The sequence below is a fragment of the Streptomyces sp. NPDC107562 genome (genome assembly GCF_055657325.1).
The window spans coordinates 486,918-543,382 of the sequence record NZ_JBVKBE010000002.1 but is presented as its reverse complement, the minus strand read 5'-3'; the positions used below and the strand labels follow the sequence as shown (position 1 = coordinate 543,382).

46 protein-coding genes and 4 pseudogenes are annotated in these 56,465 nt (G+C 71.6%); 25 read left to right on the top strand and 25 right to left on the bottom strand.

Translation table 11 applies throughout. From position 1 onward, the window contains the following. Positions 1 to 127 precede the first annotated feature (127 nt). Complete coding sequence (locus tag ACZ7LV_RS08270) at positions 128 to 1,882, top strand: NAD+ synthase (protein WP_471936989.1); 1,755 nt, start codon at positions 128 to 130, stop codon at positions 1,880 to 1,882. Positions 1,883 to 2,136: 254 nt separating this feature from the next. On the opposite strand, the gene ACZ7LV_RS08265 is transcribed toward ACZ7LV_RS08270, so the two are convergent. From ACZ7LV_RS08265 to ACZ7LV_RS08250, 4 genes are all read right to left on the bottom strand, one after another. Beyond that, positions 2,137 to 3,351, bottom strand: a complete 1,215-nt coding sequence (locus ACZ7LV_RS08265; RefSeq protein ID WP_471936987.1) for an MFS transporter — start codon at positions 3,349 to 3,351, stop codon at positions 2,137 to 2,139. 154 nt (positions 3,352 to 3,505) lie between these two features. Continuing rightward, a complete protein-coding gene (locus ACZ7LV_RS08260) occupies positions 3,506 to 4,561 on the bottom strand; it encodes an endonuclease/exonuclease/phosphatase family protein (RefSeq protein WP_471936984.1) in 1,056 nt (351 codons plus the stop codon). A gap of 183 nt (positions 4,562 to 4,744) precedes the next feature. Then, positions 4,745 to 5,377, bottom strand: a complete 633-nt coding sequence (locus ACZ7LV_RS08255) for a TetR/AcrR family transcriptional regulator (protein ID WP_471936982.1) — start codon at positions 5,375 to 5,377, stop codon at positions 4,745 to 4,747. A 135-nt stretch (positions 5,378 to 5,512) separates the two neighbouring features. Continuing rightward, positions 5,513 to 7,117 (bottom strand): DHA2 family efflux MFS transporter permease subunit, encoded by a 1,605-nt coding sequence (locus ACZ7LV_RS08250; protein ID WP_471936980.1) that lies wholly within the window; start codon positions 7,115 to 7,117, stop codon positions 5,513 to 5,515. A gap of 225 nt (positions 7,118 to 7,342) precedes the next feature. Between ACZ7LV_RS08250 and panB the strand changes: the two genes are divergently transcribed. Continuing rightward, positions 7,343 to 8,218, top strand: coding sequence for a 3-methyl-2-oxobutanoate hydroxymethyltransferase (gene panB / locus ACZ7LV_RS08245; RefSeq protein ID WP_471936978.1), 876 nt, complete (start codon positions 7,343 to 7,345; stop codon positions 8,216 to 8,218). 82 nt (positions 8,219 to 8,300) lie between these two features. On the opposite strand, the gene ACZ7LV_RS08240 is transcribed toward panB, so the two are convergent. Beyond that, positions 8,301 to 8,750 (bottom strand): VOC family protein, encoded by a 450-nt coding sequence (locus tag ACZ7LV_RS08240; protein WP_471936976.1) that lies wholly within the window; start codon positions 8,748 to 8,750, stop codon positions 8,301 to 8,303. Between the two features lie 484 nt (positions 8,751 to 9,234). Between ACZ7LV_RS08240 and ACZ7LV_RS08235 the strand changes: the two genes are divergently transcribed. Then, entirely contained in the window at positions 9,235 to 12,228 is a 2,994-nt protein-coding gene (locus ACZ7LV_RS08235) for a bifunctional [glutamine synthetase] adenylyltransferase/[glutamine synthetase]-adenylyl-L-tyrosine phosphorylase (protein ID WP_471936974.1), read from the top strand. Positions 12,229 to 12,260: 32 nt separating this feature from the next. Here the strand turns inward: ACZ7LV_RS08235 and ACZ7LV_RS08230 are convergent, their stop codons facing one another. Beyond that, the gene (locus tag ACZ7LV_RS08230) at positions 12,261 to 13,112 is read right to left on the bottom strand and encodes a phosphatase PAP2 family protein (RefSeq protein ID WP_471936972.1); all 852 of its coding nucleotides are present in this window, start codon (positions 13,110 to 13,112) and stop codon (positions 12,261 to 12,263) included. A gap of 131 nt (positions 13,113 to 13,243) precedes the next feature. Continuing rightward, positions 13,244 to 14,278 (bottom strand): LacI family DNA-binding transcriptional regulator, encoded by a 1,035-nt coding sequence (locus tag ACZ7LV_RS08225; protein ID WP_471936970.1) that lies wholly within the window; start codon positions 14,276 to 14,278, stop codon positions 13,244 to 13,246. A 378-nt stretch (positions 14,279 to 14,656) separates the two neighbouring features. Here ACZ7LV_RS08225 and ACZ7LV_RS08220 point away from each other — a divergent pair, with 378 nt between their 5' ends. From ACZ7LV_RS08220 to ACZ7LV_RS08175, 10 genes and pseudogenes are all read left to right on the top strand, one after another. After that, a complete protein-coding gene (locus tag ACZ7LV_RS08220) occupies positions 14,657 to 15,925 on the top strand; it encodes an extracellular solute-binding protein (RefSeq protein ID WP_471936968.1) in 1,269 nt (422 codons plus the stop codon). Positions 15,926 to 16,034: 109 nt separating this feature from the next. Then, on the top strand, positions 16,035 to 16,985 hold the full coding sequence (locus ACZ7LV_RS08215) for a carbohydrate ABC transporter permease (protein ID WP_401676592.1): 951 nt from the start codon (positions 16,035 to 16,037) through the stop codon (positions 16,983 to 16,985). Positions 16,986 to 16,998: 13 nt separating this feature from the next. Next, the gene (locus ACZ7LV_RS08210; protein ID WP_471936966.1) at positions 16,999 to 17,907 is read left to right on the top strand and encodes a sugar ABC transporter permease; all 909 of its coding nucleotides are present in this window, start codon (positions 16,999 to 17,001) and stop codon (positions 17,905 to 17,907) included. A gap of 159 nt (positions 17,908 to 18,066) precedes the next feature. Then, positions 18,067 to 19,776, top strand: a complete 1,710-nt coding sequence (locus tag ACZ7LV_RS08205) for a glycoside hydrolase family 13 protein (protein ID WP_471936964.1) — start codon at positions 18,067 to 18,069, stop codon at positions 19,774 to 19,776. Positions 19,777 to 19,928: 152 nt separating this feature from the next. Continuing rightward, positions 19,929 to 21,314, top strand: coding sequence for an alpha-amylase (locus tag ACZ7LV_RS08200; protein ID WP_471936962.1), 1,386 nt, complete (start codon positions 19,929 to 19,931; stop codon positions 21,312 to 21,314). Between the two features lie 135 nt (positions 21,315 to 21,449). After that, positions 21,450 to 21,738, top strand: a pseudogene (locus ACZ7LV_RS08195) (polyprenyl synthetase). Continuing rightward, a pseudogene (locus tag ACZ7LV_RS08190) lies at positions 21,728 to 22,289 on the top strand (polyprenyl synthetase family protein); the annotation flags it as partial. The pseudogenes ACZ7LV_RS08195 and ACZ7LV_RS08190, both read left to right, overlap by 11 nt. Further along, positions 22,270 to 22,746, top strand: a pseudogene (locus tag ACZ7LV_RS08185) (GNAT family N-acetyltransferase); the annotation flags it as partial. The pseudogenes ACZ7LV_RS08190 and ACZ7LV_RS08185, both read left to right, overlap by 20 nt. 140 nt (positions 22,747 to 22,886) lie before the next feature. Further along, positions 22,887 to 28,286 carry a pullulanase-type alpha-1,6-glucosidase gene (gene pulA, locus ACZ7LV_RS08180; protein WP_471936960.1) on the top strand — a complete coding sequence of 1,800 codons (5,400 nt, stop codon included), beginning with the start codon at positions 22,887 to 22,889 and terminating at the stop codon, positions 28,284 to 28,286. A 43-nt stretch (positions 28,287 to 28,329) separates the two neighbouring features. Continuing rightward, positions 28,330 to 28,689: a 5-carboxymethyl-2-hydroxymuconate Delta-isomerase gene (locus ACZ7LV_RS08175; RefSeq protein ID WP_471936958.1), complete on the top strand. Its 360-nt coding sequence runs from the start codon at positions 28,330 to 28,332 to the stop codon at positions 28,687 to 28,689. On the opposite strand, the gene ACZ7LV_RS08170 is transcribed toward ACZ7LV_RS08175, so the two are convergent. The 3 genes and pseudogenes from ACZ7LV_RS08170 to ACZ7LV_RS08160 form a co-directional block, all read right to left on the bottom strand. Next, a complete protein-coding gene (locus ACZ7LV_RS08170; protein WP_471936956.1) occupies positions 28,686 to 29,393 on the bottom strand; it encodes a TetR/AcrR family transcriptional regulator in 708 nt (235 codons plus the stop codon). The genes ACZ7LV_RS08175 and ACZ7LV_RS08170 overlap by 4 nt on opposite strands. 68 nt (positions 29,394 to 29,461) lie before the next feature. After that, positions 29,462 to 30,002, bottom strand: a pseudogene (locus tag ACZ7LV_RS08165) (flavin reductase family protein); the annotation flags it as partial. A 24-nt stretch (positions 30,003 to 30,026) separates the two neighbouring features. Continuing rightward, positions 30,027 to 31,946: a hypothetical protein gene (locus ACZ7LV_RS08160; RefSeq protein WP_471936954.1), complete on the bottom strand. Its 1,920-nt coding sequence runs from the start codon at positions 31,944 to 31,946 to the stop codon at positions 30,027 to 30,029. A gap of 163 nt (positions 31,947 to 32,109) precedes the next feature. On the opposite strand from ACZ7LV_RS08160, the gene ACZ7LV_RS08155 reads away from it, so the two are divergent. Continuing rightward, positions 32,110 to 32,544, top strand: a complete 435-nt coding sequence (locus ACZ7LV_RS08155) for a hypothetical protein (RefSeq protein WP_471936952.1) — start codon at positions 32,110 to 32,112, stop codon at positions 32,542 to 32,544. Positions 32,545 to 32,615: 71 nt separating this feature from the next. On the opposite strand, the gene ACZ7LV_RS08150 is transcribed toward ACZ7LV_RS08155, so the two are convergent. The 8 genes from ACZ7LV_RS08150 to ACZ7LV_RS08115 form a co-directional block, all read right to left on the bottom strand. Next, positions 32,616 to 34,211: a DUF1996 domain-containing protein gene (locus ACZ7LV_RS08150; RefSeq protein ID WP_471936950.1), complete on the bottom strand. Its 1,596-nt coding sequence runs from the start codon at positions 34,209 to 34,211 to the stop codon at positions 32,616 to 32,618. Between the two features lie 203 nt (positions 34,212 to 34,414). Further along, positions 34,415 to 35,068: a LuxR C-terminal-related transcriptional regulator gene (locus ACZ7LV_RS08145; protein WP_401676576.1), complete on the bottom strand. Its 654-nt coding sequence runs from the start codon at positions 35,066 to 35,068 to the stop codon at positions 34,415 to 34,417. After that, positions 35,053 to 36,330 (bottom strand): sensor histidine kinase, encoded by a 1,278-nt coding sequence (locus tag ACZ7LV_RS08140; protein WP_471936947.1) that lies wholly within the window; start codon positions 36,328 to 36,330, stop codon positions 35,053 to 35,055. The genes ACZ7LV_RS08145 and ACZ7LV_RS08140 overlap by 16 nt, the downstream gene beginning before the upstream one ends. 310 nt (positions 36,331 to 36,640) lie before the next feature. Then, complete coding sequence (locus tag ACZ7LV_RS08135) at positions 36,641 to 37,702, bottom strand: SDR family oxidoreductase (RefSeq protein ID WP_471936944.1); 1,062 nt, start codon at positions 37,700 to 37,702, stop codon at positions 36,641 to 36,643. A gap of 78 nt (positions 37,703 to 37,780) precedes the next feature. Then, positions 37,781 to 38,377: a winged helix-turn-helix domain-containing protein gene (locus ACZ7LV_RS08130; protein ID WP_471936942.1), complete on the bottom strand. Its 597-nt coding sequence runs from the start codon at positions 38,375 to 38,377 to the stop codon at positions 37,781 to 37,783. 292 nt (positions 38,378 to 38,669) lie between these two features. Beyond that, positions 38,670 to 39,707 carry a glutamine synthetase gene (glnII, locus tag ACZ7LV_RS08125; protein WP_471936940.1) on the bottom strand — a complete coding sequence of 346 codons (1,038 nt, stop codon included), beginning with the start codon at positions 39,705 to 39,707 and terminating at the stop codon, positions 38,670 to 38,672. Between the two features lie 366 nt (positions 39,708 to 40,073). Then, positions 40,074 to 40,772, bottom strand: coding sequence for an RlpA-like double-psi beta-barrel domain-containing protein (locus ACZ7LV_RS08120; protein WP_471936938.1), 699 nt, complete (start codon positions 40,770 to 40,772; stop codon positions 40,074 to 40,076). A gap of 121 nt (positions 40,773 to 40,893) precedes the next feature. Further along, positions 40,894 to 41,253, bottom strand: coding sequence for an arsenate reductase family protein (locus ACZ7LV_RS08115; protein WP_401676547.1), 360 nt, complete (start codon positions 41,251 to 41,253; stop codon positions 40,894 to 40,896). A 178-nt stretch (positions 41,254 to 41,431) separates the two neighbouring features. Here ACZ7LV_RS08115 and ACZ7LV_RS08110 point away from each other — a divergent pair, with 178 nt between their 5' ends. Continuing rightward, positions 41,432 to 41,746, top strand: coding sequence for a hypothetical protein (locus ACZ7LV_RS08110; RefSeq protein ID WP_401676546.1), 315 nt, complete (start codon positions 41,432 to 41,434; stop codon positions 41,744 to 41,746). Between the two features lie 184 nt (positions 41,747 to 41,930). On the opposite strand, the gene ACZ7LV_RS08105 is transcribed toward ACZ7LV_RS08110, so the two are convergent. Both ACZ7LV_RS08105 and ACZ7LV_RS08100 read right to left on the bottom strand, forming a co-directional pair. Further along, positions 41,931 to 43,121, bottom strand: a complete 1,191-nt coding sequence (locus ACZ7LV_RS08105) for a winged helix DNA-binding domain-containing protein (RefSeq protein WP_471936935.1) — start codon at positions 43,119 to 43,121, stop codon at positions 41,931 to 41,933. A 47-nt stretch (positions 43,122 to 43,168) separates the two neighbouring features. After that, positions 43,169 to 43,954, bottom strand: coding sequence for an alpha/beta hydrolase (locus ACZ7LV_RS08100; RefSeq protein ID WP_471936933.1), 786 nt, complete (start codon positions 43,952 to 43,954; stop codon positions 43,169 to 43,171). Positions 43,955 to 44,076: 122 nt separating this feature from the next. On the opposite strand from ACZ7LV_RS08100, the gene ACZ7LV_RS08095 reads away from it, so the two are divergent. Next, positions 44,077 to 44,358, top strand: a complete 282-nt coding sequence (locus ACZ7LV_RS08095) for a hypothetical protein (protein WP_471936931.1) — start codon at positions 44,077 to 44,079, stop codon at positions 44,356 to 44,358. Between the two features lie 46 nt (positions 44,359 to 44,404). On the opposite strand, the gene pspAB is transcribed toward ACZ7LV_RS08095, so the two are convergent. The 3 genes from pspAB to ACZ7LV_RS08080 form a co-directional block, all read right to left on the bottom strand. Then, positions 44,405 to 44,989 (bottom strand): PspA-associated protein PspAB, encoded by a 585-nt coding sequence (pspAB, locus tag ACZ7LV_RS08090; protein WP_471936929.1) that lies wholly within the window; start codon positions 44,987 to 44,989, stop codon positions 44,405 to 44,407. Positions 44,990 to 44,991: 2 nt separating this feature from the next. Continuing rightward, a complete protein-coding gene (gene htpX / locus ACZ7LV_RS08085) occupies positions 44,992 to 45,909 on the bottom strand; it encodes a zinc metalloprotease HtpX (protein ID WP_471936927.1) in 918 nt (305 codons plus the stop codon). Positions 45,910 to 46,046: 137 nt separating this feature from the next. Beyond that, positions 46,047 to 46,304: an SCO2583/SCO2584 N-terminal domain-containing protein gene (locus ACZ7LV_RS08080; RefSeq protein ID WP_471936925.1), complete on the bottom strand. Its 258-nt coding sequence runs from the start codon at positions 46,302 to 46,304 to the stop codon at positions 46,047 to 46,049. A 350-nt stretch (positions 46,305 to 46,654) separates the two neighbouring features. Here ACZ7LV_RS08080 and ACZ7LV_RS08075 point away from each other — a divergent pair, with 350 nt between their 5' ends. After that, the gene (locus ACZ7LV_RS08075) at positions 46,655 to 46,945 is read left to right on the top strand and encodes a hypothetical protein (protein WP_471936923.1); all 291 of its coding nucleotides are present in this window, start codon (positions 46,655 to 46,657) and stop codon (positions 46,943 to 46,945) included. Positions 46,946 to 47,045: 100 nt separating this feature from the next. Here the strand turns inward: ACZ7LV_RS08075 and glnA are convergent, their stop codons facing one another. Then, positions 47,046 to 48,455 (bottom strand): type I glutamate--ammonia ligase, encoded by a 1,410-nt coding sequence (gene glnA / locus ACZ7LV_RS08070; RefSeq protein ID WP_401676538.1) that lies wholly within the window; start codon positions 48,453 to 48,455, stop codon positions 47,046 to 47,048. Positions 48,456 to 48,662: 207 nt separating this feature from the next. Here glnA and ACZ7LV_RS08065 point away from each other — a divergent pair, with 207 nt between their 5' ends. Further along, positions 48,663 to 49,130 (top strand): RDD family protein, encoded by a 468-nt coding sequence (locus ACZ7LV_RS08065; protein WP_401676537.1) that lies wholly within the window; start codon positions 48,663 to 48,665, stop codon positions 49,128 to 49,130. A gap of 119 nt (positions 49,131 to 49,249) precedes the next feature. Here ACZ7LV_RS08065 and ACZ7LV_RS08060 read toward each other — a convergent pair whose 3' ends face one another. After that, positions 49,250 to 50,893: an FAD-dependent oxidoreductase gene (locus ACZ7LV_RS08060; protein WP_471936920.1), complete on the bottom strand. Its 1,644-nt coding sequence runs from the start codon at positions 50,891 to 50,893 to the stop codon at positions 49,250 to 49,252. A gap of 202 nt (positions 50,894 to 51,095) precedes the next feature. Here ACZ7LV_RS08060 and ACZ7LV_RS08055 point away from each other — a divergent pair, with 202 nt between their 5' ends. From ACZ7LV_RS08055 to ACZ7LV_RS08025, 7 genes are read left to right on the top strand one after another with little or no spacing between them, the layout of a single operon-like run. Beyond that, entirely contained in the window at positions 51,096 to 52,181 is a 1,086-nt protein-coding gene (locus ACZ7LV_RS08055) for a TcmI family type II polyketide cyclase (protein WP_471936918.1), read from the top strand. Between the two features lie 35 nt (positions 52,182 to 52,216). Next, on the top strand, positions 52,217 to 52,681 hold the full coding sequence (locus ACZ7LV_RS08050; RefSeq protein ID WP_471936916.1) for a cupin domain-containing protein: 465 nt from the start codon (positions 52,217 to 52,219) through the stop codon (positions 52,679 to 52,681). Continuing rightward, entirely contained in the window at positions 52,678 to 53,937 is a 1,260-nt protein-coding gene (locus ACZ7LV_RS08045) for a beta-ketoacyl-[acyl-carrier-protein] synthase family protein (protein ID WP_471936914.1), read from the top strand. The genes ACZ7LV_RS08050 and ACZ7LV_RS08045 overlap by 4 nt, the downstream gene beginning before the upstream one ends. Before the next feature lie 7 nt (positions 53,938 to 53,944). Beyond that, a complete protein-coding gene (locus tag ACZ7LV_RS08040; RefSeq protein ID WP_471936912.1) occupies positions 53,945 to 55,189 on the top strand; it encodes a ketosynthase chain-length factor in 1,245 nt (414 codons plus the stop codon). A 44-nt stretch (positions 55,190 to 55,233) separates the two neighbouring features. Then, a complete protein-coding gene (locus ACZ7LV_RS08035) occupies positions 55,234 to 55,491 on the top strand; it encodes an acyl carrier protein (protein WP_401676531.1) in 258 nt (85 codons plus the stop codon). 1 nt (position 55,492) lies between these two features. Then, positions 55,493 to 55,972, top strand: a complete 480-nt coding sequence (locus ACZ7LV_RS08030; protein ID WP_471936910.1) for an SRPBCC family protein — start codon at positions 55,493 to 55,495, stop codon at positions 55,970 to 55,972. A 21-nt stretch (positions 55,973 to 55,993) separates the two neighbouring features. Beyond that, complete coding sequence (locus ACZ7LV_RS08025; protein WP_365453604.1) at positions 55,994 to 56,326, top strand: TcmI family type II polyketide cyclase; 333 nt, start codon at positions 55,994 to 55,996, stop codon at positions 56,324 to 56,326. The last annotated feature ends 139 nt before the right edge of the window (positions 56,327 to 56,465 follow it).

Here is a 56,465-nt window from a genome sequence, read left to right as displayed (position 1 = left end):
GGACCGACGGGACCGACGGGGCTGACGGGGCGCTGAATCCCGTCGGGGCCGAGGTCCCGCGGCGTCGCGTGGGGCGGCCCACACCCCGCCACCCCCATCGCGTCGCTCTGACGATTACACTGGCCACGTGCCTCAACTACGTCTCGCCCTGAACCAGATCGACTCGCGCGTCGGCGACATCGCCGGGAACGCGGAGACGATCCTCGCCCGGACCCGGCAGTGCGCCGAGCGCGGAGCGCATCTCGTGGCGTTCCCGGAGATGGTGCTGACCGGCTATCCCGTCGAGGACCTCGCCCTGCGCTCGTCCTTCGTCGAGGCCTCCCGCGCGGCCCTGCGCTCGCTCGCGGCCCGGTTGGCCGAGGAGGGCCTCGGGAACCTGCCGGTGGTCGTCGGCTACCTCGACCGCAGCGAGCGCGCGCAGCCGAGATACGGCCAGCCGGCCGGTGCCCCGCAGAACGCCGCGGCGGTGCTGTACGGCGGCGAGGTGGCGCTCACCTTCGCCAAGCACCACCTGCCGAACTACGGCGTCTTCGACGAGTTCCGCTACTTCGTGCCCGGCGACACCATGCCGGTCGTGCGGGTGCACGGAGTCGACGTGGCGCTGGCCATCTGCGAGGACCTCTGGCAGGACGGCGGCCGGGTGCCGGCGGCGCGTTCGGCGCGGGCCGGGCTGCTGCTGTCGGTCAACGCCTCACCCTACGAGCGCGACAAGGACGACACCCGGCTGGAACTGGTCCGCAAGCGTGCTCAGGAGGCCGGCTGCACCACCGCCTACCTCGCCATGATCGGCGGGCAGGACGAGCTGGTGTTCGACGGCGACTCGATCGTGGTCGACCGGGACGGCGAGGTCGTGGCGCGGGCGCCGCAGTTCGCGGAGGAGTGCCTGGTCCTGGACCTCGACCTGCCGGCCGCCGACCCCGAGGCCCCGGTCGGCGTGGTGGACGACGGGCTGCGCATCGAGCGGCTGGTGCTGTCCGAGGAGCCGCTGCCGGCCTACGAGCCGGAGCGGACGGGCGACTACGCCGAGCGCCTCGACGACGACGCGGAGGTGTACGCGGCGCTGGTCACGGGCCTGCGGGCCTATGTGCGCAAGAACGGCTTCCGGTCGGTGCTCATCGGACTGTCCGGCGGTATCGACTCGGCGCTGGTGGCGGCGATCGCCTGCGACGCGGTGGGGCCGGAGAACGTGTATGGCGTGTCCATGCCGTCGAAGTACTCCTCCGAGCACTCCAGGGGGGACGCGGCGGAGCTGGCGCGGCGTACGGGGCTGAACTTCCGCACCGTCGCGATCGAGCCGATGTTCGACGCGTACATGGGGTCGCTGGGGCTGACCGGGCTGGCGGAGGAGAACCTCCAGTCCCGGCTGCGCGGCACGCTGCTGATGGCCCTCTCCAACCAGGAGGGCCACATCGTGCTGGCGCCCGGCAACAAGTCGGAGCTGGCGGTGGGGTACTCGACGCTGTACGGCGACTCGGTGGGCGCGTACGGGCCGATCAAGGACGTCTACAAGACGTCGGTCTTCCGGCTCGCCCGGTGGCGCAACGTGGCGGCGCAGGAGCAGGGCGAGACGCCCCCGATCCCGGAGAACTCCATCAGCAAGCCGCCGAGCGCGGAGCTGCGGCCGGGGCAGGTCGACACGGACTCCCTGCCGGACTATCCCGTCCTGGACGCGATCCTGGAGCGCTACGTGGACCGGGACGAGGGGGCCGACGTGATCGTGGCGGCCGGGTTCGATCCGGAGCTCGTGGCGAAGACGCTGCGGATGGTGGACACGGCCGAGTACAAGCGGCGGCAGTATCCGCCGGGGACGAAGATCTCGCCGAAGGGGTTCGGCAAGGACCGGCGGCTGCCGATCACCAACGGGTGGCGCGAGACGGTGTAGCGCGGGGCGCTGCGCAGGGGGCGGGGCGGGCCGGGGGGTGTGCGGTGCGTGGCCGGGTGCGGGTGGGGTTGTGGCTGGTCGCGCAGTTCCCCGCGCCCCTGGGGGTGTGGCGGTGGCGTCGGGTCTGTGGTTCGGGTCCGGAGCGCTGGGGCGCTGCTGGGGGACGCGCGGTGCGGGTGGGGTTGTGGCTGGTCGCGCAGTTCCCCGCGCCCCTGGGGGGTCTGAGTCGTGCCCCACCCGCGGTCCCCCCGCGGTCAGTGGTGCAGGGCTTCTGTCGGCTCGGGGACGTGGGAGGCCACCAGGCGTTCGTGGCCGGAGGCCGGGCCGCGGCGGTCGACCGCGTAGGCGACGGCCGCCACCGCGAGTCCCAGCACCGCCAGCGCCGCGCCCGCCGTCGCCGGCGACGTGGTGCCGAAGCCCGCCGCGAGGGCCAGGCCGCCGATCCAGGCACCGCCGGCGTTGGCCAGGTTGAAGGCGGCCTGGTTGGCGGAGGAGGCCAGGGACGGGGCTGTCGACGCCTTCTCCATGACCATCAGCTGCAACGGCGAGCCGGTGACGAAGGCCGCCGTACCGAGCAGGACCACGGCGAGCGCCGCGCTCCACTGGGCGGACATCAGCGCCGGGAAGGCGGCGAGCACCACGACGAGCGAGGTGAGGCCGCCGAAGAGGGTGCCCCGCATCGCGTGGTCGGCGAGCCGGCCGCCCAGCAGGTTGCCGATCGTCGCCCCCACGCCGAACAGCGCCAGCAGCAGCGTCACGCTGGTCCCGGCGTACCCGGCGGAGTCGGTGAGCATCGGCGTGATGTAGCTGTAGGCGGCGAACAGCGCACCGAAGCCGGCGATCGTCGTGCCCAGCGCCAGCCACACCGGCACCGACCGCAGCGCGGCCAGTTCGCCGCGCAGGCCGCTGGTGGAGGCGTGCGTGTGGTCGTGCGGGATCAGCACCGCCAGCGAGGCGATCGCCGCGAGCCCGATCACGCTGACGCCGAGGAAGGTCGCCCGCCAGCCGAGGTGCTGCCCCACGAGGGTGGCGACCGGGACCCCGGCGACGTTGGCGACCGTCAGGCCGAGGAACATCAGCGAGACCGAGCGGGCCTTGCGCTCGGGGGCCACCATCCCGGTCGCCACGACGGCGCCGACGCCGAAGAAGGCGCCGTGCGGCAGACCGCTGAGGAAGCGGGCGGCCAGCAGCCACTGGTGGTCCGGGGCGAACGCCGACAGGGCGTTGCCCACGACGAACAGGACCATCAGGCCGATCAGAACGGTGCGCCGGGACATCCGGGCGGTGACCGCGGCGAGCAGCGGGGCGCCGATGACGACGCCCAGCGCGTACGCGGAGACCAGATGGCCGGCGGAGGGGATCGAGATGTTCAGGTCGTCCGCGACGTCGGGCAGGAGCCCCATCATCACGAACTCGGTCGTACCTATGCCGAAGGCGCCCACGGCGAGGGCGAGCAGGGCCAGGGGCATGACGGGCCTTTCAGAGCGGAGTTCCGTACCTCATATGTTCACTGTCGGAACAAATACTCTCAGGCCCAGTATTCCAGCAGGTTAAGACCGGGTTGCGGTGACCTCGCCCACAACGTGAGCCCGCCCACACCGCTCAGCTCCCGGACGCGTCCGCTCAGCTCGCGGACGTGTCCCCCATCCGTACCCGTGCCGCGATGGGCAGATGGTCGCTGCCGGTCTGCGGCAGGGTCCACGAACTCATCGGCTCGACGCCCTTGACCATGATCTGGTCGATCCGCGCCATGGGGAAGGACGCCGGCCAGCTGAAGCCGAAGCCGCTGCCCGCCGCGCCCTGCGTGGAGCGCATCTGGGCGGTCACGGCGTTGAGCGCGCGGTCATTCATCGTGCCGTTGAGGTCGCCGAGCAGCACCACCCGGCTCTCCCGCTCGTGGGAGATGGCCTCGCCGAGCGCGTCGACGCTGGTGTCGCGCTGCCGGGCCGTGAACCCGGCCTCCAGCTTCACCCGTACCGAGGGCAGGTGGGCGACGTAGACGGCGAGGTGCCCGCCGGGCGCGGACACCGTGGCCCGCATGGCGCGGATCCAGCCGAGCTTGATGTCCACGGGCCGGACGTCATCGAGCGGGTACTTGCTCCACAGCCCGACCGTGCCCTGCACCGAGTGGTACCGGTACGTCGACGCCATCGCCGCCTCGTAGGTCGGCACGGCCGACGCGGTCAGCTCCTCCAGCGCCACCACGTCCGCGCCGGACGCGGCGACGTCGCGGGCGGTACCGGAGGGATCGGCGTTGTCGGCGTTGACGTTGTGGGTGGCGACGGTGAGGTCGCCGCCGGCGCCGGCCTTGTCGGTGAGCAGCCCGCCGAAGAGGTTGAGCCAGACGGTCGCCGGGACCAGTACCGCGATCAGCGCGACGACCGACCTGCGGACCAGCGCCAGCAGGAGCAGCACCGGCACGAACAGGCCGATCCAGGGCAGGAACGTCTCCGTGAGACTGCCGAGGTTGCCCACGCTGTTCGGGATGTACGCGTGGCCCACCATCACGCCGGCGAGCAGCACCGCGACCACGGCCGCGACGAGACCGCGTCGCCAGATGCCGGGGTCGCCGCGCCAGCCGCCGGTCACACGGTCCGCCACGCGCCGAAGCCGAGTGCTCGGGCGATCGGGTTCCGAGTCGCCGCTCGTCGTCTCCGTCACGTACGCCTGCTGCGCCATACCGTCGCCTCGCTACCTGCCGTGCACACCGTCGTCCCCCGTGCACAGACCCTAGGGGATGTCCGGCTCCGATCCTGCCGTCACATGACGGCCGTACGGGCACTTAGGACGAACAAGTCCGCGGCCCGGGTTCCGTTTTAAGGGGCCGTGCGGGGCCTCTGTGACGAAACGCGCACATTCGGGTCACCCGGTGGGGGAGCTGACGGGCCGTAGTCCTTCGAGCAGGGTGTCGACCAGCTGTTCCGCGAGGCCTTCGGGGAGTTCGGCGTCGGGGTGCAGCAACGAGCGCACGAGCATGGGGCCGAGGACGATGTCGTGGGCGAGCTCCAGGTCGATGTCGGCGCGGAGTTCGCCCTCCTGCTGTCCGCGCCGCAGCACTTCGAGGCCGAGTCGGCGACGGGGGGCGATGACGGCGTTGTGGTACGCGTTCCAGATGCGGGGGCTGGTCTTCATCTGCGCGTGCGCGTTGTGCAGGATCGCCGAGGTGCGGTTGGCCAGACCGCGCCGCCGCAGCACCTCGAGGAGCACGACGAGGTCGTCGCGCAGGGAGGTGCCGGGCAGTTCGGGATCGGCGGGCTCGGCGGAGCGGACGACGTCTACGAGGAGTTCCTCCTTGCCGCGCCAGCGGCGGTAGATGGTCGCCTTGCCGACGCCCGCGGTCCGCGCGATGCGCTCGATGGACAACTCGGCCAGCGGGACGCCCTCCTCCAGGAGTCTCATCGTGCCGTCGATGATGGCGCGTTCCACGGCCTCGCTGCGGGGACGGCCCCGGACGGGGACCTCGGGCGTGGGGTGGCTTGCGGCGAGGGGGTTCACTGGGTGGCGTCCTTTCCGTGCGTTGCGCTGATTGTCCCGGGTCCGCGGCGACGCCGGACGCCGTCCGGCGTCGTCGCTGGTGCCGGGGCGTTGCGCGGGGCGACGCGGGCACACCGGGTCAGGACGGTGACGGGATCAGGCCGTCCCGTCCGCCCCCGCGCGGGACTGCTGGGGAACCCGGGCGGTGTCCTTCGGCGCGCCGGGGGTTCTGCCCGGCAGGAACGCGGCCACCACCGCCGCGCCCACCAGCGCCACTCCCGCCCCGCACAGCGCCGTGACGTGCATGGCGTCGAGGAAGGCCTGGTGGGCCGGGGCGATCAGGGAGGCGCCCCGGGGGCCCAGGTGGGAGGCGGCCGCCAGGGTCGCCTCGATCGACTCGCCCGCCGAGTGGCGTGCCGCCGCGGGCAGGGCGGCCAGGTGCTGGTCGATCGAGGTGCGGTAGGCCGTGGAGAGGACCGAGCCGAGGACCGCGATGCCGAGGGCGCCGCCGACCTGGCGGAAGGTGTTGCTGAGGGCGGAGGCGGAGCCGGCCTTCTCGCGGGGCAGGGCCTGCATGATGACGACGCTGGTCGGGGTCATGATGTGCGCCATGCCGGCCCCCATGAGGAAGAAGACGACCTCCAGGATCCAGATGGGCGTGTTCTCGTCCAGCGTGGCGAACGCGCCGAGCATCGCCGCGATGACCAGCATGCCGCCGGTGGTCGTCGCCCTGTTGCCGAAGCGGTCGACGACCAGCCGGGCGCGCGGGGCGAAGATCATCTGGGCGGCGGCCAGGGGCAGCATCAGCAGGCCGGTCTCCAGCGGCGAGTAGCCGCGCACGCTCTGGGTGTAGAAGACGGCGAAGAACGTCACGCCCATCAGCGCGAAGAAGACCACCGCGATGACGGCGATCGCGGCCGAGAACACCTTGTTGCGGAAGTAGCCGATGTCGATGGAGGGGTGGTCGCTGCGCTTCTCGAAGAGCACGAACGCGGTCAGCACGGCGAGCCCCGACACGATGGCCGCCAGCACGAGCGGGTCCGTGAAGTCGGCCAGCTGGCCGCCCTTGATGATGCCGTAGACCAGCAGGACCAGGCCGATGACGGACAGGGTCACGCCGACGGGATCGATCCGGCCGGGGCTCGGGTCCCGGGAGTCGGGGACGAGCCACAGCATCAGGCCGACGGCGAGGATCACGATCGGCACGTTGACCAGGAAGACCGAGCCCCACCAGAAGTGGTCGAGCAGGATGCCGCCGGTGATCGGGCCGATGGCGATGGCGAGGCCGACGCCGCCCGCCCAGAGGCCGATCGCCTTGGGCTGCTCGTCCCGTTCGAAGACGTTCATGAGGACGGCGAGGGTGGCCGGCATGACGAAGGCGGCGCCGAAGCCCATCACCGCGCGGAAGGCGATGAGTTCCCCGGGTGAGCCGGAGAAGGCGGCGAGCGCGGAGCCGATGCCGAACATCACGAGCCCGCCGAGCAGGATCTTCTTGCGGCCCAGCCGGTCGCCGAGCAGTCCGGCGCTGAACAGCAGGCCCGCGAAGACGAGGGTGTAGGCGTTGATCGCCCACTCCAGCTCGCTCTGGGTGGCGCCCAGTCCGGTCGGCGCGGGGGTCGAGATGGTCTTGACGGCGACGTTGAGGATCGAGTTGTCGAGCACCACGATCAGCAGGCTCAGCATGAGCACGCCGAGTATGGCCCAGCGGCGCCGGTGCACCGCTTCCGGGACGCGAGTGCCGGGAACGGCGGGAGCAGTCATGTCCGCGAGCCTAGGGAATTACGATACGAGACGGTACCGTATCGTAAAGTCTTTACCTCTCTCTGGCGCGATCCTTACGTCCCGAACCGGTCGGCCCGCGTGCCGGCCGCGCGTGACACCCCGCGTGACGAAGCCCCCCTAGCCCTCCCTGGCACGAGGTGCCACCATGGAACCGGTCCGGGGACGCCGTCAGGGCGCCTCGAGATGACGTAAGGAGCCGTTGCCATGACGCAGCTCTCGGCTGCCCAGAGCGCACCGCGGAAGTCCTCCGACGGCAGCAAGGCGCTGTACGGAGGGAAGGGCACCCGCCGCATCACGGTGCGTGACATCGCCCTCGCCAAGGAGCGCGGCGAGAAGTGGCCCATGCTCACCGCCTACGACGCGATGACCGCGTCCGTCTTCGACGAGGCCGGCATCCCGGTGATCCTCGTCGGTGACTCGGCGGGCAACTGCCACCTCGGGTACGAGACCACCGTGCCCGTCACCCTCGACGAGATGACCATGCTGTCCGCCGCGGTCGTCCGGGGCACCACCCGCCCCCTGATCGTCGGCGACCTGCCGTTCGGTTCCTACCAGGAGGGTCCGGTGCAGGCGCTGCGCTCGGCCACCCGGCTGGTGAAGGAGGCCGGCGTGCAGGCCGTGAAGCTGGAGGGCGGTGAGCGCTCGCACGAGCAGATCCGCCTGCTGGTCGACTCCGGCATCCCGGTCATGGCCCACATCGGCCTCACCCCGCAGTCCGTCAACGCCATGGGCTACCGGGTGCAGGGACGCGGCGAGGAGGCGGCGCAACAACTGCTGCGGGACGCCAAGGCCGTGCAGGACGCCGGGGCGTTCGCGGTGGTGCTGGAGCTGGTGCCGGCGGAGCTGGCCGCCGAGGTGACGCGCACGCTGCAGATCCCGACGGTCGGGATCGGCGCGGGCGCGGAGACCGACGCCCAGGTGCTGGTGTGGACCGACATGCTGGGCCTGACCGCCGGGCGGGTGCCGAAGTTCGTGAAGCAGTACGCCGACCTGCGCGCGGTGATGGGGAACGCGGCGAAGGCGTTCGCCGAGGACGTCGTCGGCGGATCGTTCCCGCTGGAGGAGCACTCCGTCCACTGAGCCACCGCCGCACCGAGGGCAGCCCGCCGATCATCCCCCGTCGGCGGGCTGCCGTCTTCCCGGCCGCGCGGCCGGCGCCGTGTCAGCCCTGACCGTTCGCCGCGTCGCCCAGGACCTGGTGCAGCGGGGCCGTGGCGCGCCTGCGGTACTCCTGGACCGACCAGCCGTTGCCGTCGGGGTCCTTGAAGTACATGAACGTGGCGCCGTCGTCTGGGGCGTACTGCACGGGCTCGGAGACCTCCAGGCCCCGCTCGACCAGTTCCGCGCGGGCCGCCTTGATGTCGGCGACACAGAGCTGCAGGCCCTGGTAGGAGCCGGGTTCGGGCTTCGTCTCGGCCTGCGTCATGTCCCAGACGCTCTCGCCCAGGACGATCGAGCAGCCGGATCCGGGCGGGGTGAGCTGGACGATCCGCATGCCCGGCATGACCTCCTGGTCGATGTCGACATGGAAGCCGACCTTGTCCCGGTAGAAGTCCCGGGCCCGGTCGATGTCGCTCACCGGCAGCGGGATCACTTCGAGTGTGAAGTCCATCTGTGCTCCTCCAGGTCGATCGCCGACGCGTCTGGCTGAACGGCTCACCCTCACCGAAGCCGAAATCCCTACGCGGCGCCACCGAGAAGACGAAAAAGCAGCCGTCGCGCACCCAGAAGTGCCGGAACGCGCCGTACTTGGCCTCCCGGGCCACCGCGAGTTCGCGCGGACGCCCCTCGTACGTCACCCGCACGGCCTCGCCCCCGACCACCAGCACCTGCGGACCCCCGTCCGGACGGACCGTCGAGATCCAGCACGGCTCCGCCTCGCCGAGCAGCGCCTCGGCCTCGCGGCGGCCGGTCCGTCGCTGCGGCGCGCTGCGGGCCGGGTCTCGGGTCGCCTGCCGGTCATGGGCCGCCTCCCGCCGCGGATGCCGCCGTCGTGGGGAGGGACCCCGTACGGCGGCGCAACTCATCGGCGCCTGTCACCGGCGGGCCGGTTAGGCTCGGCTCGTACCACGCTGATCCGGACGGGAGGGCGAAGGATGACGCCGGGGCGCAGAAGCAGTACCTTCACGCGGCTGCTGCGACACGGCTTCACCGACCCGTCCGGCGCCGAGCGCCTGCTGGAGGAGGCCGGGCTCGGCGCCGTCCGCGACGATCCGGTGCTGTTGGAGGCGCTGGGCGCCACCGCCGACCCCGACCTCGCGCTGGACGGCGTGGTGCGGCTGCTGGAGGCGCAGCCCGACCCCACCGCGCGCCGTGAACTCCTCGACACCCTCACCGCCTCCAAGCCGTTGCGCGACCGGCTCCTCGGGGTCCTCGGCGCCTCCGCCGCCCTCGCCGAGCACCTGGCCCGGCACGTCGGTGACTGGCAGGCGCTGGTCACCTACGAGCCGCGGGACCTGCACCGGGGCGTCGCGGAGTTCGAGCGCGGGCTCGCCGAGGCGGCCGACCCCGTGGCGCTGCGCGTCGCCTACCGGCGCTGCCTGCTCTCCATCGCCGCCCGCGACGTGTGCGGCACGATCGACATCGAGGAGACCGCGGCCGAGCTCGCCGACCTCGCCACCGCGACCCTGCGCCGCGCCCTCGCGCTCGCCTGCGCCGACGCGCCCGGCGACGCCGGGATGTGCCGGCTCGCAGTGATCGCGATGGGCAAGTGCGGCGGCCACGAGCTGAACTACGTCTCGGACGTGGACGTCATCTTCGTCGCGGAGGGCGTCGAGGGCGCTGACGAGGGCAAGGCGCTCCAGGCGGCCACCCGGCTCGCCTCGCACATGATGCGGATCTGCTCGGAGACCACCGTCGAGGGCTCCATCTGGCCCGTCGACGCCAACCTCCGCCCCGAGGGCAGAAACGGTCCGCTGGTGCGCACGCTCAGCAGCCACGTCGCCTACTACCAGCGCTGGGCCAAGACCTGGGAGTTCCAGGCCCTGCTCAAGGCCCGGCCGGTCGCCGGCGACCTCGCCCTCGGCGAGGAGTACGTCGCCGCCCTCGGCCCCCTCGTGTGGCACGCCGCCGAGCGGGAGAACTTCGTCGCCGACGTGCAGAAGATGCGGCGCCGGGTGGTGGAGAACATCCCGGTCGCCGAGGTCGACCGGGAACTGAAGCTCGGCCCGGGCGGCCTGCGCGACGTCGAGTTCGCCGTGCAGCTCCTGCAGTTGGTGCACGGGCGGGCGGACGCCTCGCTGCACAGCGGTTCCACCCTCGAGGCCTTGCGGTCGCTGGCCGCGGGCGGTTACGTCGGGCGCTCCGACGCCACCCAGTTGGAGGAGGCGTACCGGTTCCTGCGCTCCATGGAGCACCGCATCCAGCTCTTCCGGCTGCGCCGCACCCACCTCGTCCCCGAGGCCGAGGCCGACCAGCGGCGCCTCGGCCGCTCCCTGGGCCTGCGCGCCGATCCGGTCGCCGAGCTGAACCGCGAGTGGAAGCGGCACGCGGCCGTCGTCCGCCGACTGCACGAGAAGCTCTTCTACCGGCCGCTTCTCGACGCGGTCGCCCAACTCGCCCCGGGCGAGACCCGGTTGAGTGCCGAGGCGGCACGTGAACGACTCGTCGCGCTCGGGTACGCCGACCCTGCCGCGGCGCTGCGGCATCTGGAGGCGCTCGCCTCCGGCGTCAGCCGCAAGGCGGCGATCCAGCGGACCCTGCTGCCGGTCCTCCTCGGCTGGTTCGCGGACTCGGCCGACCCCGACGCCGGGCTGCTCAACTTCCGCAACGTGTCCGACGCGTTGGGCAAGACACCCTGGTACCTGCGGCTGCTGCGCGACGAGGGCGCGGCGGCCGAGAACCTCGCCCGTGTGCTGTCCGCCGGGCGGCTCGCCCCCGACCTGCTGATGCGCGCCCCGGAGGCCGTGGCCCTGCTGGGCGACGGCGACGGGGGAGGACTCGAACCCCGCCCGCGCGCCCATCTGGAGCAGGAGGTCCTCGCGGCGGTGGGCCGCGCCGACGGCGCCGAGCAGGCGGTCGCGGCGGCGCGTGGCGTACGCCGCCGGGAGCTGTTCCGCACGGCCGCCACGGACATCGTCGGCTCCTACGGCACCGAGGCCCACCCCGCCGGCGCCGACCAGGGCGCGCTGGTGGACCTGGTCGGCGGGGCCGTGTCCGACCTGACGGCAGCGACCCTGGCGGGCACCTTGCGGGCGGTGGTGCGCGACGGCTGGGGCGACACCCTGCCGACCCGCTTCACCATGATCGGAATGGGCCGGTTCGGCGGGCACGAGCTGGGCTACGGCTCCGACGCGGACGTGCTGTTCGTGCACGAGCCCCAGGAAGGCGCCGACGAGCGCGAGGCGTCCGACGCCGCGAACCGGGTCGTCTCCGAGATGCGCCGGCTGCTCCAGCGGCCGAGCGCCGACCCGCCGCTGCTGATCGACGCCGACCTGCGCCCCGAGGGCAAGTCCGGACCGCTGGTGCGCACCCTGAAGTCGTACGAGGCCTACTACCGCCGCTGGTCCCTGGTCTGGGAGTCGCAGGCGCTGCTCCGCGCCGAACCGGTGGCCGGCGACGAGGACTTGGGCCGTCGCTTCGTCGAGCTGATCGATCCGCTGCGCTACCCGGAGCAGGGGCTCGGGGACGAGGCCGTACGGGAGATCCGTCGGCTGAAGGCCCGCATGGAGTCCGAGCGGCTGCCCCGGGGCGCCGACCCCAAGCTGCACACCAAGATCGGTCCGGGTGGACTGTCCGACGTGGAGTGGACCGTGCAGCTGATGCAGCTGCGGCACGGGTACGAGGTGCCGGGACTGCGCACCACCCGGACCCGTGAGGCGTTGCGCGCGGCGCGGGAGGCCGGGCTGATCTCCGCGGAGGACACCGCGACCCTGGACGAGGCGTGGGTGCTCGCGACGCGGGTGCGCAACGCGGTGATGCTGGTGCGCGGCCGCGCCGGGGACACCTTCCCGTCGCACACGCGGGAGCTGGCGGCGGTGGGGCGCTACCTGGGCTACGGGCCGGGCCACGTGGGCGACATGCTCGACGCGTACCGGCGCACGGCCCGACGGGCCAGGACCGTCGTGGACTCGCTGTTCTACGAGGGGTAGGGGCCGGGACAGGAGGCCGCCGGTCGCGCGCCCTACGCCTGCCTCGGGACCAGCGGCCTGCCCTGCGGGGCCACCCGGGGCAGCGCGTGCGGCAGCCTGCCGTACCACGCGCGTGCCACGCCGTAGCCGAAGGTGAGGCAGAGCATGCCGCCGACCGCGTCCAGCCAGAAGTGGTTGGCGGTCGCGACGATGACGACCAGGGTGAGCGTGGGGTAGAGCAGGCCGAGGACCCGGACCCAGGGCACGGTCGCCAGCGCGAAGATCGTCAGGCCGCACCACAGGGACCAGCCGATGTGCATGGACGGCATCGCGGCGTACTGGTTGGACATGCTCTTCAGGTCGCCGGAGGCCATCGACCCCCACGTCTGATGGACCATGACCGTGTCGATGAAGTGGCCGCCGTTCATCAGCCGGGGCGGGGCGAGCGGATACAGGTAGTAACCGACCAGTGCCACACCGGTGGTGGCGAAGAGCACCATGCGGGTCGCCGCGTAGCGTCCGGGATGGCCACGGTAGAGCCACACGAGCACGCCCAGGGTGACGACGAAGTGCAGTGTCGCGTAGTAGTAGTTCATGCCGACGATGAGCCAAGTCGCCGAGTTCACGGCATGGTTGACCGACTGCTCGACGGCGATGCCCAGCTGCTGCTCGGCCTTCCAGATCCAGTCCGCGTTGCGCAGCGCCTCGGCCTTCTGCTCCGGAACCGCGTTGCGGATCAGGGAGTAGGTCCAGTAACTCACCGCGATCAACAGGATCTCGAACCACAGCCGAGGCCGGCGCGGAGTCCGCAGCCGGCGCAGGAAACCCGTCCCCGTGTCGTCCGCGACGGGGTGCGGAACGGCCTCTTCGCGGCCTTCCGGTGTCGTCACGGTCGTCTCACCCATGGGCACAGAGTCTGCCAGAAAAGCCATGCCCGTCCGATCATCCCCTGGTGGGGTTCAGCACGCACGTTCTACGGCTGCGGGAGGCGTCCGTCTCGTCCCCGCGTACCGGACGGGGCCGCGGGTTCTCCGACCTAGGGACGATTCCGTTCCCCAGGGGCCGAAGCGGTGGAACCGCGCACCACCAGCTCCGGCATGAACACGAACTCGCTGTGCGGCGCGGGCGTCCCGCCGATCTCCTCCAGCAACGTACGCACCGCCGCCTGGCCCATGGCCGGCACCGGCTTGCGGACGGTGGTGAGCGGCGGGTCGGTGAAGGCGATCAGCGGGGAGTCGTCGAAGCCCACGACCGAGACGTCCGTCGGGACCTCCAGGCCCTGCTGGCGGGCCGCGCGTATGGCGCCGAGGGCCATCATGTCGCTGGCGCACACCACCGCCGTGCAGTCGCGGGCGATGAGCGCGGTGGCGGCGGCCTGGCCGCCCTCCAGGGTGTACAGCGAATGCTGGACGAGCTCCGTCTCGACGGTCTGCGGGCTCAGTCCGAGCTGGTCCTGCATCGTCCGGACGAAGCCCTCGATCTTGCGCTGCACGGGGACGAACCGTTTCGGGCCGAGGGCCAGGCCGATCCGGGTGTGGCCGAGGGAGACGAGGTGGGTGACCGCCAGGGTCATGGCCGCCCGGTCGTCGGGGGAGATGAAGGGCGCCTGCACCTTCGGGGAGAAGCCGTCCACCAGGACGAAGGGCACGCCCTGCGCGCGCAGCTGCTCGTAGCGCTGCATGTCGGCGGTGGTGTCGGCGTGCAGGCCCGAGACGTAGATGATGCCGGCCACACCGCGGTCGACCAGCATCTCGGTCAGCTCGTCCTCGGTGGAGCCGCCGGGGGTCTGGGTGGCCAGCACCGGGGTGTAGCCCTGCCGGGTCAGCGCCTGACCGATGACCTGCGCCAGGGCCGGGAATATCGGGTTCTCCAGCTCCGGGGTGATCAGGCCGACCAGACCCGCGCTGCGCTGGCGCAGCCGTACCGGGCGCTCGTAGCCGAGCACGTCGAGCGCGGCCAGCACGGACTGGCGGGTGGTCGAGGCGACGCCGGGCTTCCCGTTGAGGACGCGGCTGACCGTCGCTTCGCTCACCCCCGCCTGAGCAGCGATGTCGGCAAGCCGTGTGGTCACGGCACTGGACTGTACCGGCCGTATGTCGCCTTGCACACCAATCGGACGCCGGGTACGGGCGGTTGACCGGCGCGCTGGCGGTTGCTGCGGCATGGCGTCCCTTCGTGAAACAGATGGCAAGAGCTTGCAGAGTCTTGCACAACACGGTCCGTGCCCGCTCAACCCCGTAGAACAACGGTCTCACGGTGGTCGACGGCGGGTCACGCACGGATAACTTCAGTGATGCCTTGCACTTTTTTTCTGCAAGGTCTTTCGCAACGCTTACATCGCTGTTACGTTCACGGTCGCCCGGCGACGGCAACGGCGCAGTCGAAGTCGACAGGGACGGTGGACGGGACCACCCCTGGTAACACGGGCTTTCACCCTCAAGGAGAACTCATGCGGCGTGGCATAGCGGCCACCGCGCTGGTGGCGTCCCTCGCCCTCGCGGCGACGGCCTGCGGCGGAGACGACAGCGGCGACTCGGCCGACGGCCCGGTCACCATCACCTGGTGGGACACCTCCAACGCCACCAACGAGGCACCGACGTACCAGGCCTTGGTCAAGGAGTTCGAGGCCGCCAACAAGGACATCAAGGTCAAGTACGTCAACGTGCCCTTCGACCAGGCGCAGAACAAGTTCGACACGGCCGCCGGCTCCAAGGGCGCCCCGGACATCCTGCGCGCCGAGGTCGGCTGGACGCCCGCCTTCGCCAAGAAGGGCTACTTCCTGCCGCTGGACGGCACGGACGCCCTCGCCGAGCAGGACAAGTTCCAGTCCAGCCTGATCGAGCAGGCCAAGTTCGACGGCAAGACCTACGGCGTGCCGTTCACCACCGACACGCTGGCGCTGGTCTACAACAAGGAGCTCTTCGCCGAGGCCGGCGTCGAGGCCCCCAAGACCTGGGACGACCTGAAGAAGGCCGCCGCCACGATCAAGACGAAGACCGGAGTGGACGGCTACTGGGGCTCGACCCAGGCCTACTACGCCCAGTCCTTCCTCTACGGCGAGGGCACCGACACCGTCGACGCCGAGGCCAAGAAGATCACGGTCAGCTCGCCCGAGGCGCAGAAGGCGTACGAGACCTGGCTGGGCCTCTTCGACGGCAAGGGCCTGCACAAGGCCGACACCACCGCCGACGCCTACGCCCACATCCAGGACGCGTTCGTCAACGGCAAGGTCGCCGCGATCATCCAGGGCCCCTGGGAGATCACGAACTTCTACAAGGGCTCCGCGTTCAAGGACAAGCAGAACCTGGGCATCGCCACCGTCCCGGCCGGCTCCACCGGCAAGGCGGGCGCCCCGACCGGCGGCCACAACCTCTCCGTGTACGCCGGCTCCGACGAGGCCCACCAGAAGGCCGCGCTGAAGTTCGTCAACTTCATGACCTCGGCGAAGGCGCAGGAGACCATCGCCCTGAAGAACTCCACGCTGCCCACCCGCGACGACGCCTACACCGCCGAGGTCAAGGCCGACCCGGGCATCGCCGGCTACCAGGGCGTCCTCGCCGCCGCCCAGCCGCGCCCGGCGCTGCCCGAGTACAGCTCGCTGTGGGGCCCGCTGGACACGGAGCTGCCCAAGGTCGCCGGTGGCAAGGAGTCCCTGGACGAGGGCTTGAGCAACGCCGAGACCGCGATCGCCAAGCTGGTGCCGGACTTCGCCAAGTGACGACCGCGTGGCCGCCGGGTCCGCCTGCCCCAGGGGGGACGGACCCGGCGGCCACCGGCCTGTGCGTCATGCCCCTTGATCCGCAGACCCATACGAAGGTTGTCGAACCATGACAGTCGCCGTCCAGCGCCTGAGGCGCAGCTACCAGAAGCACTGGTACGCCTACGCGATGATCGCCCCCGTGGTCGTCGTGCTCGGCGTCCTGGTGCTGTATCCGCTGGCGTACGGTCTCTACCTGACGCTCACGGACGCCAACAGCCTCAACACGGCGCGCACGATCGGCGTCAACGAGATCGAGGCCACCTACAAGTTCATCGGCTTCGACAACTACGCGGACATCCTGTGGGGTGAGACCGCGTACGACCGCTTCTGGTCGCACTTCATCTGGACGATCGTCTGGACGGCCACCTGCGTCGGGCTGCACTTCTCGATCGGCCTGGGCCTCGCCCTGCTGCTCAACCAGAAGCTGCGCGGCCGCACCTTCTACCGGCTGATCATGGTCCTGCCCTGGGCCGTGCCCACCTTCGTCACCGTCTTCGGCTGGCGCTTCATGCTCGCCGACGGCGGCATCATCAACTCCGCGCTGGAATTCCTGCACCTGCCGGCCCCGCTGTGGCTGGAGGACACCTTCTGGCAGCGGTTCGCCGCGATCATGGTCAACACCTGGTGCGGTGTCCCGTTCATGATGGTCTCGCTCCTCGGCGGCCTGCAGTCCATCGACACCACGCTCTACGAGGCCGCGGAGATGGACGGCGCGAGCGCCTGGCAGCGCTTCCGGTACGTCACCCTGCCGGGCCTGCGCTCGGTCAGCTCCACCGTCGTGCTGCTCGGTGTGATCTGGACCTTCAACCAGTTCGCGGTGATCTTCCTGTTGTTCGGCACCACTGCGCCGGATGCCCAGATCCTCGTCACCTGGGCGTACTACCTGGGCTTCGGACAGCAGCCACGCGACTTCGCTCAGTCCGCCGCCTACGGCATCCTGCTGCTGGCCATCCTGATCGTCTTCACCTCCGTCTACCGCCGCTGGCTGAACCGCAACGACCAGCAGCTCGCGATCTGAGGCAGGAGTCCCCATGAGCACCACGACCGTCCACAAGTCCGCCGACGCGGACCAGGCACCCGCTCCCACCCCGGCGCGCCCGACGCGCCGGCGCGGCGAGCTCGGCCTCCTCGGGACCCTTGCCTCGCACGGCATCCTGACCCTCGCCAGCCTGATCGCGCTGTTCCCGATCGCCTGGCTGGTCTATCTGTCCCTCGGCCCGGACAAGGACGACTATCTGCACCCCGGGCGCATCTGGGGGAAGATGACCTTCGACAACTACTCCTTCGTGCTGACGGAGACGAACTTCTTCGACTGGCTGAAGAGCTCGCTGGTCGTCTCGCTGGGCACCACGTGCATCGGCGTGATCATCGCCGCCACCACCGGCTACGCGGTGTCCCGGATGCGCTTCCCCGGCTACCGGAAGTTCATGTGGGTGCTGCTGGTCACCCAGATGTTCCCGATCGCCGTGCTGATCGTGCCGATGTACCAGATCCTGTCGGAGCTCCAGCTCATCGACACCTACCTCGGCCTGATCCTCGTCTACTGCTCGACCGCCGTGCCGTACTGCGCCTGGCTGCTCAAGGGGTACTTCGACACCATCCCCTTCGAGATCGACGAGGCGGGACGGGTCGACGGGCTGTCCCCGTTCGGCACCTTCCTGCGGCTGATCCTGCCGCTCGCCCGGCCGGGCCTCGCGGTGGCCGCGTTCTACAGCTTCATCACCGCGTTCGGCGAGGTCGCCTTCGCCACCACGTTCCTGCTGGACGACGAGAAGTACACGTTCGCGGTCGGTCTGCAGAGCTTCGTCAGCGAGCACGACGCCCAGCGCAACCTGATGGCCGCCACCGCCGTACTGGTCGCGATACCGGTCTCGGCGTTCTTCTACCTCGTGCAGAAGAACCTGGTGACCGGTCTCACCGCCGGTGGCACGAAGGGCTGACTCGCCCGTCACCCGAGACCCCCGCGCCCTGCACGGCGCGGGTGGCGGCCGCGGTGCCCCTCCGACCCCGCCGGCACCGCGGCCGCCTCGTCACCCTCTCCCGGCCCCCCGCCCACCCACGCCTCCCTCACCTCACGTCGGTCACACATCAAGGACGCCATGAGCCAGCACACTGCCGACCCGGCACCGAACTCCGCCGTCGCCACCGTCGCCAAGCGCCGCGACTGGTGGCGGGACGCGGTGATCTACCAGGTCTATCCGCGCAGCTTCGCCGACAGCAACGGCGACGGCATGGGTGACCTGGAAGGCGTACGCTCCCGCCTCCCGTATCTGCGCGACCTCGGCGTGGACGCCGTGTGGCTGAGTCCCTTCTACGCCTCCCCGCAGGCCGACGCCGGATACGACGTCGCCGACTACCGCGCCGTCGATCCCATGTTCGGCAACCTCCTGGACGCCGACGCGCTGATCCGCGACGCGCACGCGCTGGGCCTGCGCATCATCGTCGACCTGGTGCCCAACCACTCCTCCGACCAGCACGAGTGGTTCCGGCGCGCCGTCTCGGAGGGCCCCGGCTCCCCGCTGCGCGAGCGCTACCACTTCCGCCCCGGCAAGGGAAAGAACGGCGAACTGCCGCCCAACGACTGGGAGTCCATCTTCGGCGGTCCGGCCTGGACGCGGCTGACCGAGCCGGACGGCACGCCCGGCGAGTGGTACCTGCACCTGTTCGCGCCCGAGCAGCCCGACTTCAACTGGGACCACCCGGCGGTCGGCGACGAGTTCCGCTCCATCCTGCGCTTCTGGCTCGACATGGGCGTGGACGGCTTCCGCATCGACGTGGCGCACGGCCTGGTCAAGGCGGACGGCCTGCCCGACCTCGGCGACCACGACCAGCTGAAACTGCTGGGCAACGATGTCATGCCGTTCTTCGACCAGGACGGGGTGCACGAGATCTACCGCCAGTGGCGAGTGGTCCTCGACGAGTACTCCCCCAAGCACTCCGTGCAGGGGGTACCCCCAGAGCGCATCTTCGTCGCCGAGGCCTGGACGCCGACCGTCGAGCGCACCGCGCACTACGTCCGCCCCGACGAGCTGCACCAGGCCTTCAACTTCCAGTACCTCAGCACGGACTGGGACGCGAAGGAGCTGCGTCAGGTCATCGACCGCACCCTGGAGGCGATGCGCCCCGTCGGTGCCCCGGCCACCTGGGTGCTGTCCAACCACGACGTCACCCGGCACGCCACCCGCTTCGCCAACCCGCCCGGCCTCGGCACGCAGATCCGCCGGGCGGGCGACCGTGACCTGGGGCTGCGGCGGGCGCGGGCGGCCACGCTGCTGATGCTCGCGCTGCCCGGGTCGGCGTACATCTACCAGGGCGAGGAGCTCGGTCTCCCGGACGTCGTGGACCTGCCGGACGAGGTGCGCCAGGACCCGGCGTACTTCCGCGGCGCGGGGCAAGACGGTTTCCGCGACGGCTGCCGGGTCCCGATCCCGTGGACGCGCACCGGTTCGTCGTACGGCTTCGGCAGCGGGGGCAGCTGGCTGCCGCAGCCGCGCGAGTGGGGCGAGCTGAGCGTGGCTGCGCAGGAGGGGGTGGCCGGTTCGACGCTGGAGCTGTACCGGGCGGCGCTCGCCGTGCGCCGTGCGCAGGCCGACCTCGGCGCGGGGGAGGCGGTGGAGTGGCTCAAGGCGCCCGAGGGCGTGCTCGCCTTCCGGCGCGGGGAGTTCGTGTGCGTCGCCAACACCGGTGGGGAGTCGGTGACGACTCCGGCGTACGGCCGGCTGCTGCTGGCCAGCGGTGAGGTGGACGAGGCGCAGGGCGAGGTGAAGGTGCCGGCGGACACCACGGTGTGGTGGACGACGGCCTCCTGAGGCCGGCGGGCGACTGAAAGCCGTCTCGCAAGATTTTTCATTCAACTTGGTTCGGCCCGCTGCCCTTTCGGGCGGCGGGCCTTTAACATCTCCGTCACCGCAAGGTGGTTGAAAGTTTTCAGCAAGAGCCTTCAACGGTGAAGGAACCCCACATGGCACGCAGAACCCTCCCCTGGGCGGCCGCCCTCGCAGCCGCCGCCACCGCGTCCACCCTTGTCATGCACCCGACCGAAGCTCAGGCCTCCCCGCCCGGCAGCAAGGACGTCACCGCCGTCCTGTTCGAGTGGAACTTCGCCTCGGTCGCCCGCGAGTGCACCAGCACCCTCGGCCCCGCCGGCTACGGCTACGTGCAGGTCTCCCCGCCCGCCGAGCACATACAGGGCGCCCAGTGGTGGACCTCGTACCAGCCGGTCAGCTACAAGATCGCCGGACGGCTGGGCGACCGCACGGCCTTCCAGAACATGGTCAACACCTGCCACGCGGCGGGCGTCAAGGTGGTCGTCGACGCGGTCGTCAACCACATGGCGGCGGGCAACGGCACCGGCACCGGCGGCTCGTCGTACACCAAGTACAACTACCCCGGCCTGTACTCGTCCTTCGACTTCAACGACTGCACCGGGCAGATCTCCAACTACCAGGACCGCTGGAACGTCCAGCACTGCGAACTGGTCGGCCTCGCCGACCTGGACACGGGCGAGGAGTACGTCCGCTCCGCGCTCGCCCGCTACCTGAACGACCTGCTCTCCCTCGGCGTCGACGGCTTCCGCATCGACGCCGCCAAGCACATGCCGAGCGCCGACCTGGCCACCATCAAGTCCCGGCTGAGCAATCCGTCCGTCTACTGGAAGCAGGAGGTCATCTTCGGCAGCGGCGAGGCGGTCCAGCCCACGGAGTACACCGGCAACGGCGACGTCCAGGAGTTCCGCTACGCCTACGACCTCAAGCGCGTCTTCAACAACGAGAACCTCGCCTACCTCAAGAACTACGGCGAAGGCTGGGGCTACCTGAGCAGCGGCGTCTCCGGTGTCTTCGTCGACAACCACGACACCGAGCGCAACGGCTCCACGCTCAGCTACAAGGACAACGCCAACTACACCCTCGCGAACGTCTTCATGCTGGCCTGGCCCTACGGCGCGCCCGACATCAACTCCGGGTACGAGTTCACCGACCACGACGCCGGACCGCCGAACGGCGGGCGGGTCGACGCCTGCTGGCAGAACGGCTGGAAGTGCCAGCACGCCTGGCCCGAGATCCAGCGCATGGTCGCCTTCCGCAACGCCACGCGGGGCCAGTCCGTGACGAACTGGTGGGACAACGGCGGCGACGCCATCGCCTTCGGCCGGGGCAGCAGGGGTTTCGTGGCGATCAACCACGAGTCCGGTTCGCTGACCCGCACATACCAGACGTCGCTGGCGGCGGGGACGTACTGCAACGTCCAGAACAACACGACGGTGACCGTGAACGGCTCCGGCCAGCTCACCGCGACCCTCGGGAGCAACACGGCGCTGGCGGTTCACGCGGGCAGGTCGAGTTGCTGAGCGCGATGCGCGCGGAAGGACGACCCATAGCCAGGTCGTGAAGTGCCTCCCCCCGCCGGCCGGCGGGCCGCGATGCTGAATCGGGCGGCGCGTGACCGGCGCCGCCCGTACCTGCCGGTGGGGGAGAGGCATGACCTGGGACTCGGCACGACAGGACGCGGGACCGTTCGAGGGGCTGGACCGGCGGCCGTGCTGGTGGCGGCCGGACTGGCCGATCTGGCGGTGAGCACGGTGGGGGCCGCCCTCGGCACCGTACGGGGCCTGCTGCGCCGCTCGGACACCGCCGACCCTCGCGACCGAGGCCGGCGACGACCTGATGGCGCCCGGCCGCCTGGCGCTGGACCGCTACGCGGCGGTGTCGCCGGCCCATCTGGAGATGCTGGCCCAGCGGGCACTGCGGCGACGGGCCGCCGATGACGTCTGACCGGTGGGACCCGGCCGCGTTCAAGGCCCGCGTGGACGGCGCGCTGCACCCATTCGTCACGGAGGAGGCCGGGCGGTTCGCGGAGATCGATCCGGCCCTCGGCCCCGTCGCCGACCAGATGGAGGCGGCGGTCGCCGACGGCGAGCGGCTGCGGGCGGCGTTCTGCTACTGGGGCTGGCGCGCGGCGGGTCAGCCGGACAGCGACGCGCCGGTGCGGGCGGCGGCCTCCATGGAACTGGTGCACGCCGCCGCCGTCGTCCACGACGACCTCATCGACGACAGCCCGCTGCGGCACGGCCGGCCCACCGCGCACATCGCGCTGCGCGCCGCGGTGCGCCGTCGTCCCCGCCCCGTCGCCGCCGCCAGGTCGCTCGCGATGCTGGTCGGGGATCTGCTGATGGGCCTGGCCGGCCGGCTGTTCACCACCGGCGGGCTGCGCCGCGTACCTCGCGCGGGCCCGGCCGCTGTGGTCGGTGCCGGCGAGGGAGCTGATCGCGGGGGAGTGCCTGGAGATCCTGCGGACCGGGGCCCAACAGGGAGCTGCGGGGGCCGGCGCGGGGCGAGTACGTCGCCGGCCTGTGCCGTGCGGACCTTCCGCCCGGCGTGCCCGCGTACGACGGTGACGAGCCGGTCGGCTGGGCCGCCGTAGCGCCCCGCGCGGACACGTCCTTCGCTCGCAACCGCAGGATCCCGCACGTCGACGACCTGCCGGTCCGGTCGCTGTGGTGCGTCCGCGTCCGCCCCGGCCACTGCGGACGGGGCATCACGCACGCCCTCCTCGCCGGCGCGGTCGACTTCGCCCGCGCCCACGGCGCACCGGCGGTCGAGGCCTGTCCCCTCGACAACGGCGACGCCCGGGTCGACCTGACGACGGCGTACGCGGGCCTGCGGGCGAACTTCACCCGCGCCGGCTTGACCCGCGCCGCCGACTCCACCTCGGTCCTGGCCGGTCATCCCCGCGTCCTCATGCGCCTGGACCTGCGCCGGCCGGACCCGGCGGCCTCCTGAAACTTCTTGCTAAGCGTTTCAACACTCTTGCTGCAACCCTTTCGTGAGCGGTACGGTCGCGCCGGGCGCCCGGCGACGATGCCGAGTCGCGGCGCAGGGGTCGGACCCAAGAGAGCCGCAATCGCAAGGAGTTCACCCTCGTGACATCGAGTTGGCCGGCGCCCCGCAGGCGCCGTACCGCCCATGCCGGACGGGTCGCGGCCGTCACCGTGGCCGCGCTCGCCGCCGCGCTCGTCCAGCCCCTCGCCGCGCGCGCGGCCGCCCCGCCCCCACCGCCGTCGGACGCGAGGCTCGCCGCCGAGCCCGCCCGGCACGACCTCACCCGCGAGCAGTTCTACTTCGTGCTGCCGGACCGTTTCGCCAACGGGGACAGGGGCAACGACCGCGGCGGACTGACCGGTTCACGCCTCGCGACCGGCTACGACCCCACCGACAAGGGTTTCTACCAGGGCGGCGACCTCAAGGGACTGACCCGCAAGCTCGACTACATCAAGGGCCTCGGCACCACCGCCATCTGGCTCGCCCCGATCTTCAAGAACCAGCCGGTGCAGGGCGAGGGCGCGAACGCCTCCGCCGGGTACCACGGCTACTGGATCACCGACTTCACCCAGGTCGACCCGCACTTCGGCAGCAACGAGGACCTCGAAACCCTCATCGACAAGGCCCACGCCAAGGGCATGAAGGTCTTCTTCGACGTCATCACCAACCACACCGCCGACGTCGTCGACAACGAGCAGAAGTCCTACGACTACCTCTCCAAGGGCGCCTTCCCGTACCTCACCGAGGACGGCGAGCCCTTCGACGACGCCGAACACGCCGACGGGAAGCGGGACTTCCCGGCCGTGGACCGGGACTCCTTCCCGCGCACCCCCGTCGTCCCCGAGGCCAAGCGGAACGTCAAGGTCCCCTCCTGGCTCAACGACCCGACGATGTACCACAACCGCGGCGACTCCACCTGGGCCGGCGAGTCCGCGACCTACGGCGACTTCGTGGGCCTGGACGACCTGTGGACCGAGCGTCCCGAGGTCGTCGAGGGCATGGAGAGGATCTACCGGCGCTGGGTGCGCGACTTCGACATCGACGGCTTCCGCATCGACACCGTGAAGCACGTCAACATGGAGTTCTGGACCCAGTGGGCCACCGCCCTCGACTCCTACGCCGCCCAGCGGGGACGCGACGACTTCTTCATGTTCGGCGAGGTCTACTCGGCCGACACATCGGTGACCTCGCCGTACGTCACCCAGGGCCGCCTCGACTCCACGCTCGACTTCCCCTTCCAGGACGCGGCCCGCGCCTACGCCTCCCAGGGCGGCAGCGCCGAGCGGCTCGCCTCGGTCTTCGCCGACGACTACAAGTACACGACCGGCACGGCCAACGCGTACGAACAGGTCACCTTCCTCGGCAACCACGACATGGGCCGCATCGGCACGTTCCTGAGACAGGACGACCCGGACGCGACCGACGCCGAGCTGGTCGAGAAGGCCGGGCTCGCCAACGAGCTGATGTTCCTCAGCCGCGGCAACCCGGTGATCTACTACGGCGACGAGCAGGGCTTCACCGGCGCGGGCGGCGACAAGGACGCCCGCCAGACCATGTTCGCCTCCACAACCGCCGACTACCTCGACGACGACCAGCTCGGCACGGACCGGACGCACGCCGACGACGCCTACGACAGCGGAGCACCGCTCTACCGGCAGATCAGCGCACTCGCGAACCTGCGCAAGGACCATCCCGCCCTCGCCGACGGCGTCCAGACCGAGCGCTACGCGGCCGACGGCCCCGGCGTCTACGCCGTCTCCCGCACGGACGCCGAGCGCGGCACGGAGTACGTCGTCGCCTTCAACAACGCCGACGGGGCGAGGACGGCCGCCTTCCCGACCGACACCCCGGCCACCACGTTCCGCGCCCTCCACGGCACCAGGACCTCCGTGAAGAGCGCCGCCGACGGGAAGCTCACCGTCACCGTGCCGGCCCGCGCGGCCGTCGTGCTCCGGGCGACCGGCGCGCCCGCCGCCCCCGCCGCCGAGCCGTCGATCACCCTCGCCGCCCCGGCCCCCGGCGCCACCGGCACCGTCGAGATCACCGCGGGCGTCGACGGCGGCGCCCGCAACCGCGTCGTCTTCGCCGCCCAGACCGGCGACGGCAGGTGGCGCACCCTCGGCTCCGCCGACCACGCCCCCTACAAGGTCACCCACACCCTGGGCAAGGACGTCGCGCCCGGCACCGCCCTGCGCTACAAGGCGGTCGTCGTCGACTCCAGGGGCCGCACCGCGAGCGCCACGGCGAGCAGCACCACCGGAACCCCGGCCACCGAACCTCCCCCCACCGCCACCTCGCGCGATCACGCGATCGTCCACTACCACCGGCCCGACGGGAACTACGCCGACTGGGGCCTGTACGCCTGGGGCGACCTCGCCGACGGCGAGTCGACCACCTGGCCGGACAGCCACCCCTTCACCGGCCGCGACGCCTACGGCGCCTTCGCCTACGTCAAGCTCAAGCCCGGCGCCTCGAACGTCGGCTTCCTCGTCATCGACGAGGACGGCGACAAGGACGTCGCCGCCGACCGCACGATCGACCTGACGAAGACCGGCGAGGTCTGGATCGAGCAGGGCGAGGAGACCGTCCGCACGGAACGCCCGGAGTACCCGGCGCAGGACACGTCCAAGGCCGTGCTCCATTACCACCGCGCCGACGGCGCCTACGACGGCTGGGGACTGCACGTCTGGTCGGGCGCCGCGCAGCCCACCGACTGGTCGAAGCCCCTGATGCCGGTGAAGACTGACTCCTATGGCGCGGTCTTCGAGGTACCGCTCACCGAGGGTGCCACCAGCCTCAGCTACATCCTCCACAAGGGCGACGAGAAGGACCTCCCCACCGACCAGTCGCTCGACCTCAAGTCCCAGGGCCACGAGGTGTGGCTCTTGAGCGGCCAGGAGAAGTACCTGCTGCCGCAGCCGGCGGGCAGCGCCGCCGCGCTCGACCTGACGACGTCCAAGGCGATCTGGATCGACCGGGACACCGTCGTCTGGAACGGCTCCGAGGCGGCCGCCTCCACCCAGCTGCTCGCCTCGCGCGACGGCGCGATCAAGGCGGAGAACGGCACGCTCACCGGCGACGCGCAGTGGCTGCGCCTGTCCAGGACGGCCCTCACCGACGCCCAGAAGGCCGCGTTCCCCCACCTGAAGGAGTACACGGCCTGGTCCGTCGACCCGAGGGACCGCGACCGGGTCCGTGACGCCCTGCGCGGCCAGCTCGTCGCCGCCCAGCGCACCGCGAACGGCGCCGTGCTCGCCGCCACCGGCGTCCAGATCGCCGGCGTGCTCGACGACGTGTACGACGCGACGAAGGCGACGCTCGGTCCGACGTTCCACCAGGGCCGGCCGACGCTGTCGCTCTGGGCGCCCACGGCCCGGAGCGTCTCCCTCGAACTGGACGGCTCCCTCAAGCCGATGCGGCGCGACGCCACCACCGGCGTCTGGTCCGTCACCGGCCCCGCGTCCTGGAAGAACAAGCCCTACCGCTACGTCGTGAAGGTCTGGGCCCCCAGCGTCCGCGAGATCGTCACGAACAAGGTCACCGACCCCTACTCGCTGGCCCTCACCGCCGACTCCGAGCGCAGCCTGCTCGTCGACCTCGGCGACCGCTCCCTGACCCCCGACGGCTGGACGTCACTGCGCAAGCCCGAGGCCGTGCCGCTGAAGGACGCGCAGATCCAGGAGCTGCACATCCGCGACTTCTCCGTCGAGGACGGAACGGCCCGGCACCCCGGCACCTATCTCGCCTTCACCGACAGGTCGAGCGACGGCAGCAAGCACCTGCGCCGCCTCGCCGAGTCCGGCACCTCCTACGTCCATCTCCTGCCCGCCTTCGACATCGCCACCGTCCCCGAGAGGAAGGCGGACCAGGCGACCGTCGGCTGCGACCTCGCCTCGTTCCCGGCGGACTCCGAGCGGCAGCAGGAGTGCGTCGCGGCGGTCGCCGCGAAGGACGCCTACAACTGGGGCTACGACCCCTTCCACTACACGGTCCCGGAGGGCTCCTACGCCACCGACCCGGACGGCACGGCCCGTACCGTCGAGTTCCGGAAGATGGTCAAGGCCCTCAACGACGACGGACTGCGGGTCGTCATGGACGTCGTCTACAACCACACGGCGGCCGGCGGCCAGGCCCGCACCTCGGTCCTCGACCGGATCGTGCCCGGCTACTACCAGCGGCTCCTCGCGGACGGCTCGGTCGCGAACAGCACCTGCTGCGCCAACACCGCCCCCGAGAACGCCATGATGGGCAAGCTCGTCGTCGACTCGATCGTCACCTGGGCCAAGCAGTACAAGGTGGACGGCTTCCGCTTCGACCTCATGGGCCACCACCCGAAGGCCAACATCCTCGCCGTCCGCACGGCCCTCGACTCGCTGACCTTGCGGAAGGACGGCGTCGACGGAAGGAAGATCATCCTCTACGGCGAGGGCTGGAACTTCGGCGAGATCGCCGACGACGCCCGTTTCGAGCAGGCCACGCAGAAGAACATGGCCGGCACCGGGATCGCCACCTTCTCCGACCGGGCCCGGGACGCCGTCCGCGGCGGCGGCCCCTTCGACGAGGACCCCGGCGTCCAGGGCTTCGCGTCGGGCCTCTGGACGGAGCCCAACGGGTCACCGGCCAACGGCACGACGGCCGAGCAGAAGGCCCGCCTCCTGCACTACCAGGACCTCATCAAGGTGGGGCTCACCGGAAACCTCGCCGAGTACCGCTTCACGGACACCGGCGGCAGGCAGGTCAAGGGCTCCGAGGTCGACTACAACGGACAGCCGGCCGGATACGCGGCGGCTCCCGGCGACGCCCTCGCCTACGCGGACGCCCACGACAACGAATCCCTGTTCGACGCCCTGACCTTCAAGCTGCCGGCCGGCACCGGGGCGGCCGACCGTGCCCGGATGCAGGTCCTCGCCATGGCCACGGCCACCCTGTCGCAGGGCCCGTCCCTCTCCCAGGCCGGCACCGACCTGCTGCGCTCCAAGTCGCTGGACCGCAACTCCTACGACAGCGGCGACTGGTTCAACGCCATCCACTGGAACTGCGCCGACGGCAACGGCTTCGGGCGCGGGCTGCCGCCGGCCGCCGACAACGGGCCGAAGTGGCCGTACGCCAAGCCGCTGCTGGGCTCGGTCGGCGTCGGGTGCGCCCAGATCGAGGGGGCCTCGGCGGCGTACCGGGACCTGCTGAGGATCCGTACGACGGAGGGTGCCTTCTCCCTGGGCACGGCCGGGCAGGTGCAGGAGCAGCTCTCCTTCCCGCTGTCCGGCACCGGGGAGACACCCGGCGTGATCACCATGCGCCTCGGCGAGCTCGTAGTCGTCTTCAACGCGACGCCCGAGCGTCAGGAGCAGCGGGTCGCCGAACTCGCCGGGCGTGACTACCGGCTGCACCCCGTGCAGGCGAAGGGCGCCGACGCGGTGGTCAAGGGGGCGTCGTACGAGGCCGGCGGCGGCACGTTCGCCGTACCGGCCCGCACGGTCGCCGTGTTCACCCACGCGGGCTGACAGGCTCTAGGGTGCTCCTGTCCCACCCAGAACAGGAGCACCCATGCCGCAGATCACCGTCGACCACTCCGCGAACCTGGCGGACGACTTCGACAGGCCCGCCTTCGCGCGGGCCCTGCACACCGCGGTCGTGGAGATCGCCGCGGCGAGGCTCCCGGCGTGCAAGACGCAGTTCCGCCCGGCCGAGGACACCGTGGTCGGGGACGAGAGCGAGGGGCACGCGGTCGTGCACGTCACGGTCGGCCTGCTGGCCGGCCGTGACGACGACACCAAGGCGCGGCTGACCGAGACCGTGCTGGACCTCCTGCGCCGGCACGTGCGGCAGAGCCCGGGCCGCACCCTCCACGCCTCCGCCGAGGTCCGCGACCTCGCCCCCTCGTACCGCACGTTCGACAGGCTTTAGGCAGCGTCCGGTGCCTCGGACGCCAGGGCGATCAGGCGGGTCGCCAGGTCGGTGAAGGGGCCGTCCGCCGGTTCGTCCTTCAGCACCTGGCGGATCAGCCGCGCCGTCTCCTCGTCGTAGGTCGCGCTCACCGCGGCCAGCGCGGCGAAGTCGTTGACGAGCTGGGACTCCAGTTCCTCGCGCGGGATGCGCCGGCCGTCCAGCCAGATCAGGGCCGTGGACTCGGCCAGCGAGATCCAGGAGCGGACGACGAGTTCCAGCCGCGCGGGCGGGTCCGTGACACCGAGGTGCGACATGATCTGCTCGTACGCCGCCTGCCGCACCGCGTCGACGAGCGCGTTGGTCCGCGACGAGCCGACCGCCGGGCCCCCACGCATCAACGCCGAGAAACCGGGGCCGTGGTCGTCCACGAAGTCGAAGAAGCGGTGCATCACCCGCCGCAGCCGGGCGCCGAGGGGACCCTCGTGCGGTTCGACGAACCGCCCCGCCAGATCGTCCGCCGCCCGCTGCAACGCGGCCTCGTACAGGCTGAGTTTTCCCGGGAAGTAGTGGTAGACCAGCGGGCGCGAGATGCCCGCGGCGGACGCTATCTCGTCGATGGAGACCTCGTCGGGAGAGCGGCGGCTGAACAGTTCGAGGGCGACGCCGATCAACTGCTGCCGCCGCTCCTCGACACCCATCCTGCGGCGAACCCCGGTAGACATACGGACACCTTACCGATCGGATCCAGCCTCGAACGGGCAGGACTGATCCAGGCGCCCTGCCGAACCGTTCACATATCCATCACAAGTCTCTCACTTCGTACCCGCGACACACAGATCAGCATCGAGTCGCCCCGCCCCCCCCGTCGGTCAGCAACTCGTCCCGGCAGGTCCCGCAGAGACCCTGATCGCAGGAGTACGGGGTGTCCGGCAGCGTCCGGCCGCTGCGCCTCAGTTCGACCTCGCAGGCACCGTCCCCGGCGGCCCGCGCCCCGGGGCGCGAACCGCTCCGGCCGGACGTCGGGAACCCGTTCCCCGACCGCGGCCATCAGCCCCCGGCGACGAAGACACAGGTGTCGGCGGCGACCAGCGGGAAGCGGTGGTGAGACACCAGCCGGGTGGCGACGGTGTACGACGACGTGTCCTCCGGGTTCCCGCACAGCGAGTACGGGCGCACCAGCCCCGACGGCAGCGCCAGGTCCAGATGCGCCCCCGGCTCCCAGCGGGCAAGTCGTGCCCTTCGAGCCGCAGTTGCACGACGCCCTCGGCGATCGTCTCCCGTGAGGTGACCAGGAGCCGCAGCACCCACGCCCGCGGCCGCCCGGGGACCGGCCGACTTGCTGACACCCGTGTCAGCTAGCGCAGGCCGCTGACAGTCCGCCCGTCCGTCAGGGTCGCCTTCAGCTCCGCCTCGGCACCCTGCTTCGCCTTCGCGGCAAGGAACTTGCCCTGCGCGGTCTGCCGTACTCCGCCCGTGGCGCTGATCGACGCGGTGTCCCGGCTGCCCGCCGCCAGCAGGTACCAGGAACCCGCCGCGGACTTCCACAGCACCCCGGCCAGCACCTGCGGATCGCGGGCCCCGCACGCCGCGACGTCCTCCGCCCTGGCGGCGACCGCCGCGGACGTGCCGCCGGGCGTGTGGAACTGCGCCAGCACCCGCTCACCCCCGCCGCGCCAGGTCTCGCCGCGCGTGCACACCCACGCAGCCGTGCCGCTCGCGTCGGGCAGCGGCTGCTCGGCGTACTGCCACGCGTTCACCGACCGCACCCCCTGCCCGCGCAGACCGCCCAGCGAACAGCCGAGCGGGGCCCAGCTGCGCAGCGCCTCGGCCCCCGCCGCGTCGTGGGGCGAGCCCGGACGGCCGTTGGTGAGGCGGGCCGGTACCAGTTCGCCGAGGTCGGTCAGCAGCCGCGTACCGGAGTCGTCGGTGACCTGGAGGACGTTCCAGGAGGTGCAGGTGCCGGACTGGGTGGCGGGGCTGGCCAGCGGCGCGGTGACGCCCCCCGAGACGGCGAGGTCCATCGCGCCGGCGGCCGGCTTCATCAGGTCGCGCTCGGCCGCCTTCGCGACCCACGGGGCCGTCAGGTAGCGGACGTTGCCGTCGGTCCGGTTCAGCACCACCGCGCTCGACTCCACCCGGCTCGCGCCGTCGGCACGGGCGAAGTCGAGGGCGGCGCCCGCCGTGCCGTCCTTCGGCTCGGCGTAGCGGGCGATGCGCAGACCGTCGTAGAAGATCACCACGCGGGCGTTGTCGACCTGGCCGGCGTACAGCAGCTGCGGCGGGCCGGCCGGTCCGCCGGACGGGGTGCCGGGGGTCGCCGAGACCTGGACCGTCTCACCGGGGCGCGCCCAGACGGCGAGGGCGCGGCGCAGCAGCGTGCGGTCGGTGGTGAGGTCGCCCCGGGCGGGCCAGACGGAGAAGTCGGTGCGGCTCGCGGACCGCCAGGCGACGGGGGAGACCTTCAGCAGCCGGTCGGGCTCCAGGGCGGCCTGCGCCGCCGGGTTCTGGGCGTACGGCGGGGCCGCCGCACCGTCCGGACCCCAGCCGTCGCCGGGCAGTGCGAGCAGCGCCCCGCACACGGCGGCGGCCGCCGCGGCGGCGAGCGCGGCCTTCAGATGCTGGCGGCGGCGCATCAGATCGGTGGGCCGGGCCTGGAGCGAGCAGGGGTCGAACTCGGGGGAGTCGAGCAGCGTGTACTGCACGGGGACGCCGTCGGCCTCCTGAAGCGCGGCGTCCGGGTCGTCCACACCCGCGGTGCGCAGGACGTGGTGGACGTCGCTGTCGGGCAGCCGCTCCAGGCCGCGCAGCACGTAGGCGGCACGGGCGGGCGCGGAGAGCGCGGACAGGTGCTGGTCCAGCGCGAGCTCGTCGGCGCCGCCCGAGCGCGGGAACAGCCGCAGGCCCCACACCTGGGGGAGCAGCGGCGGCAGCTGGGCCCGCTTGGGCCACGCCTTGCGCCGCAGCGGCAGGCCCGCCTCCAGTGCCGTGCGCAGCACCTGGAGCCGGACGAAGGCATAGCCCGGATCGCCGTCGCGACCGGTGGACTGGGCCGGGATGACCGACGCCGCCGCACGGCCGCGGGGCAGCGCGCGCTGGGTGAGGGCGTGCGAGGTCAGCACCCGCCGGTTGCGGCCCAGGGCGGGCGGCAGCACCAGGTAGGCGAGACGGACCAGCCGCGGATAGTGCTCGACGAGAGCGGCCTCGGCCTGCTCGACGTCGACGACCGGGTCGGAAGCGGAAGGCGTGGGGCGAGGGGCGACATCCTGTGACTGCACGTTCAGCAGAACGAGCGAATCGACCGTTGGTCACCGCCACACGGGTGAGTGGGCGATGCGCGTTGACGAGCAGCCGGTGCGGGCGCATTGAGCACGGCGCCCGCCGCAGCCGTATCGAACTGAGGCGCAGGCGCGTCCGCTCCACGACCGACCGGAGGAACAGATGAGGCTGACCCGACCGATGCTCGCCCTGAGCGGCGCCGTGGCCGTGCTGGCACTGGCGGGGTGCGGCTCCGACGGCGACGGCGACCAGGCGGCCGTACCGCAGACGGCGACCGGCAGCCTGGAGCATCTCGCCGCCGAGGTGCGGTGCGAGCCGAACATGCAGACCGACGCGGACGAGATCCGGCAGGCCATCTGCAAGAACACCGACGGCAAGTTCGTCCTCGCGACCTTCGCCACGGACCGGGGGCAGCGGGAGTGGATCAATGGGGCCAAGGACTACGGCGGCCACTACCTGGTCGGCCGCAAGTGGGTCGCCGTGGGCGACACCCCCGTGGTGCGGGCGCTGCAGTCCACGCTCGGCGGGGACATCGAGGAGGGCACCGACCACTCCGTGCACGAGAAGTCCGGCGGGGCCACGCACGCCGGTCACTGACCTGGAGCACACGCGAAGAACCGGCGGCGGGACATTCCCGCCGCCGGTTCTCCCTTGGTGCTACCCGCGCGTCACTGGCACTTGCGGCCGCTGTTGATGCAGTTGACCATCTTGTTCATCGTCCGCTGCGAGAAGAAGTTGATGAAGTCGTTGTGGTCGGTGATCGGCTTGTGCAGCTGCTCCGGGAAGGTGTCCACCGCGAAGGGGTTCTGCACCACCCCGTTCTCGACGGTCGGGGTCGGGACCTCGTAGACCAGGCGGACCTGGAGCTGGGGGATCGCCTGGAAGCCGTTCGGGCAGGCGCCGTTGCCCTGGACGAAGGCCACGTGGGTGCGGTGGTTGGCGCTGTCGATGTTCTGGCCGTCCCAGCAGCTCTGGAACTTGGACAGGCGCACCACGTCGCTGCCGTCGGGGCACAGCGGGTACTTGTCCGTCAGCTGGCGGTCCTCGAACCCGGTGCAGGTCCAGGCGGTGTTGGCGTTCGCGAGACCGTTGACGAAGGCCTTGGCGTCACCGGTGATGATGCGCAGCGCCCGCGGCATCGCGACGACCGGGCCGGTCCTGTTGCCGACGAACTTGAGCTGGGCGACCTTGGGCTGCAGGATCTTGCCCACGTTGCCCTCGGTGCCGCCGCCCGCGTTGTTCTGGTCGAAGTCCTGCGAACCGTCCTGCAGACGCAGCACCGGCCAGAAGTACGACGACCTGTCGCCCCGGTTCTGGCAGGTGGTGTCGGCCGCCGCCAGGTCCTCGTCGCTCGCGAACGCGTCGTTGTTCTGGTTGCCGACGTAGTCGTGCAGGTGGTGGGCGCCGTTGGTGACGCCCGGCGCCACGATCACGTTGTCCGTGTTGTGGTTGTCGTTCGCGTTGGTGCCGCACTTCGTGGTGAAGCTGCCCCGCGAACCGCCCCTGCCGTTCGCGGCGAGCCCGTTCGGGAGGTTGCGGGTGTTCGGCTGGACGGTGGTGATGTCCTGGAAGTCCGCGGCCACCGGGCCGTTGCCGGCCTGGCCGCCGTTGCCCTGCTCGCCGTCGCCCTCCTGGCCGTCGCCGCCCTGGTCCCCGCCGTCCTGCTGGCCACCGTCCTGCTGACCGTCGTCCTGCTGACCGTCGCCGTTCTGGTCGCCGTCCTGCTGGCCGTCGCCGTTCTGGTCGCCGTCCTGCTGGCCGTCGCCGTTCTGGTCCTGCTCGCCGTCGGTGGTCTCGGCGGGCTTCCCGGTGCAGGGGGACAGGCCGTCCAGCTGCTCGGGGGCGCTGCCGCCGGCCCGGTTGATCTCCAGCTGGATGCGGTCGATGATCACCTGTCGCCGGTCCTTGAGCGGGCCGAGGATGGTGTTCTGGACGAAGCTCGCGTCCCTCACCTGCGCGTCGCGCGTGGCCGCGAGCCGCTGGTAGGCCTCGGTGATCTGCTGGTCGAGCGTCGCCAGTTCGCCGTCCACCTCCCCACGGGCCTGGTCCGGCACCTCGGAGATCTGCTGGCCGACGTCCGGGCAGTCGATCGTGGCCACCTGGCCCGCGGTCGCCTTCGTCCGGTTCGACCAGCCGTTGTCCTCGTCCGCCGAGGCGTAGAAATTGGCCCAGACAAGCCCGCCCCCACCGAGCGCTAGGGCCGCCGATGCGGCAATGGCCTTGGTGGCCAGCGGCGTACGGCGTTTGCGTGTGTTGCGTCCCATGGAACTCCTCTGACTTCCTTGCGGGGCAGCATCGAGGCGCCCGACAGGAGTGAAGCGGCTCCCTCAGATACGCGGCGCGTCCCACGGGTGTTCAGCCGTCCCGGAAATCGTTGAGAAGTTCGTGAGGACTCGGTGGAACCAACCTCCCCTGGAACACCGGGAGTTGCAGGGTGTCCACGGCCGGTGAACAGGTGCGTCCGCTGTCAGTGACCGTGGTCGAGATACGCGAGAACCGCCAGCACGCGGCGGTTGTCGTCGTCCGACACCTCCAGGCCCAGTTTGGCGAAGATGTTGGAGGTGTGCTTGGCGATCGCCCGCTCCGTCACCACCAGATGGGCCGCGATCGCCGCGTTGGACCGGCCCTGCGCCATCAGCTCCAGCACCTCCCGCTCGCGCGGTGTCAGCCGGGCCAGCGGCCGGTCGTCGGCCGCCCGCCGGGCCAGCAACTGCTGGATGACCTGCGGGTCCATCGCCGTACCGCCCGCGGCGACCCGTCGTACGGCGTCCACGAACTGGTCCGCGTCGAAGACCCGGTCCTTCAGCAGATAGCCCACCCCGCCGCTGCCGTCGGCGAGCAACTCGCGGGCGTACAGCTGCTCCACGTGCTGCGAGAGCACCAGCACGGGCAGCCCGGGCCGGGCCCGGCGGGCCCGCAGCGCGCACTGCAGGCCCTCGTCGGTGTGCGTGGGCGGCAGCCGTACGTCCACCACGGCCACGTCCGGCTTCAGCTCGGCCAGCGCCCGGTCCAGCTCGGGTCCGCTCTCCACGGCCGCCGCGATCTCGAAGTCGTAGGCCTCCAGCAGCCGGACCAGCCCGTCGCGCAGCAGGAACAGGTCTTCGGCTAGGACAACGCGCACGGGATCTCCAGGGTGACCATGGTGGGGCCGCCCTCCGGAGAGCTGACGGCCAGGACGCCGTCGAATGTACCGAGCCGCTGCTCCACCCCGGACAGGCCCGAACCCGCCCCGATCGCGGCACCGCCCCTGCCGTTGTCGGTCACCGCGATCCGCAGCATCCCGTCGGCGTGGTGCACGTCGAGCCAGATCCGGTCGGCGTCGGCGTGCTTGACGACGTTGGTGAGCACCTCGCTGACCGCGAAGTACGCCGCCGACTCCACCGGCGGCTGCGCCCGCCCGTCCAGGTCCACCGTCACCTCGGTGGCGACCGGCAGCCGCAGCGCCAGCGCCCGCACCGCGTCACCGAGTCCGCGTTCGGCCAGCACCGGGGGATGGATGCCGCGCACCAGGTCGCGCAGCTCCGCCAGGGCGTCCGCGGAGGACCGGCGGGCCTGGGCCAGCAGTTCCCTCGCCTTGGCCGGGTCCTTGTCCAGCAGCGTCTCCACGGTGCCCAGGTCCATGCCCATGGCGACCAGCCGGGCCTGCGCGCCGTCGTGCAGGTCCCGTTCGATACGGCGCAGCTCGGCGGCCGAGGTGTCCACCGCGACCTGCCGGGTCTCGGTCAGCACCCGCACCCGCTCGGCCAGTTCCCCCTGCGGGGAGCCGAGGACGGCGCGGGTGAGCGCGAAGTGCGCGGCCAGCAGACGGGGCGTGAAGTGATGCCCGAACAGCAGCAGGACGGCGCCGAGGGCCGCGGCGCCGAACGCGGAGGCCTGGCCGGTCACCGGCACGAACCCGTACCAGTAGTCGTCCGGGAAGACCCGCCACAGCCCGATCGCCAGGGCGAAGCCCTCCAGCGGATAGAGCAACAGCACCGCCGGCAGCAGGGCGGTCACGAACCCCGCCGTCATGTCCACCGGCAACCACCGCAGGTCCCGCCAGGTCGCCGGATCGCCCAGCATCCCGAAGGTGCGCGCCCACGGGTTGGCGTCCTTCGGCAGCGGCCGGTACGCCGGGGGGATGCGCACGCCGCCCCACTCGGCCGCCAGCACCCGCCGCCAGTCGGCGAACGCCCGGACTCCGGTGAGGACCCACGGCGTCGTGACGATGCCGACGCCGATCGGTATCAGCGCGATGGACACGAGGGAGAGGGTGAGGCAGAGCACCGCGCCCGGCAGGGACACGAGGGCCAGCGCCAGCCCGCGCACCGCGGCCCGCACGACCGTGCCGCCCCGCCCTGTCGCCTTGCCGCCGCTGCGGATGTCGCTGGTCTCGATCGTCATGACGCCAGTCTGGAGGAGCGGCCCCCCGCGGTCACTGGCCCGAGCCCCCCACCCCGGGGGTGTACCCACCTACACCCCGCACGCCCCCGCGGCACCGCCCGCGCAGCCGCCCCCACATCTCCGCATCCCCCGAGCGCTACGTGGCCCGGCAGTCGCTACGTACCCCGCCTGGGGTGCTCGCAGCGAGCGCGGACCCGTCCCCGCCGCGCCGCACGCGCCGCTCGCGCGGAGCCCTCGCCCCTGCCTGCGCGGCCCGTTGCCTCCCGTACCCCGGCGCCGTCCCACGCCGTCCGAGCAGCCGCAGCCCCTCTCACCCGGCGCCGCCTCCGCACCTCCACGCCCGCCCCTGCCTCGGGTCGGCCCGCAGGGCCTGGATTCCGTTGCCCGTCAGGGCTCTTCCTTCCGCTTCCGGGGTGAGGCCGACAGGGGGGCGGTCGGGGCGTTGGGGGGCCGTGCCGCCGCGTTCGTCCAGCCAGCGCCAGGTGTCGGCCACGGTGTCGGCGGCTGGTCGGCAGCGCAGCCCCGCGGCCAGGGCGCGAGAGACGTCCGCGCTGTGCAGGGCGTCGTGCAGCTCGCTGCCCGGCGGCACCCACACCGGCAGCCCGCTCCACGGTTCGATCCCCGCCCCGAGCACCACCTCGGGCGCGGTCCAGCGCAGCTCGGCCGCCGACCCGGTCGCCCGCACGCACGCCTCCAGGAACTCACCCATGGTGGTGTGCCCCCGAGGACCGGTCAGGTTGTACGGCCCGCCGAGCTCCCCCTCGATCCCGTCCAGGATCCACTCGGCGAGGTCACGGACGTCGACGAACTGCACCGGCAACTCGCGCGGGCCCGGCGCCAGCACCGGCCCGCCCCGGGCGATCCGGTTCAGCCACCAGGGCAGGCGGCCGACGTTCTCGTACGGCCCGAGCAGCAGGCCGGCCCGCACCAGCAGCGAGTCGCGCGCGCCGAAGGACTCGACGACGGCCAACTCGCCGCCCCGTTTGTCGCGGGCGTAGTCGGTGTGGTCCGCGCCGGCCTCGGCGCCCTCCACGAGCGGCGCGTCCTCGGTGTACCCGGCGGGCGGGGCCCAGGCGTAGACCGAGCAGCTCGACACGTACACGTACCGCCCGGCGCGGCCCCGCAGCAGCCGCGCCGTGTCCCGCACCGCCCGGGGCGCCGCCGACCAGGTGTCGACGACGGCGTCCCATTCCCCCTCCGCCAGTCCGTCGAGCCCCCGCGGCGCGGTGCGGTCGCCCAGCACCTCGCGGACACCGGGCGGGGCCGCGTGCCTGCCCCGGTGGAAGACGGTGACGTCCCAGCCCCGCCCGAGGGCGGCCTCCACCACGGCCCGCCCCGCGAACTCCGTACCACCCAGCATCAGCAGTCTCATGGGATGACCCTGCCCCGGGCCCCGTGCGCGGGGGAAGCGCACTCTGCCCAGGGCAGACGCGCAGGGCGCGCCGGGCCGTCAGACGCGGGCCGGCGGCGCGTACTTGTAGCCCACCCGGCGGACCGTGAGGATCGCCCCCCGGTGTTCCGCGCCCAGCTTGCGGCGCAGTCGGGCGATGTGGACGTCGACCGTGCGGCCGTCGCCGACATGCCCGTAGCCCCACACCGTGGTGACCAGCTGGTCGCGGGTGTGCACCCGGTGCGGGTGCGCCACCAGATGGGCGAGCAGCTCGAACTCCAGGTACGTCAGGTCGAGTTCACGCCCGGCCACCTCGGCGATGCGGCGCTGGGCGTCGACACGGATGAGGGCGGCGGCGTCGGTGTCGGGGTCGACGGCGGCGCCGCCGCCCGCGCCGCTCGCCGGCGCCGGCAGGAAGGGCGGCTGCTGGTCGGCCGGGACGAGCAGCAGGTACCCGACCATCGGCGGCCGGCCCGGCAGGGAGGGCAGCGCCTCCTGCGGTGCGGGCAGCCAGGTGGCACCCGGCGGCAGGAGGTCGGTGACCCCTCTCACCTCGTCCCGGTCGACGGCGCGCAGCCGGTGCCGGGAGCCGCCGGGAGCGGCGGCGGGGGAGAGGGGACGGGACACGGAACGGGGCACAGGGCCGGGGATCGCCATGGGAGGTCAGCTCTTCTCGCGCGAGAGGTCCGTCGAAGGAGGTACTCGTGTCGCGCTGGCCGGAGGCCGGTGTGTACGGCGTCAGAGGGCCGGCGCGGTCGTCGCGCGGCAACACACCCGGTCGAAGTCGTGGTGCTGACGGGAGGGCCAGAAGGGCTCGAGGTCATGGCGACCCGTCGCGGAGAACTTCTGGAAGCCGACCATGGGCCCATTGAAGCAGACGGCACCCGCGACGCGAAGGGGGCGCCCACCGGACCGGCGGGCGCCCCCGGCACGTCGCCGGTGGAGCGGATCAGACCTGGCCGGCCTTCTCCAGGGCGGAGCAGCAGGTGTCGACCAGCAGACGCGTCACGACGTAGGGGTCGACGTTGGCGTTCGGGCGGCGGTCCTCGATGTAGCCCTTGCCGTCCTTCTCGACCTGCCACGGGATGCGGACCGAGGCGCCGCGGTCGGAGACGCCGTAGGAGTACTTGTCCCACGGGGCGGTCTCGTGCAGGCCGGTGAGACGGTCGTCGATGCCGGCGCCGTAGTTCTTGACGTGGTCGAGCGGCTTGGAACCCTCGCCGAGCGACTCGCACGCGGTGATGATCGCGTCGTAGGACTCGCGCATCGCCTTCGTCGAGAAGTTGGTGTGCGCGCCGGCGCCGTTCCAGTCGCCCTTGACCGGCTTGGGGTCGAGGGTGGCGGAGACGCCGAAGTCCTCGGCGGTGCGGTAGAGCAGCCAGCGGGCCACCCACAGCTGGTCGGAGACCTCCAGCGGGGACAGCGGACCGACCTGGAACTCCCACTGGCCGGGCATGACCTCGGCGTTGATGCCGGACAGGCCAAGGCCCGCCGTCAGGCAGTTCTCCAGGTGGGCCTCGACGATGTCGCGACCGAAGATCTCGTCGGCGCCCACACCGCAGTAGTAGCCGCCCTGCGGGGCCGGGAAGCCGCCCTCGGGGAAACCGAGCGGGCGGGTGCCGTCGAAGAAGGTGTACTCCTGCTCGATGCCGAAGATCGGCTCCTGCGCGGCGAACTTCTGGGCGACCTCGGTGAGCGCGGCCCGGGTGTTCGACGGGTGCGGGGTCATGTCCGTGTTGAGGACCTCGCACAGCACCAGCACGTCGTCGCCCCCGCGGATCGGGTCCGGGCAGGAGAAGACCGGCTTGAGCACGCAGTCCGAGGCGTGGCCCTCGGCCTGGTTCGTGGACGACCCGTCGAAGCCCCAGATCGGCAGCTCGGCACCCTTCGTGCCCTTCTCCGAGTCCGCCAGGATCTTCGTCTTGGAACGAAGCTTGGCCGTCGGCGCGGTGCCGTCGATCCAGATGTACTCAGCCTTGAAGGTCACGGGCCACATCCTTCGGGGGTGGGTCTGGGCGCGCTTGCGGGTGCTGCGGCGCTACGGCACCGGGGCGCCGCATTCTGTATGTCCGGAAGCCTGTCAACAGGCGATTTCCCGATCATTGCCCGGTTGTGAACCCCGTGTTACCTGGCACTGCCGCGGCCAACCTCATCGTGTGAGGCGCCCCGCGTACGGCCGGGCGGCTCGTATGCGATGCGACGCATACGACGCGATGCATGCGACGCGCGCGCGACACGACGCGGGCGCGCGCGGGTCCTGCCGCTCGTGGCCGCGAGCGGCAGGACCTGTGACACATACGCGGGGGCAGCCCGGTGCGGGATGCCGCCTCAGCGGGTCCTCGGTCTCAGTGCCTCACCCCACCTTCTCGATCACGGCCCGGCGGATGAGGAACTTGCCGGGCTCACGGACCTGTTCGAAAGCGGCGTTGTTGAGCAGGACACAGCTGCCGGAGACGGAGGTGACCTCCACCGTCGTGGACTTGTTGTTGTCCAGGTTGGTGACCTTCAGCTTGGTGCCGGCCGGGAACTGGTTGCTCGACGCGGCCGGGGCGCCGGCCTCGCCGGAGAGCGTCACCGTGGAGCCGTTGCAGACCTGCTCCCCGGCCGCGGCGCCCGCGCCGTCACCCGGGGCGGCGGCGTCGGCGGGCGGCGCCGACTGCTGGGCGCCGCCACCCGCCTGCCCGGCCCCTTGCCCCGCGCCCTGGCCCGCCCCGTTGCCCTGCTGGCCCGGCTGTGCGGCCTGGGAGCCCTGAGCCGACTCCCCCACCTCGCACCCGGCGGCCTTCTGCTGGAGCTGGATCTGGGCGATGACGGCCTCGCGGTTGGCGATCCGGGCCGCGGACTGCGCGTCCGGGTTGGCCCGCTGGTCCGCGATGAACCGCTGGTTGTTGCCGAGGGCGGTGGCGAAGCCCTGGCAGGCCGTCGAGTTCGCCGCGGTCTGCGAGGCGTTCGACGTGCTCGCCATGACGAAGGCGCCACCGCCCGCCACCGTGGCCGCGCTGACCAGCAGGGCCAGCTTCTTCTTCGTGCTGAGGGTTCTCCTGCGCGACATGCGCGCCTCCTGGGAGGTAGGGGAGCGTACGCCGCTATGTACGAGATGCCGAACGGGGTTACTCAGTGGTTACGGGAGGATGTTGAAGTAACTTGCGTCACACGGGAGTTGACGACGGGGTTCAGCGGGCGAGCGCGTCCCGTACCGCCTCGTCGGTACGGCCGACGACCGCCGTGCCGTCGTCCGCGGTGATGAGGGGCCGCTGGATGAGCCGCGGGTGCTCGGCGAGCGCGCGCACCCAGCGGTCGCGGGCGCCGGCGTCCCGCGGCCACTCCTTCAGCCCCAGCTCCTTGGCCTCGGCCTCCTGGGTCCGCGTGATGTCCCACGGCTCCAGCCCCAGCCGGTCGAGCACGTCACGGATCTCGTCCTCGCTCGGTACGTCCTCCAGATAGCGGCGGACCGTGTACTCGGCCCCCTCGGCGTCGAGCAGGCTCAGGGCACTGCGGCATTTGGAGCAGGCGGGGTTGATCCAGATTTCCATACCGCCACGGTACGCCGCCGAACGACCCGCGGAACCCGTCTTCCCCGTGTGTCACTGCACCCCCGAAAGCCCTTGTGGCCAGGGGCTTTTGTCAGTGGGGGCCGGTAGAATAGAAGCAGTGTTCGAGGGTGTCGCCGGGGTGTCCGGTCGGCGCCCTGACCGCGACAGGAGGATGCCCGTGCCCGCTGCCGCACTGAAGCCGAAGCCGCTGCCGACCCAGTCCACCGCGAAGCGCCCCGTGCTGCTCGAACTCCCCTGCGCCCCCGTGGAGAAGCGGCCGCTGCCGCCGGGGCGCCCGCGCGAGTGGTACATCTCCCACAACCGCCGGCTCAAGGCCATGCGCCTTGCGATAGCGCTGCTCGACTCGGGGGTGTACGTGCCGAACCAGGCACGCGACGAGACGATCCGCAGCACCGCGGACCTCATCGGCGTCCACCCGCCGTCGGACACGACGTGTCACATGGTGCGGGCGCTGCTGCGATACACGCGCTGAGCCCGTGAGCCCGTGAGCCCGTGAGCGCGTGAGCGCGTGAGCCCGTAAGCCCGTAAGCCCGTAAGCCCGTAAGCCCGTGAGCCCGTGAGCCCGTGAACCCGTGAGTTCGTGCGCCGGGTGCCGGCATGCACCTCGGCACCCGGCGCACCTCTGCCCGGCGTGGGTCCCTGAGAGGTTCGCCCGCTCACCCCGCCGCCAACTCCCGTTCCACCGGCGTCCGGAAGCGCGGGGTGATCCGCGTGGCCCCCACCCAGGCGCGCAGCCGCTCCGCCTCGCCCTCGACCGCCGTGCGCGCCTCCCGGCCCACGCCCTCCTCCGTCAGCAGCCGCCACACGATCTCGCCGTCGGGCCGCTGGGCCCAGGCGCCCACCACCCGGCCGTCCCACCACACCGTCGGCCCGATGTTCCCGCTGCGGTCGAACAGGGCGGGGCGCAGCTCGGGGGAGAGGAACCAGTCGCGGTCGCGGCAGCTCATCGCCGTGGGGTCGAGGGCGGGCAGCAGCGCGGCCCACGGTGCGACGGGGCCCGGCACCGGATCGACGTCGGCCTCGACGACATACCCGGTGCCCTCGTCCAGCCGTACCTCCCGCGCGCCGATCGCGGCCAGTGCCGCGCGCACCTCCGTCACCCGCCACCCCGTCCACCACTTGAGGTCGGCCTCGGTCGTCGGCCCGCACGCCGTCAGCCAGCGCCGCAGCAGCGCCGCCTGCGCACCGGCGACGTCCAGCTCGGGGTGCGCGGGTGCCGGGGCCCAGCGGAACTGGCTCGACGTCCAGGAGCCGAGCGGCCGTCCCCGGACGACCTTGCCCTCCACGCCCAGCACCCGCAGCAGCCGCGTCGACACCGTGTGGACGCCCTCGTAGCTCTTGCCGACGGCGTACGCGAACTGCTCCCGCAGCCTCGGCTCGTGCCGTGCCAGCTCGGCCGCCGTGGCCTCCCCGCGCCGTGCCAGCAGGGCGAGCGCCGACTCCTCGACCTCCTTGAGCCAGGCCTCGTCCGGCGCCCCCGCCTTCGCCATGTCCTTGACCAGCGAGGCACGCTCCCGCGCCGCCACCGTGAGCCCCGTGGAGGCGTGCACCACGGCGGTCAGCTCCGTCGGGAACACGAACACGGTGTGCCGCATGCCGTGCATCCGCACCAGCGTCCGGTCCGCGTACAGCGCGCGCTCCGTCTCCGTCACGGCCCCCGCCGCATCCGTGAGCCTCGCCCCCACCGCCAGGAACACGGTCGCGGGATCCGAACCGTGCAGCGCGACGAGCGAGTCGGCGACCTCCTCCGGCCGCCCGGCCCGCGCCCCCACCGCCAGCCGATGCCGCACCGCCAGCCGAGCCCGCCGCTGCGCCACTGAGACGTACGGCAACCCCGCAGCACCCATCCCGGCCTCCACCCGTCCGCTCGTTTCGCCTCATGACGCCCCGCCGCTCACGAGGACGCCCTGCCCCCCATCCTGCCGACCCCCACCGACAACGGCCCCCCACCTGCGTCTTCGCCGCCCCAGTCGCTCAGCACCGCCGTCACGAAGGCCTGCCGGTCCGACCCGTGCTCGAGGAACCACAGCCCCAGCGAGTGATCGGCGTCGGGCAGTTCGAAGCGTGTGTACCGGGCACGGCGGGACAGTGCGTCCTGGACCGCCTCCGTCACGGCCGGCGGAATCACCGCGTCCGTGCCCGGCACGGCGAGTACCGCGCGCCCCCGGTACGCCCGGAGCGCGGCCAGCGCGGGCGACCCCCGCCAGCTGCCGGGCCGCCGGATGACGGTGCTGAAGCGGCCGTCACCCGTCCCGAACGGCAGGTCCCACGCCTGCGCCGCGTAAACCGCGGGTGCGCACAGCGCCAGCGCGCGCACCCGGTCGCCGTAGTGCGCGGCGAGATCCGCCACCGTCTGTCCGCTCATGCTGAAGCCGGTCAGGACCAGCGCCCGGTCCGCCGGCACCTGCGCGTCGATCACCGCCACGGCCTGCTCGAACCGGCGTCGCAGGCTCGACTCCCCGAGCGCGCCCGAGCTTTCGCCGTGCCCGGAGAAGTCGAACGCGACTCCCCGGCAGCCCCGCGCCGCGAACTCACCGAGCAGCGGCAGCAGTCGTTCCTTGTCGCTGCGGCCCGCACCGTGCAGGACGACCGCCGCCACCGGGGCGTCCGGCTCGCCGCAGGCCACCCCGGCGAGCCGGGCACCGTCGTGGTCGTACGCGAAGGGAGAGAGGGTGTTCATGGCGCCATTCACTCACGGCGCCCTCGCCCGCACCGGGAAAAGGAGATGCGGGTCCCCCTGCCTCCGGCGCTACGCTCTGTGCACGGACAAACACAGATCCCACATCCCAGGGGAGTCCCGTCATGGGCACCATCATCATCTCCGGGACGGTCGTCCTGGTCGTCCTGGGATTCGGAAACCACCTCTACTGGCTGGCCGCCGTCGCGCTGCTCGTCCTGTACGTGCGGTACGGGCGCGACGCGTCCACGAAGACCTCCGCCCCCTCGACCCCTCCGGCGCCCGGGCCCACGAGCTACCGGGCCTACCGCGACCGCCGTGACCAGCAGGCCAGGTGGGAGCGCCGCTACCGCCGCGAGCGGCCGCTGGAGTTCCGCCGTCAGGAGCGGGAGCGGAGCAGCAAGTGACCCGCCCCGGGGCCCGCCCCCGGGGCGGGCCCCGTAAAGATTCCCGTCAGAGCCCTGGGGCGCCCCACACCGGGAACCACCGCCCCAGGTCCTCCTCCATCCGCAGATCACCGGCCAGCGCGGCCTTCACCTGGAGTTCGAGCGCGCTGTCGCGCCGCTGTCCCCCGTCGGGCAGCTGCGCGAACGGGTAGAAGGTGCCGCGCTTGTAGAGATAGACCAGCGCGAGCCGTCGTCCCGCCTCGTCACGGAAGCCGGCCAGCGAGCACAGCAGCTGCGGGCCGAAGCCGTTGATCTCCATGGAGCTGTTCACCGCGTGCAGATCGTTGACGAGCTGCGGCAGCTCGTCGGGGGCGCGGCGGGAGATCAGCCAGGAGTACCCGTACGCGTCCCGCTCCAGCTCGACGGGCGGCCCGGTCCGCTCGGTGTCCGCGTCCAGCAGCGCCCGTACCTCGCGGTGCGTCTGGTCGAACGCGGCCCCCTCGACCGTCGCGAAGCACACCGCGCCGTGCCCGGTCGGCGTGAAGGCCGCGGCCGCCTCCAGCGTCACCGCGGCCGAGGGCAGCGCGAACAGCCGGTCCAGATCGGGCGCGACCGGCTGGGTACGTCCGAGCAGGATGTCCAGCAGCCCCATGGTCACGCCTTTCCGGGGGTCGCCGCCTCGCCCAGCTCGGCGGAGATCCGCCCCAGCTGTTCGAGGCGCTGCTCCAGGCTCGGGTGGGTGGAGAACAGCCGTGCGAGGTCCGCCCCACGGCCGAGCGCCGGCGTGAAGTAGAAGGCGTTGAACGCCTGCGCGGTGCGCAGGTCCTTCGTCGGGATCCGCGCGATGTCACCGGTCACCTTGGTCAGCGCGGACGCCAGCGCCGAGGGCCGCCCGGTCAGCAGCGCCGCCGCGCGGTCGGCCGCCAGCTCGCGGTACCGGGACAGCGCCCGGATCAGCAGGAAGCTGATCGCGTACACCGCGGCCGAGACCCCCATGATCCCCAGGAAGATCACGGCGGTGTTCTGGTCGCGCCGCCCGCCGCCGAAGAGCTGCGAGTAGAAGGCGAACCGGACGATCAGTCCCGCGATCACGCCCAGGAAGGACGCGACCGTGATCACGGCGACGTCCTTGTGCGCCACGTGCGACAGCTCGTGCGCGAGCACCCCCTCCAGCTCCGCCGGCTCCAGCCGCCGCAGCAGTCCGGTGGTCACACAGACCACCGCGTGGTCGGGGTTGCGGCCGGTGGCGAACGCGTTCGGCATCTCCATGGCGGACACGGCGACCACCGGCTTCGGCATGTCGGCGACCGCGCACAGCCGGTCGACCACGCCGTGCAGATCCGGGTACTCCTCGCGTTCCACGACCCGGCCGTGCATCGCGAAGAGCGCGACCCGGTCGGAGAACCAGTACTGCGCGCCCAGCAGCGCCGCCGCGATCACCACGACCAGCACCCAGGACTTCAGCAACACGATCAGCGCGGCGACGAACGCCACGTACAACAATCCGAGCAGGAACAACGTGACCGTCATCCGCACGGTCAGCTTTCGGTCGCTCCGGAAGCGGCTCTGCATGTGCATCACCCCGCACTAAAGCCCCAGCAATCGCCTGGGCCCACTGCCAGTGTGCACCCGGACCCACCAAGACGCGGTCCCCCTCGCCCCTCGCCCGGGCAAAGACCTTTCGCCACTCCGTCGGCCCTGCGGTCGGCTCAGTAGGGAGCCCGGAAGTTGATCCAGCCCAGGAGGACGATCACCGCGACCACGCAGCCGAGGACCACGACCGTCGACAGCCAGGACGACCGGCGGCGGGCCGTGTGGTCAGGGGCGGCGCGGAACGGCACCGGGGCGGGCGGGTCGTTCTTCCAGCGCGCGGCGAGCATCCGGGCCCGTGCCGAGGGCTCCTTGTGCGTGGCGCCGTCCGCCCATCCGAGATCGAACTCCCGCTCCGTGTCGTCCTGTTCGGACATCCCCGTATACCTCTCTCGAACAACGGACCTATGCGCCGATGATCCCCCGTGGACGGCCGTCGAGGGAAGTCCGAAAAGCCGGTCCCGGAGCCCGCCGGCCCGCCCCGCGGCTGGGGATGCCGGGTGATCGGGGGCGGGCTTAGCCTGGAGAGGGAGCTGCTCACCGGGACGCGCGTCGTTCGGCGACACCCCCGCACACATCCGACAGCCCACATGCCACACGGACCGCGGCTGATACGCACGCCTCGTAGTCAGGCGGCGACACCGACGACCGCGCCGACCTTCTGCGGCGGCTGCGGCCATCCGTCCGGCTCGTGCTCCGCACGATGGGATGGCAGGAAGGTCTTTCCATGAACGCACCACGCGCACGGCGTCTTTTCGCCATGTCCGCCATCGGCGTGCTGATGGCCGGTGGCGCCGCGATCGGCGCAGCCGGCACGGCCTCGGCAGCCACACCCACCACCCACGTGCCCGCCAACTGGGGCGGCGACGACTGGCGGGACCGCGGCGGCTGGGGTTACAACAACTTCGGCTACTTCAACAACTTCGGAGGCTACGGCGGCTACGGCGGGTACGGGTACGGGGGCTATGGCGGCTACGGCGGCTACGGCGGCAGCCCGGTCGTGATCGTGGTCCGCTGAGTCGGAGGCGACTGCCCCCCCCACGGGGCGAACGGATGAGGGCCGCCACCTGGAGCACTCCAGGTGGCGGCCCTCACCGCGTCCCGCACGTCGGTACGGATCACACGTCGAAGTACAGCTCGAACTCGTGCGGGTGCGGACGCAGCTGCAGCGGGGCGATCTCGTTGGTGCGCTTGTAGTCGATCCACGTCTCGATCAGGTCCGACGTGAAGACGTCGCCCTGGAGGAGGAACTCGTGGTCGGCCTCCAGGCGGTCCAGGACCGCGCCGAGGGAGGTCGGGACCTGCGCGACGCCCGCGTGCTCCTCGGGAGCCAGCTCGTAGAGGTCCTTGTCGATCGGCTCGGCCGGCTCGATCTTGTTCTTGATGCCGTCCAGACCCGCGAGGAGCAGCGCGGAGAAGGCCAGGTACGGGTTGCCCGAGGAGTCGGGGGCGCGGAACTCGACGCGCTTGGCCTTCGGGTTGGAGCCCGTGATCGGGATACGCATCGCGGCCGAGCGGTTGCGCTGCGAGTACACCAGGTTGACCGGCGCCTCGAAGCCCGGCACCAGGCGGTGGTACGAGTTCACCGTCGGGTTGGTGAAGGCGAGCAGCGACGGGGCGTGACGAAGGATGCCGCCGATGTAGTAGCGGGCGGTGTCCGACAGGCCGGCGTAGCCCTGTTCGTCGTAGAACAGCGGGTCGCCGTTGCTCCACAGCGACTGGTGGACGTGCATGCCCGAGCCGTTGTCACCGAAGATCGGCTTCGGCATGAAGGTCGCGGTCTTGCCGTTGCGCCAGGCCACGTTCTTCACGATGTACTTGAAGAGCTGGAGGTCGTCGGCGGCGGCGAGCAGCGTGTTGAACTTGTAGTTGATCTCGGCCTGCCCGGCGGTGCCCACCTCGTGGTGCTGGCGCTCGACCTGCAGGCCGGACCGCTCCAGCTCCAGGGAGATCTCGGCACGCAGGTCGGCGAAGTGGTCGACCGGCGGCGTCGGGAAGTAGCCGCCCTTGTAGCGGACCTTGTAGCCGCGGTTGTCCTCCAGCGCGCCGGTGTTCCAGGCGCCCGCCTCGGAGTCGATGTGGTAGAAGGACTCGTTCTCCGACGTCTTGAAGCGGACGCTGTCGAAGACGTAGAACTCGGCCTCCGGGCCGAAGAAGGCGGTGTCGGCGATGCCGGTGGAGGCGAGGTAGGCCTCGGCCTTCTTCGCCACGTTCCGCGGGTCACGGGAGTACTGCTCACCCGTGATCGGGTCGTGGATGAAGAAGTTGATGTTGACCGTCTTGTCCCGGCGGAACGGGTCCACGCGGGCGGTGGACAGGTCGGCGCGCAGCGCCATGTCGGACTCGTGGATGGCCTGGAAGCCGCGGATCGAGGATCCGTCGAAGGCCAGCTCCTCGCCCGCGTCGAACGCCGCAGCCGGGATCGTGAAGTGCTGCATGACGCCCGGCAGGTCGCAGAAGCGGACGTCGATGAACTTCACGTCCTCGTCGGCGATGAACTTCTTGGCCTCGTCGGCGTTCTGGAACATCCAGCTCCTCCTACTCCCGACCGTCCCGCCGGGGTGGTAGTTCGTATCTGCGGCCAGTGCGGTGGCACATGCTGCACCGACCCTAGGGACGCGTCATTTCTCGGGCGTGACCCATTTGTTTCGCAGAAGTTAACCGGCTCCGTTCCACCGTAACGCGGACCCACCCCGGCATACCTTGGTCAAATCCGGGCGCAGTACCTTTGTCGGGTGGACAAGAGGCAGGCAATCGGATCATGGCTCTCCGGCCCCCGCGCGGCCATGGAGGACGCCGGTGCGGACTTCGGCTACCGGGGCGAGCAGCTCGGGCTGCCGGAGCAGGGGCCGGGATCGCTCGCGCGCCCGGGCCGACGGCTCGGCGCGCTGGCCGTCGACTGGGGTCTGTGCCTCTTGATCGCATACAGCTTGATCACGGACGGCTACGGTCAGGCGACCAGCAACTGGGCCCTGCTGATCTTCCTGGTCATGAGCGTCCTGACCGTCGGCACGATCGGCATCACCCCCGGCAAGCGCCTCTTCGGCGTGCGGGTGATCGCCCTCGACACGGGTGCGCCCCACCCGGCCCGCGCCCTGCTGCGCACGGTCCTGCTGTGCCTCGCCGTCCCCGCCCTGATCTGGGACCGGGACGGCCGCGGCCTGCACGACCGGCTCGCCCGCACGGTCGAGGTGCGGATCTGAGCGGTCGGGCGCGGCGCCCCCACAGGTGACGGCCCCCGAAGGAAAAGACCACCCGCGCCGTCCGGCGCGGGTGGTCTTCGAGTGCCAGGGATCACTTGTGTACGACTGAGTGCCAGGGATCAGGTGTGCAGCACCGACGCCAGCACCTGGCGCAGTTCCGCCTCCGGGTCCGCCGGGGCGGACGACGCCCGCCAGGCCACGAACCCGTCGGGACGCACCAGCACCGCCCCGTCGGCCGACGTGCCGTGCGTCCCCGCCCAGTCGTCGTCCTCCGCGTCGAGCGCCAGCTCGGCCTGTGCTCCGGCACCGATCCGGTAGGCCTCCAGCCGCACCCCGTCCGCGTCCGCGATGCGCCGTGCGGCGGCGTGCCAGGCCTCGCCCGCGTCGGACCCGGCGTCGCAGAGCAGCACCAGTGACCGCTCGTAGAGGTCGAGCGTGGAGACCCGCTCGCCCGCACGGCGCAGCCACATGTGCGGGGCCCGGCTGCCCGGCTCCGCGGTCATGCGCATGCCCTCGGGGACGACCGGCTCGGTCGGGTCGGCGCCCACGACGGCGCCCTCCGGGTAGCGGTAGGCGAGGACGATGTTGAGGATGCCGCCGCGCTTGCCGCCGCCGACACCGGGGGCCGGGGCGAAGCCGGGGTGGCTGTGCTCCACCGAGCGGGACGAGGCACGGGCGCTGGTGGCCATGGCGACCGGGCGGCGCTCGGCGTCGTAGGTCTCCAGCAGCCCGGGGCCGGCCCAGCCCTCGAGGACGGCGGACAGCTTCCAGGCCAGGTTGTGGGCGTCCTGGATACCGGTGTTGGAGCCGAACGCGCCGGTCGGGGACATCTCGTGGGCGGAGTCGCCGGCGAGGAAGACCCGGTCGTGGGCGTACCGGTCGGCGACCCGTTCGGCCGCGCGCCAGGACGCCCTTCCGGTGATCTCCACGTCGAGGTCGGGCGCGCCGACCGCCTGCCGGATGTGCCGCTGGAGCCGCTCCTCGGTGAACTCCTCCAGCGTCTCCCCGTGTTCCGGGTGCCAGGGGGCGTGGAAGACCCAGTTCTCCTTGTTGTCGACGGGCAGCAGCGCGCCGTCCGCCTCGGGGTTGGTGAGGTAGCAGCAGATGAAGCGCCGGTCGCCGACGATGCCGGCGAGCAGCTTGGAGCGGAAGGTGATGCTCACGTTGGCGAACAGGTCGCCGGGGCCGCTCTGCCCGATGCCGAGCCGGTCCCTGACGGGGCTGCGCGGGCCGTCGGCCGCGACCAGGTAGTCCGCGCGGACGGTGTAGAGCTCGTCGCTGTCGCGGTCACGGACGTACGCCGTCACCCCGTGCGCATCCTGCTCGAAGGACTCCAGCTCGTGGAAGTACCGGAGGTCGCCGCCGAGCGCGTCGGCGTTCTTCCTGAGCACCGGCTCCAGGTCGTTCTGGCTGCACAGGCACCACCCCGAAGGGCTGAACTTCGCGAGGCCGCCGCCCGGGTCGATCTCCTTGAACAGCCATTCGCCGGCGTCGCCGACGAGCGTCGGCGTCTGCATGATGCCGTGGTTCTCCGCGAGGAGGGAGGCGGCCGTCCTGATGTCCGGCTCGATGCCGGCGACACGGTAAAGCTCCATCGTCCGCACGTTGTTGCCGCGGCCGCGAGGGTGGATCGAGGTCCCGGCGTGCCGCTCGACGAGCATGTGACGCACGCCCAGACGGCCCAGGAAAAGGGAGAGGGACAGGCCCACCAGAGAGCCGCCCACGACGAGGACGGGAACCTGGTGATCGGCTTTCTGCTGCATCAAGGACTCCTGAGGCAGTGGTGGGGGGTGGGGAAGTTCTTGGAGTTTTCATGCCCTCTGGAAGGGGCTCCGCGTGATCTATCACCCGCGTGGTTCACGCGAGTCGCGCACCGAGGGGGACCGGCAGAGGATCAAGAGGCGCTGACGTCGCGTCATCGGCGGCGGCGTTCGCCTCTGCCTCCAGAGAAGGAGATTCCGCAGCATGACCACTACGTCGGAAAAGGTTTCGCAGCAGCTGACGCGACAGGTGTCGAAACGGGTCTCCCAGTCCGTGTTCGACGGCTCCACCCTCAGGGTCGTCCTGCTGGTCGACGTATACGACGGGGCGCAGCAGCAGTTCCTGGAGGCATACGAGCAACTGTGCAACCAGGTGGCCAAGGTGCCCGGCCACATCAGCGACCAGCTGTGCCAGTCCATCGAGAATCCCTCCCAATGGCTCATCACCAGTGAGTGGGAGAGCGCCCCTCCGTTCCTCGCCTGGGTGAACAGCGAGGAGCACGTGCAGATGGTGCAGCCGATGCACAGCTGCATCCGTGACACCCGCTCGCTGCGCTTCCACGTGGTGCGCGAGATGGGCCGCGGACTGGCGAAGGTCGACCGGGCGGAGCGCCACCTGCAGGAGAACCCCCGGATCGGCGACGGCGTGATCCGCCACGCCCTGACCTTCACGGTCAAGCCGGGCAGCGAGCCGGAGGTCGCGAAGATCCTCGCGAACTACGACTCCCCCGAGACCCATGTGGACGAGACCACCCGTCTGGTCCGCACCTCCCTGTTCATGATCGGCAACCGGGTCGTACGGGCCATCGAGGTCCGCGGCGACCTGCTCCAGGCGCTGCGCCACGTCGCCCGGCAGCCCGAGGTCAGGGCGGTCGAGGAGGCCATCAACCCGTACCTGGAGCAGGAGCGGGACCTCAGCTGCGACGAGTCCGCGCGCGTCTTCTTCACCCGGGCGGCCCTGCCCGCCGTGCACCACGTCAGCGTCGACGAACTGCACGAGGGCGAGCGGCATGCCATGTACATCCCCGCCCGGCCGGGCTGCGGGATGCGGCTGGCCGAGGCACTGGCCCGGGCGGACGAGGACGCGGCCGAGGACCCGGGCACCCCGGTCCTGCGCAGCACGGTCTTCCAGCGCGACGACGTCGTCGTCCGTCTGGTCGACGTCCGACCCGGCGCGGGCGTCGGAGCGGCCCTGCCCGAGCCCGGGGTCATGGCCCCGCTGAAGTCCCTGCTGGACGGCGACGCCGCCCGCATGGAGCTCATCACCGACCGCCGCTCGCCGGACGCCTGACCCCGTCAGGCACAGCACACCCACGGAGGAACGTCGTGATCAAACCCCTTCCGAAGATCGTGGACCTCAGCGAGGTCGAGCCCAACACCCGGCGCGGCGGCGATCTGCGCGCCATGCTCACCCCCACCACGGTCGGCTCCACCAGCGGTTTCATGGGCGTGGCCATCGTGCACCCCGGCGACCGCATCGGTGAGCACTACCACCCGTACTCCGAGGAGTTCGTGTACGTCGTCTGCGGTCAGCTGGAAGTGGACCTGGACGGCGAACCGCACCCGCTGCGGCCGGAGCAGGGCCTGATGATCCCCGCCAATCTGCGGCACCGCTTCCGGAACGTGGGCAACGTGGAGGCGCGCATCGTCTTCCACCTGGGCCCGCTGGCCCCGCGCCCGAGCCTCGGGCACGTCGACACGGAGGAGACGGACGTCATCGGCGCCGCCGCGGTGGTCACGGAGACCGCCGCCGCGGGTGCCGCCCACGACCGAGGTGAGGTCCGGTCATGAGCCGGCGCGTGGCGGTGACCGGCATAGGCATCGTCGCCCCGGGCGGCATCGGTGTACCGGCTTTCTGGGATCTGCTGGCCAACGGCCGGACGGCGACCCGGGGGATCACCTTCTTCGATCCCTCGGGGCTGCGGTCGCAGATAGCCGCGGAGTGCGACTTCGACCCGGCCGCGCACGGTCTGGACGAGGACGAGGTCGCGCGCGCGGACCGGTACATACAGTTCGCCCTGGTCGCCGGTGCGGAGGCGGTCCGGGACTCCGGTCTCGACCTGAGCCGCGAGAACCCCTGGCGGGTCGGGGTGTCCGTGGGCACCGCGGTCGGCGGCACCACCCGGCTGGAGCACGACTACGTCCTGGTGAGCAACCACGGCGAGCGCTGGGACGTCGACCACCGGGAGGCGGAGGCGCACCTGCACCGGGCGTTCTCGCCCAGTACGGTCGCCTCCGCGGTGGCGGAACGTTTCGGCGCCCAGGGTCCGGTACAGACCGTCTCCACCGGCTGCACCTCGGGCCTGGACGCCGTCGGGTACGCCTTCCACACGGTCGAGGAGGGCCGGGCCGACATCTGCATAGCGGGTGCCTCGGACTCCCCGATCTCCCCGATCACCATGGCCTGCTTCGACGCGATCAAGGCCACGTCACCCAACAACGACGACCCGGCCCACGCCTCCCGGCCCTTCGACAACAACCGTGACGGCTTCGTCATGGGCGAGGGCGGCGCCGTGCTCGTCCTGGAGGAGCTGGAACACGCCCGGGCCCGCGGGGCCCACGTGTACTGCGAACTGGGCGGCTACGCCACCTTCGGCAACGCCTACCACATGACCGGCCTGACCAGCGAGGGTCTGGAGATGGCCCGGGCGATAGACCTGGCCCTGGACCACGCCCGGCTGGACCCGACGGCGATCGACTACGTCAACGCCCACGGATCCGGCACTCGGCAGAACGACCGCCACGAGACGGCGGCCGTGAAGCGGGCGCTCGGTCAGCACGCCTACGACACCCCCATGAGCTCCATCAAGTCGATGGTGGGGCACTCACTCGGGGCGATCGGGGCGATCGAGGTGGTCGCCTGCGTTCTGGCCCTCGCCAAGCAGGCCGTACCGCCGACCGCCAACTACGAGACCCCCGACCCCGAATGCGACCTGGACTACGTCCCGCGTGTCGCCCGCGAACGGAAGCTGAACAGCGTCCTGTCCGTGGGCAGCGGGTTCGGGGGCTTCCAGTCGGCGGTGGTCCTGACCCGGACGAGGGAGTGAGGACACGATGAGCGAACCGCACGATCGGCGCGCGGCCGTCACCGGTATCGGGGTGGTCGCGCCCAACGGCACCACCCTTGACACCTTCTGGAAGGCCACCAAGGAAGGCCTCAGCGTCCTCGACCGGGTCACCCGCGAGGGCTGTGAGCACCTTCCGCTGAAGGTGGCCGGCGAGGTCCGCGGCTTCGACCCGGCGGCGACGATCGAGGAGCGGTTCCTCGTCCAGACCGACCGGTTCACCCACTTCGCCATGGCCGCGGCGGACTTCGCGCTGGAAGACGCACGGCTCGGACAGGCGGACACCTCCGAGGAGCCGTACTCCATCGGGGTGGTCACGGCCGCCGGTTCCGGCGGCGGTGAGTTCGGCCAGCGCGAGCTCCAGCAGCTGTGGGGCAAGGGCAGCCGCTTCGTCGGCCCCTACCAGTCCATCGCCTGGTTCTACGCCGCGAGCACCGGCCAGATCTCCATCCGCCGCAAGTTCAAGGGCCCCTGCTCGGTCGTCGCCTCCGACGAGGCCGGCGGTCTGGACGCCCTCGCGCACGCGGCGCGTGCGGTGCGACGCGGCACCGACGTGATCGTGGCCGGTTCCACCGAGGCGCCGCTGGCGCCGTACTCGGTGGTCTGCCAGGTCGGCTACCAGGAGCTGAGCACCGTCACCGACCCGAGCCGCGCGTACCGTCCGTTCACGGAGGCCGCCTGCGGGTTCGTGCCGGCCGAGGGCGGCGCGATGCTCGTGGTGGAGGCGGAGCGGTCGGCCCGCGAGCGCGGTGCCGCGGTCCGGGCGTACGTCGCCGGGCACTCGGCGACCTTCACCGGTGCCTCCCGCTGGGCCGAGTCCAGGGACGGGCTCGCCCAGGCGATCCGGGGTGCCCTGGACGAGGCCGGCTGTGCCCCGGAGGAGGTCGACGTGGTCTTCGCCGACGCCCTCGGGGTGCCGGAGGCCGACCGTGCGGAGGCACTGGCCATCGCGGACGCCCTCGGTGCGCACGGGCGGCGCGTGCCCGTCACGGCGCCCAAGACCGGGATCGGCCGCGGCTACTGCGCGGCACCGGTGCTGGACACCGCGGCGGCGGTGCTGGCCCTGGAGCACGGCGTGATCCCGCCGACCCCCGGCGTCTTCGACGTCTGCCACGACCTCGACCTCGTGACCGGCCGCGCGCGCGCCGCCGAGCTGCGTACGGCGCTGGTCCTCAGCAGGGGCCTCATGGGGTCGAACTCGGCGCTCGTGCTGCGGCGCGGCGGCGCCGGGTGAGCCGAACACACCAGTAGCCCAGCAGCAAAGGAGGAGGAATCGCCATGAGTCACCGCATCACACTGGAAGAGCTGTCCGAGCTCATGAAGAAGGCCGCCGGAGTCACCGTCTCCCCCGAGGAGCTCCAGCAGCGGTACGACGCCGGCTTCGACGCCCTCGGCATCGACTCGCTCGGCCTGCTCGGCATCGTCGGCGAGCTGGAGAACCGGCACGGCGCCCCGATGCCCAACGACGCGGAGCGTTCCAAGACGCCCCGTCAGTTCCTCGACCTCGTCAACAGCGCACTGCCCGCGGGAGCCTGACATGGTTGGACACACCCAGAACGAGATCACCATCGCCGCGCCCGTCGACCTGGTCTGGGACATGACCAACGACGTCGCGAACTGGCCGCAGCTCTTCAGCGAGTACGCCAGCGCCGAGATCCTCTCCCAGGAGGGGAACACGACCACCTTCCGGCTCACCATGCACCCGGACGAGAACGGCAAGGTGTGGAGCTGGGTCTCCGAGCGGGACGCCGACCGCGAGCACCTCAGCGTCGAGGCCCGTCGCGTCGAGACCGGTCCGTTCGCCTACATGAACATCCGGTGGGAGTACGAGGAGGTCCCGGAAGGCACCCGGATGGTCTGGACGCAGGACTTCTCGATGAAGCCGGACGCGCCCGTCGACGACGAGTGGATGACCGACAACATCAACAAGAACTCCAAGGTCCAGATGGCTCTCATCCGCGACAAGATCCAGAAGGCGGCCGCCGGTCAGCGGTCCGCCGCGGCCCTGGCCGACTGAGCCGGACGACAGGAGAAGACCGTGCACCAGGCCCTGATCGTGGCCAAGATGGCTCCTGGTTCCGCGCCCGACATCGCCAAGGTGTTCGCGGAGTCCGACCGGGGAGAGCTGCCGCACCTCATCGGCGTCGTCCGGCGCAGCCTCTTCCAGTTCGGCGACGTGTACATGCACCTCGTCGAGTCCGAGCGCGAGCCGGGACCGGCCATCGCCAAGGTCACCTCGCACCCCGAGTTCGTGGGGATCAGCGAGCGGCTCTCCGCGTACGTCAGCGCGTACGACCCGGAGACCTGGCGGTCCCCGAAGGACGCGATGGCACAGCGCTTCTACCTCTGGGAGCGCGACGCCCGCGCCTGACCCCACCCCCGTCAGGCCACCGGTGCCGGGGGCGCGTGACACGGGGGGACTGTAACGGAAGTCCCCAGCGGCGGCGCGTTGCCCCACGGCCGTTTCGTCGAAGGCGGGTAGAGAGGGGGTGGCCGGACAGAAACCTCCG

What these genes read in the sequence shown, in the direction of transcription:
- ACZ7LV_RS08265 (WP_471936987.1), bottom strand. Translation starts at nt 3,351, where the DNA reads ATGCCCCTGGCCCTGCTCGCCCTCGCCGTGGGCGCCTTCGGCATAGGT.
- ACZ7LV_RS08260 (WP_471936984.1), bottom strand. Translation starts at nt 4,561, where the DNA reads ATGGCGCAGCAGGCGTACGTGACGGAGACGACGAGCGGCGACTCGGAA.
- ACZ7LV_RS08250 (WP_471936980.1), bottom strand. Translation starts at nt 7,117, where the DNA reads ATGACTGCTCCCGCCGTTCCCGGCACTCGCGTCCCGGAAGCGGTGCAC.
- panB (WP_471936978.1), top strand. Translation starts at nt 7,343, where the DNA reads ATGACGCAGCTCTCGGCTGCCCAGAGCGCACCGCGGAAGTCCTCCGAC.
- ACZ7LV_RS08240 (WP_471936976.1), bottom strand. Translation starts at nt 8,750, where the DNA reads ATGGACTTCACACTCGAAGTGATCCCGCTGCCGGTGAGCGACATCGAC.
- ACZ7LV_RS08235 (WP_471936974.1), top strand. Translation starts at nt 9,235, where the DNA reads ATGACGCCGGGGCGCAGAAGCAGTACCTTCACGCGGCTGCTGCGACAC.
- ACZ7LV_RS08230 (WP_471936972.1), bottom strand. Translation starts at nt 13,112, where the DNA reads ATGGGTGAGACGACCGTGACGACACCGGAAGGCCGCGAAGAGGCCGTT.
- ACZ7LV_RS08220 (WP_471936968.1), top strand. Translation starts at nt 14,657, where the DNA reads ATGCGGCGTGGCATAGCGGCCACCGCGCTGGTGGCGTCCCTCGCCCTC.
- ACZ7LV_RS08215 (WP_401676592.1), top strand. Translation starts at nt 16,035, where the DNA reads ATGACAGTCGCCGTCCAGCGCCTGAGGCGCAGCTACCAGAAGCACTGG.
- ACZ7LV_RS08210 (WP_471936966.1), top strand. Translation starts at nt 16,999, where the DNA reads ATGAGCACCACGACCGTCCACAAGTCCGCCGACGCGGACCAGGCACCC.
- ACZ7LV_RS08205 (WP_471936964.1), top strand. Translation starts at nt 18,067, where the DNA reads ATGAGCCAGCACACTGCCGACCCGGCACCGAACTCCGCCGTCGCCACC.
- ACZ7LV_RS08200 (WP_471936962.1), top strand. Translation starts at nt 19,929, where the DNA reads ATGGCACGCAGAACCCTCCCCTGGGCGGCCGCCCTCGCAGCCGCCGCC.
- ACZ7LV_RS08175 (WP_471936958.1), top strand. Translation starts at nt 28,330, where the DNA reads ATGCCGCAGATCACCGTCGACCACTCCGCGAACCTGGCGGACGACTTC.
- ACZ7LV_RS08170 (WP_471936956.1), bottom strand. Translation starts at nt 29,393, where the DNA reads ATGTCTACCGGGGTTCGCCGCAGGATGGGTGTCGAGGAGCGGCGGCAG.
- ACZ7LV_RS08155 (WP_471936952.1), top strand. Translation starts at nt 32,110, where the DNA reads ATGAGGCTGACCCGACCGATGCTCGCCCTGAGCGGCGCCGTGGCCGTG.
- ACZ7LV_RS08150 (WP_471936950.1), bottom strand. Translation starts at nt 34,211, where the DNA reads ATGGGACGCAACACACGCAAACGCCGTACGCCGCTGGCCACCAAGGCC.
- ACZ7LV_RS08140 (WP_471936947.1), bottom strand. Translation starts at nt 36,330, where the DNA reads ATGACGATCGAGACCAGCGACATCCGCAGCGGCGGCAAGGCGACAGGG.
- ACZ7LV_RS08135 (WP_471936944.1), bottom strand. Translation starts at nt 37,702, where the DNA reads ATGAGACTGCTGATGCTGGGTGGTACGGAGTTCGCGGGGCGGGCCGTG.
- ACZ7LV_RS08130 (WP_471936942.1), bottom strand. Translation starts at nt 38,377, where the DNA reads ATGGCGATCCCCGGCCCTGTGCCCCGTTCCGTGTCCCGTCCCCTCTCC.
- ACZ7LV_RS08120 (WP_471936938.1), bottom strand. Translation starts at nt 40,772, where the DNA reads ATGTCGCGCAGGAGAACCCTCAGCACGAAGAAGAAGCTGGCCCTGCTG.
- ACZ7LV_RS08115 (WP_401676547.1), bottom strand. Translation starts at nt 41,253, where the DNA reads ATGGAAATCTGGATCAACCCCGCCTGCTCCAAATGCCGCAGTGCCCTG.
- ACZ7LV_RS08105 (WP_471936935.1), bottom strand. Translation starts at nt 43,121, where the DNA reads ATGGGTGCTGCGGGGTTGCCGTACGTCTCAGTGGCGCAGCGGCGGGCT.
- ACZ7LV_RS08100 (WP_471936933.1), bottom strand. Translation starts at nt 43,954, where the DNA reads ATGAACACCCTCTCTCCCTTCGCGTACGACCACGACGGTGCCCGGCTC.
- ACZ7LV_RS08095 (WP_471936931.1), top strand. Translation starts at nt 44,077, where the DNA reads ATGGGCACCATCATCATCTCCGGGACGGTCGTCCTGGTCGTCCTGGGA.
- pspAB (WP_471936929.1), bottom strand. Translation starts at nt 44,989, where the DNA reads ATGGGGCTGCTGGACATCCTGCTCGGACGTACCCAGCCGGTCGCGCCC.
- htpX (WP_471936927.1), bottom strand. Translation starts at nt 45,909, where the DNA reads ATGCAGAGCCGCTTCCGGAGCGACCGAAAGCTGACCGTGCGGATGACG.
- ACZ7LV_RS08080 (WP_471936925.1), bottom strand. Translation starts at nt 46,304, where the DNA reads ATGTCCGAACAGGACGACACGGAGCGGGAGTTCGATCTCGGATGGGCG.
- ACZ7LV_RS08075 (WP_471936923.1), top strand. Translation starts at nt 46,655, where the DNA reads ATGAACGCACCACGCGCACGGCGTCTTTTCGCCATGTCCGCCATCGGC.
- glnA (WP_401676538.1), bottom strand. Translation starts at nt 48,455, where the DNA reads ATGTTCCAGAACGCCGACGAGGCCAAGAAGTTCATCGCCGACGAGGAC.
- ACZ7LV_RS08060 (WP_471936920.1), bottom strand. Translation starts at nt 50,893, where the DNA reads ATGCAGCAGAAAGCCGATCACCAGGTTCCCGTCCTCGTCGTGGGCGGC.
- ACZ7LV_RS08055 (WP_471936918.1), top strand. Translation starts at nt 51,096, where the DNA reads ATGACCACTACGTCGGAAAAGGTTTCGCAGCAGCTGACGCGACAGGTG.
- ACZ7LV_RS08045 (WP_471936914.1), top strand. Translation starts at nt 52,678, where the DNA reads ATGAGCCGGCGCGTGGCGGTGACCGGCATAGGCATCGTCGCCCCGGGC.
- ACZ7LV_RS08040 (WP_471936912.1), top strand. Translation starts at nt 53,945, where the DNA reads ATGAGCGAACCGCACGATCGGCGCGCGGCCGTCACCGGTATCGGGGTG.
- ACZ7LV_RS08035 (WP_401676531.1), top strand. Translation starts at nt 55,234, where the DNA reads ATGAGTCACCGCATCACACTGGAAGAGCTGTCCGAGCTCATGAAGAAG.
- ACZ7LV_RS08030 (WP_471936910.1), top strand. Translation starts at nt 55,493, where the DNA reads ATGGTTGGACACACCCAGAACGAGATCACCATCGCCGCGCCCGTCGAC.